General features: G+C 51.4%; 49 protein-coding genes, 7 pseudogenes and 2 CRISPR repeat arrays (1 of these 58 only partly in view). Of the genes and pseudogenes, 22 read left to right on the forward strand and 34 right to left on the reverse strand.

Annotated features, from left to right (window positions below):
• Positions 1–686 precede the first annotated feature (686 nt).
• Together A6301_RS20385 and A6301_RS20390 are read left to right on the forward strand one after the other, a co-directional pair.
• Positions 687–812 (forward strand): annotated as a pseudogene (locus A6301_RS20385) (SymE family type I addiction module toxin); the annotation flags it as partial.
• 71 nt (positions 813–883) lie between these two features.
• A protein-coding gene (locus A6301_RS20390; protein WP_234258609.1) for an IS3 family transposase occupies positions 884–1,971 on the forward strand; the annotation gives its coding sequence in 2 pieces (ribosomal slippage) (positions 884–1,136 and positions 1,136–1,971; 1,089 coding nt in all).
• Between the two features lie 38 nt (positions 1,972–2,009).
• Here A6301_RS20390 and A6301_RS20395 read toward each other — a convergent pair.
• From A6301_RS20395 to A6301_RS22445, 3 genes and pseudogenes are all read right to left on the reverse strand, one after another.
• A pseudogene (locus A6301_RS20395) lies at positions 2,010–2,938 on the reverse strand (IS3 family transposase); the annotation flags it as partial.
• A 73-nt stretch (positions 2,939–3,011) separates the two neighbouring features.
• Positions 3,012–3,883, reverse strand: a pseudogene (locus A6301_RS20400) (IS3 family transposase); the annotation flags it as partial.
• 233 nt (positions 3,884–4,116) lie between these two features.
• Positions 4,117–4,452 (reverse strand): hypothetical protein, encoded by a 336-nt coding sequence (locus A6301_RS22445; RefSeq protein WP_304622732.1) that lies wholly within the window; start codon positions 4,450–4,452, stop codon positions 4,117–4,119.
• A gap of 28 nt (positions 4,453–4,480) precedes the next feature.
• Here A6301_RS22445 and A6301_RS20410 point away from each other — a divergent pair.
• Positions 4,481–4,591, forward strand: a pseudogene (locus tag A6301_RS20410) (SymE family type I addiction module toxin); the annotation flags it as partial.
• A 68-nt stretch (positions 4,592–4,659) separates the two neighbouring features.
• Here the strand turns inward: A6301_RS20410 and A6301_RS20415 are convergent.
• On the reverse strand, positions 4,660–5,064 hold the full coding sequence (locus A6301_RS20415) for a DUF4279 domain-containing protein (protein WP_234258610.1): 405 nt from the start codon (positions 5,062–5,064) through the stop codon (positions 4,660–4,662).
• A gap of 9 nt (positions 5,065–5,073) precedes the next feature.
• Complete coding sequence (locus tag A6301_RS22525; protein ID WP_370642263.1) at positions 5,074–5,313, reverse strand: polymorphic toxin type 33 domain-containing protein; 240 nt, start codon at positions 5,311–5,313, stop codon at positions 5,074–5,076.
• A gap of 763 nt (positions 5,314–6,076) precedes the next feature.
• Here A6301_RS22525 and A6301_RS20425 point away from each other — a divergent pair.
• Complete coding sequence (locus A6301_RS20425; RefSeq protein WP_370642264.1) at positions 6,077–6,214, forward strand: SymE family type I addiction module toxin; 138 nt, start codon at positions 6,077–6,079, stop codon at positions 6,212–6,214.
• 73 nt (positions 6,215–6,287) lie between these two features.
• On the opposite strand, the gene A6301_RS20430 is transcribed toward A6301_RS20425, so the two are convergent.
• Together A6301_RS20430 and A6301_RS20435 are read right to left on the reverse strand one after the other, a co-directional pair.
• Positions 6,288–6,662: a hypothetical protein gene (locus A6301_RS20430; protein WP_103860613.1), complete on the reverse strand. Its 375-nt coding sequence runs from the start codon at positions 6,660–6,662 to the stop codon at positions 6,288–6,290.
• Positions 6,662–7,285, reverse strand: a complete 624-nt coding sequence (locus A6301_RS20435) for a hypothetical protein (RefSeq protein WP_234258612.1) — start codon at positions 7,283–7,285, stop codon at positions 6,662–6,664. Before A6301_RS20435 ends, A6301_RS20430 begins: the two co-directional genes overlap by 1 nt.
• A 30-nt stretch (positions 7,286–7,315) precedes the next feature.
• On the opposite strand from A6301_RS20435, the pseudogene A6301_RS20440 reads away from it, so the two are divergent.
• Both A6301_RS20440 and A6301_RS20445 read left to right on the forward strand, forming a co-directional pair.
• Positions 7,316–7,465 (forward strand): annotated as a pseudogene (locus A6301_RS20440) (transcriptional regulator); the annotation flags it as partial.
• Between the two features lie 74 nt (positions 7,466–7,539).
• The gene (locus A6301_RS20445) at positions 7,540–7,779 is read left to right on the forward strand and encodes a SymE family type I addiction module toxin (RefSeq protein WP_234258613.1); all 240 of its coding nucleotides are present in this window, start codon (positions 7,540–7,542) and stop codon (positions 7,777–7,779) included.
• Positions 7,780–7,861: 82 nt separating this feature from the next.
• Here the strand turns inward: A6301_RS20445 and A6301_RS20450 are convergent, their stop codons facing one another.
• The 7 genes from A6301_RS20450 to A6301_RS20480 all read right to left on the reverse strand — a co-directional run bounded on the left by A6301_RS20450 (position 7,862) and on the right by A6301_RS20480 (position 23,051).
• Positions 7,862–8,224 carry a hypothetical protein gene (locus tag A6301_RS20450; protein ID WP_234258614.1) on the reverse strand — a complete coding sequence of 121 codons (363 nt, stop codon included), beginning with the start codon at positions 8,222–8,224 and terminating at the stop codon, positions 7,862–7,864.
• A 4-nt stretch (positions 8,225–8,228) separates the two neighbouring features.
• Positions 8,229–15,473: a hemagglutinin repeat-containing protein gene (locus A6301_RS20455; RefSeq protein WP_234258615.1), complete on the reverse strand. Its 7,245-nt coding sequence runs from the start codon at positions 15,471–15,473 to the stop codon at positions 8,229–8,231.
• Positions 15,474–15,544: 71 nt separating this feature from the next.
• Positions 15,545–17,197: a ShlB/FhaC/HecB family hemolysin secretion/activation protein gene (locus A6301_RS20460; RefSeq protein ID WP_234258652.1), complete on the reverse strand. Its 1,653-nt coding sequence runs from the start codon at positions 17,195–17,197 to the stop codon at positions 15,545–15,547.
• A gap of 375 nt (positions 17,198–17,572) precedes the next feature.
• Positions 17,573–19,192, reverse strand: a complete 1,620-nt coding sequence (locus A6301_RS20465) for a methyl-accepting chemotaxis protein (protein WP_107169445.1) — start codon at positions 19,190–19,192, stop codon at positions 17,573–17,575.
• Positions 19,193–19,403: 211 nt separating this feature from the next.
• Entirely contained in the window at positions 19,404–20,483 is a 1,080-nt protein-coding gene (locus A6301_RS20470; protein ID WP_234258616.1) for an alpha/beta fold hydrolase, read from the reverse strand.
• A 339-nt stretch (positions 20,484–20,822) separates the two neighbouring features.
• Positions 20,823–21,860 carry a M48 family metallopeptidase gene (locus A6301_RS20475; protein ID WP_234258617.1) on the reverse strand — a complete coding sequence of 346 codons (1,038 nt, stop codon included), beginning with the start codon at positions 21,858–21,860 and terminating at the stop codon, positions 20,823–20,825.
• A gap of 9 nt (positions 21,861–21,869) precedes the next feature.
• Positions 21,870–23,051, reverse strand: coding sequence for a YjgN family protein (locus A6301_RS20480; RefSeq protein ID WP_234258618.1), 1,182 nt, complete (start codon positions 23,049–23,051; stop codon positions 21,870–21,872).
• Positions 23,052–23,345: 294 nt separating this feature from the next.
• On the opposite strand from A6301_RS20480, the gene A6301_RS20485 reads away from it, so the two are divergent.
• Positions 23,346–23,849 (forward strand): GNAT family N-acetyltransferase, encoded by a 504-nt coding sequence (locus A6301_RS20485; protein WP_107169441.1) that lies wholly within the window; start codon positions 23,346–23,348, stop codon positions 23,847–23,849.
• Between the two features lie 109 nt (positions 23,850–23,958).
• Here A6301_RS20485 and rraB read toward each other — a convergent pair whose 3' ends face one another.
• Positions 23,959–24,384 carry a ribonuclease E inhibitor RraB gene (gene rraB, locus A6301_RS20490; RefSeq protein ID WP_012773090.1) on the reverse strand — a complete coding sequence of 142 codons (426 nt, stop codon included), beginning with the start codon at positions 24,382–24,384 and terminating at the stop codon, positions 23,959–23,961.
• Between the two features lie 161 nt (positions 24,385–24,545).
• On the opposite strand from rraB, the gene argF reads away from it, so the two are divergent.
• On the forward strand, positions 24,546–25,553 hold the full coding sequence (gene argF, locus A6301_RS20495) for an ornithine carbamoyltransferase (protein ID WP_107169440.1): 1,008 nt from the start codon (positions 24,546–24,548) through the stop codon (positions 25,551–25,553).
• Positions 25,554–25,605: 52 nt separating this feature from the next.
• Here argF and A6301_RS20500 read toward each other — a convergent pair whose 3' ends face one another.
• The 3 genes from A6301_RS20500 to A6301_RS20510 all read right to left on the reverse strand — a co-directional run bounded on the left by A6301_RS20500 (position 25,606) and on the right by A6301_RS20510 (position 27,792).
• Positions 25,606–26,271 (reverse strand): PAS domain-containing protein, encoded by a 666-nt coding sequence (locus tag A6301_RS20500; RefSeq protein WP_234258619.1) that lies wholly within the window; start codon positions 26,269–26,271, stop codon positions 25,606–25,608.
• Between the two features lie 4 nt (positions 26,272–26,275).
• On the reverse strand, positions 26,276–26,959 hold the full coding sequence (locus tag A6301_RS20505; protein ID WP_234258620.1) for a helix-turn-helix transcriptional regulator: 684 nt from the start codon (positions 26,957–26,959) through the stop codon (positions 26,276–26,278).
• 368 nt (positions 26,960–27,327) lie between these two features.
• A complete protein-coding gene (locus A6301_RS20510) occupies positions 27,328–27,792 on the reverse strand; it encodes a YhcH/YjgK/YiaL family protein (protein ID WP_205540809.1) in 465 nt (154 codons plus the stop codon).
• A 448-nt stretch (positions 27,793–28,240) separates the two neighbouring features.
• Here A6301_RS20510 and pyrB point away from each other — a divergent pair, with 448 nt between their 5' ends.
• The 5 genes from pyrB to nrdG all read left to right on the forward strand — a co-directional run bounded on the left by pyrB (position 28,241) and on the right by nrdG (position 33,228).
• The gene (gene pyrB / locus A6301_RS20515; RefSeq protein ID WP_107169436.1) at positions 28,241–29,176 is read left to right on the forward strand and encodes an aspartate carbamoyltransferase; all 936 of its coding nucleotides are present in this window, start codon (positions 28,241–28,243) and stop codon (positions 29,174–29,176) included.
• A gap of 15 nt (positions 29,177–29,191) precedes the next feature.
• A complete protein-coding gene (gene pyrI, locus A6301_RS20520) occupies positions 29,192–29,656 on the forward strand; it encodes an aspartate carbamoyltransferase regulatory subunit (protein WP_039491703.1) in 465 nt (154 codons plus the stop codon).
• 98 nt (positions 29,657–29,754) lie between these two features.
• Positions 29,755–30,141, forward strand: a complete 387-nt coding sequence (ridA, locus tag A6301_RS20525; protein WP_039354809.1) for a 2-iminobutanoate/2-iminopropanoate deaminase — start codon at positions 29,755–29,757, stop codon at positions 30,139–30,141.
• A 402-nt stretch (positions 30,142–30,543) separates the two neighbouring features.
• Positions 30,544–32,682 carry an anaerobic ribonucleoside-triphosphate reductase gene (gene nrdD / locus A6301_RS20530; protein WP_234258621.1) on the forward strand — a complete coding sequence of 713 codons (2,139 nt, stop codon included), beginning with the start codon at positions 30,544–30,546 and terminating at the stop codon, positions 32,680–32,682.
• Positions 32,683–32,763: 81 nt separating this feature from the next.
• Entirely contained in the window at positions 32,764–33,228 is a 465-nt protein-coding gene (gene nrdG / locus A6301_RS20535; protein WP_234258622.1) for an anaerobic ribonucleoside-triphosphate reductase-activating protein, read from the forward strand.
• Positions 33,229–33,239: 11 nt separating this feature from the next.
• Here nrdG and A6301_RS20540 read toward each other — a convergent pair whose 3' ends face one another.
• The 3 genes from A6301_RS20540 to A6301_RS20550 are packed head-to-tail and all read right to left on the reverse strand — an operon-like array spanning position 33,240 to position 34,872.
• Positions 33,240–33,893, reverse strand: a complete 654-nt coding sequence (locus A6301_RS20540) for a hypothetical protein (RefSeq protein WP_107169433.1) — start codon at positions 33,891–33,893, stop codon at positions 33,240–33,242.
• Between the two features lie 25 nt (positions 33,894–33,918).
• Entirely contained in the window at positions 33,919–34,416 is a 498-nt protein-coding gene (locus A6301_RS20545; protein ID WP_234258623.1) for a YhbP family protein, read from the reverse strand.
• Positions 34,417–34,425: 9 nt separating this feature from the next.
• Positions 34,426–34,872 (reverse strand): helix-turn-helix domain-containing protein, encoded by a 447-nt coding sequence (locus A6301_RS20550; RefSeq protein WP_107169431.1) that lies wholly within the window; start codon positions 34,870–34,872, stop codon positions 34,426–34,428.
• Between the two features lie 154 nt (positions 34,873–35,026).
• On the opposite strand from A6301_RS20550, the gene A6301_RS20555 reads away from it, so the two are divergent.
• A complete protein-coding gene (locus A6301_RS20555) occupies positions 35,027–36,295 on the forward strand; it encodes an MFS transporter (RefSeq protein ID WP_234258624.1) in 1,269 nt (422 codons plus the stop codon).
• Positions 36,296–36,328: 33 nt separating this feature from the next.
• Positions 36,329–37,681, forward strand: coding sequence for a pyridoxal-dependent decarboxylase (locus tag A6301_RS20560; RefSeq protein WP_234258625.1), 1,353 nt, complete (start codon positions 36,329–36,331; stop codon positions 37,679–37,681).
• A gap of 80 nt (positions 37,682–37,761) precedes the next feature.
• On the opposite strand, the gene A6301_RS20565 is transcribed toward A6301_RS20560, so the two are convergent.
• Positions 37,762–38,220, reverse strand: coding sequence for a hypothetical protein (locus tag A6301_RS20565; RefSeq protein WP_107169429.1), 459 nt, complete (start codon positions 38,218–38,220; stop codon positions 37,762–37,764).
• A gap of 180 nt (positions 38,221–38,400) precedes the next feature.
• Positions 38,401–39,527: a CRISPR direct-repeat array (repeat unit 29 nt; unit sequence CGGTTTATCCCCGCTGGCGCGGGGAACAC).
• Positions 39,528–40,201: 674 nt separating this feature from the next.
• Here A6301_RS20565 and A6301_RS20570 point away from each other — a divergent pair.
• Positions 40,202–40,705: a hypothetical protein gene (locus A6301_RS20570; protein WP_234258626.1), complete on the forward strand. Its 504-nt coding sequence runs from the start codon at positions 40,202–40,204 to the stop codon at positions 40,703–40,705.
• 203 nt (positions 40,706–40,908) lie between these two features.
• Here the strand turns inward: A6301_RS20570 and A6301_RS20575 are convergent.
• Positions 40,909–41,317: pseudogene (locus A6301_RS20575) on the reverse strand (type II toxin-antitoxin system HigA family antitoxin).
• Positions 41,314–41,643 carry a type II toxin-antitoxin system HigB family toxin gene (locus A6301_RS20580; RefSeq protein WP_370642260.1) on the reverse strand — a complete coding sequence of 110 codons (330 nt, stop codon included), beginning with the start codon at positions 41,641–41,643 and terminating at the stop codon, positions 41,314–41,316. The pseudogene A6301_RS20575 and the gene A6301_RS20580 overlap by 4 nt, the downstream one beginning before the upstream one ends.
• A gap of 115 nt (positions 41,644–41,758) precedes the next feature.
• On the opposite strand from A6301_RS20580, the gene A6301_RS20585 reads away from it, so the two are divergent.
• On the forward strand, positions 41,759–42,019 hold the full coding sequence (locus A6301_RS20585; RefSeq protein ID WP_012822193.1) for a type II toxin-antitoxin system RelE/ParE family toxin: 261 nt from the start codon (positions 41,759–41,761) through the stop codon (positions 42,017–42,019).
• A 73-nt stretch (positions 42,020–42,092) separates the two neighbouring features.
• Positions 42,093–42,464, forward strand: coding sequence for a helix-turn-helix domain-containing protein (locus tag A6301_RS20590; RefSeq protein ID WP_012822192.1), 372 nt, complete (start codon positions 42,093–42,095; stop codon positions 42,462–42,464).
• A 16-nt stretch (positions 42,465–42,480) separates the two neighbouring features.
• Positions 42,481–43,853: direct repeats of the CRISPR family, unit length 29 nt; unit sequence CGGTTTATCCCCGCTGGCGCGGGGAACAC.
• Positions 43,854–43,937: 84 nt separating this feature from the next.
• Here A6301_RS20590 and cas2e read toward each other — a convergent pair.
• Genes cas2e through casA form a run of 7 tightly spaced genes read right to left on the reverse strand, consistent with a single transcriptional unit; the run spans position 43,938 to position 49,826 of the window.
• Positions 43,938–44,231: a type I-E CRISPR-associated endoribonuclease Cas2e gene (cas2e, locus tag A6301_RS20595; RefSeq protein ID WP_102117148.1), complete on the reverse strand. Its 294-nt coding sequence runs from the start codon at positions 44,229–44,231 to the stop codon at positions 43,938–43,940.
• Positions 44,232–45,149, reverse strand: coding sequence for a type I-E CRISPR-associated endonuclease Cas1e (gene cas1e / locus A6301_RS20600; RefSeq protein WP_234258627.1), 918 nt, complete (start codon positions 45,147–45,149; stop codon positions 44,232–44,234).
• Positions 45,150–45,176: 27 nt separating this feature from the next.
• Complete coding sequence (gene cas6e, locus A6301_RS20605) at positions 45,177–45,824, reverse strand: type I-E CRISPR-associated protein Cas6/Cse3/CasE (RefSeq protein ID WP_234258628.1); 648 nt, start codon at positions 45,822–45,824, stop codon at positions 45,177–45,179.
• Positions 45,824–46,558, reverse strand: a complete 735-nt coding sequence (gene cas5e, locus A6301_RS20610) for a type I-E CRISPR-associated protein Cas5/CasD (RefSeq protein WP_234258629.1) — start codon at positions 46,556–46,558, stop codon at positions 45,824–45,826. The genes cas6e and cas5e overlap by 1 nt, the downstream gene beginning before the upstream one ends.
• 9 nt (positions 46,559–46,567) lie before the next feature.
• Complete coding sequence (cas7e, locus tag A6301_RS20615) at positions 46,568–47,632, reverse strand: type I-E CRISPR-associated protein Cas7/Cse4/CasC (protein WP_234258630.1); 1,065 nt, start codon at positions 47,630–47,632, stop codon at positions 46,568–46,570.
• A 3-nt stretch (positions 47,633–47,635) separates the two neighbouring features.
• The gene (gene casB / locus A6301_RS20620; RefSeq protein WP_234258631.1) at positions 47,636–48,271 is read right to left on the reverse strand and encodes a type I-E CRISPR-associated protein Cse2/CasB; all 636 of its coding nucleotides are present in this window, start codon (positions 48,269–48,271) and stop codon (positions 47,636–47,638) included.
• Complete coding sequence (casA, locus tag A6301_RS20625; RefSeq protein WP_234258632.1) at positions 48,255–49,826, reverse strand: type I-E CRISPR-associated protein Cse1/CasA; 1,572 nt, start codon at positions 49,824–49,826, stop codon at positions 48,255–48,257. The genes casB and casA overlap by 17 nt, the downstream gene beginning before the upstream one ends.
• Before the next feature lie 662 nt (positions 49,827–50,488).
• Between casA and A6301_RS20630 the strand changes: the two genes are divergently transcribed.
• Both A6301_RS20630 and A6301_RS20635 read left to right on the forward strand, forming a co-directional pair.
• Positions 50,489–50,764 carry an AbrB/MazE/SpoVT family DNA-binding domain-containing protein gene (locus A6301_RS20630; protein ID WP_005973743.1) on the forward strand — a complete coding sequence of 92 codons (276 nt, stop codon included), beginning with the start codon at positions 50,489–50,491 and terminating at the stop codon, positions 50,762–50,764.
• Positions 50,764–51,129, forward strand: a complete 366-nt coding sequence (locus tag A6301_RS20635; RefSeq protein ID WP_005973745.1) for a type II toxin-antitoxin system PemK/MazF family toxin — start codon at positions 50,764–50,766, stop codon at positions 51,127–51,129. Before A6301_RS20630 ends, A6301_RS20635 begins: the two co-directional genes overlap by 1 nt.
• Positions 51,130–51,134: 5 nt before the next feature.
• Here A6301_RS20635 and cas3 read toward each other — a convergent pair whose 3' ends face one another.
• The 3 genes from cas3 to A6301_RS20650 form a co-directional block, all read right to left on the reverse strand.
• Positions 51,135–53,858: a CRISPR-associated helicase Cas3' gene (gene cas3 / locus A6301_RS20640; RefSeq protein WP_234258633.1), complete on the reverse strand. Its 2,724-nt coding sequence runs from the start codon at positions 53,856–53,858 to the stop codon at positions 51,135–51,137.
• A gap of 27 nt (positions 53,859–53,885) precedes the next feature.
• Positions 53,886–54,437: a polymer-forming cytoskeletal protein gene (locus A6301_RS20645; RefSeq protein WP_370642265.1), complete on the reverse strand. Its 552-nt coding sequence runs from the start codon at positions 54,435–54,437 to the stop codon at positions 53,886–53,888.
• A gap of 169 nt (positions 54,438–54,606) precedes the next feature.
• Entirely contained in the window at positions 54,607–54,795 is a 189-nt protein-coding gene (locus A6301_RS20650) for a hypothetical protein (RefSeq protein WP_215483285.1), read from the reverse strand.
• Positions 54,796–55,115: 320 nt separating this feature from the next.
• Here A6301_RS20650 and A6301_RS20655 point away from each other — a divergent pair, with 320 nt between their 5' ends.
• Together A6301_RS20655 and A6301_RS20660 are read left to right on the forward strand one after the other, a co-directional pair.
• Positions 55,116–56,051 carry an aminoimidazole riboside kinase gene (locus A6301_RS20655; protein ID WP_234258635.1) on the forward strand — a complete coding sequence of 312 codons (936 nt, stop codon included), beginning with the start codon at positions 55,116–55,118 and terminating at the stop codon, positions 56,049–56,051.
• 187 nt (positions 56,052–56,238) lie between these two features.
• Positions 56,239–57,671 (forward strand): annotated as a pseudogene (locus A6301_RS20660) (carbohydrate porin) (it continues 92 nt past the right edge of the window).

The following is a 57,671-nucleotide window of genomic DNA, read 5'->3' on the forward strand; positions in this document are numbered from 1 at the left end:
AAGAACACCATCCTTGTAGAGTAATAAGTCATTCAATGATCCCATTCAACCATAAAGGCCCAGAAGCTCTGTTCGGACCACATCTGGGGTTCCAACTTCACCTACATACACTTTTGTACCTGAGGGAATTTTTATCGAAAAATATGTGTCTATCGGTGATACCCCCCCACCAGACCGCTTTATCGATCCTTGTTTAAATAAAACCTTGCAGTGCTTCGTAACTAAAGAACTGACCATAAGGTTTATCACCCCTCTCCCCAAAAAAGAATAATATCTTCCTTCAATACCATCACTAAAAGTGGCTGCTAAATTATTATCTAACGGTTCAGGCTTAATTGCTGAATATTCCCCAATACCCTTAGTGGGGGAACGAAACAACACTGTGATTAACAGCAGATTCAGCTTTACCCACTACTTTAGCTACCACTCTTTCCGTGAGTGCTGCCCCTGCTTTCGCAACACCGACCCCACCTGCGATGGCAGCAGCCAAATCAGACTCGAGTTTACAGTCTGTCGGCAATGACTCGTGCCGCCAACTCACCCGTCGCGAGCACGTCTCTCGCCATCTTCCTGTTAGCATCAGAGAGCCCCGCAGTCTTCGCTTTCGGTTCTCGACGTTGATAAGGCTGAACACGACGTCAAGTCAGCCCTCTTCACAATTGAAGTAAAAGAACCACAACCGCGGGCAAAAACCTCCCAGCCAGCAGCTCAGCGGAAAGTGGCTGGAAGACCTCGGTTTTAACACCGGACAGCCGGTGATTGTCACTGTTGAACACGGTAAACTGATGATTGAGACGAAACTGCGGTTCTGACGGTAATCCCCCCGAAAAACCGGTGTGTTCATAAGTAGAATTTTCTCGTAATTTGAACCGGGGAGATTTCTATGAAAAAATCACGTTTTACTGACAGCCAGATCATGTCCATTCTGAAGCAAGCCGAGGCCGGAACACCGGTGGCTGAACTGTGTCGTGAACATGGCATGAGCAACGCCAGTTTCTATAAGTGGCGTTCGCGTTTTGGCGGGATGGATGCCTCCATGATAACTCGTCTGAAAGAGCTGGAAGACGAAAACCGCCGCCTCAAAAAAATGTATGCTGAAGAGCGCCTCAAAGCCGAAATCATTCAGGAAGCCATGGCAAAAAAGTGGTGAAGCCATCGCGTCGAAAGCAGATGGCGCAGGATGCGGTCAGGAGCCGGAATGTCAGCATAAGTTTTGCCTGCCAGTTGTTTGTTGTCAGCGAAAGTTGCTATCGCTATCAGCCTCAACTGAATGAGGAAAATGAGGTCATTGCTGACTGGCTGCTCCGCATCACTGGCAGCCAGCGCAACTGGGGGTTTGGCCTGTGCTTTTTGTACCTGCGCAACGTAAAAGGCTTCCGCTTCAACCACAAAAGGGTGTACCGAATTTACTGCGAGCTATCGCTGAACATGCGAATAAAGCCGAAAAAAAGACTGAAACGGGATAAACCTGAGCCGCTGAGGGTGCCAGAAAGCCGCAACGAATGCTGGTCGATGGACTTCATGCATGATCAGCTATCAGATGGTCGCTCCATCCGTTTACTGAATGTCATCGATGACTTTAATCGTGAAGCACTGGCTATTGAAGTAGATTTTTCCCTGTCAGCAAGTCGTGTGGTGAGGACTCTCGAACAACTCATTGAATGGAAAGGTAAACCGGCAGCAATACGATGCGATAACGGGCCAGAATATACCGGAAAAGTACTGATGTCATGGGCAGCTCAGCAGAATATAACGCTTCGTTTTATTCAGCCCGGCAAACCTCAACAGAATGCCTATATTGAGCGATATAACCGGACGGTGCGTTATGACTGGCTGGGCCAGCACCTGTTTAACTCACTGGACGAATTGCAGGGCTATGCCACGCAGTGGCAATGGTTTTATAATCACGAACGTCCGAATATGGCACTGAATGGCTTCACGCCGATGCAGCATATTCAACGCATGACCTGATTCTACTTATCACCTCCGTTAAAAATGGGGGGATTACCCGTCCGGTTAAAACGCTCGATAAAGGCATTCTGTGTTGGCTTGCCCGGTTTAATAAACTCCAGAGCTACCCCATGCTCTTCCGCCCATTGTGACAGCGTCAGCGACACCAGCTCTGGACCGTTATCCATCCGCATCTTTAGCGGATATCCTCGGTTTGCCACTATCCTGTCCAACACACGAACAACGCGTTGAGCCGGGATATTCAGGTCAATTTCTATCGCCAGTACTTCTCGATTAAAATCATCCACCACGTTGAACGTGCGAAAACGCCTGCCACACACCAGTGCATCATGCATAAAATCCACTGACCAGCTCTGATTCAGGTGTTCCGGCGTCGCCAGTGGAGCTGGATAACGCATCGGCAAACGTTGCTTTCCTTTACGACGAAAATTCAGTTTCAGTAAACAATAAATACGATGAACGCGTTTATGATTCCATGCATACCCCTGCCTGCGTAGCTTCTGGAACAACTTCTTGAAGCCGTATCGCGGATAACGTTCCGCCATTTCAGTCAGAGCCTGAATGACCGGTTCATCACGCCGGGTGTCAGGCTGATAAAAATAGACCGTCCTGCTCAACGATAACGTCCTGCATGCCTGGCGGATGCTCATCGCAAACTGTGCGGTCAGATAACTGACGAGCTCACGCTTTATCGCTGGTTTTAAAGCTTTTTTTCAATAACATCTTTAAGTGCGCGGCACTCCAGACTCAGATCGGCAAACATCTGTTTCAGTCGACGGTTTTCGTCCTCCAGATCTTTCATCTTTTTGATATCAGACGCTTCCATACCGCCAAACTTCGCTTTCCAGTTGTAGTACGACGCCTCGGATATTCCCGCTTCGCGGCAAACATCTTTGACGGTCCGTCCGGCTTCAACGGACTTCAAAACGGCGATGATCTGGTGTTCGGTAAATCGGACTTTGCGCATGGCGATCTCCTCAACGGGATATAATCAGTATGTCGGAAGATCTCTAAAAGTGAATGGTTCGTTTTGCAGGGATACTTACATACTGACTACCCTGATCAGAGTGAACCAGTACCTGTTTTTGAGGATTACGCCTCCACACCGCCATAAGTAATGCGTTCAGGACAATCTCTTTTGTCATGCGGGGTTGCATTGACCAGCCGATAACTTTTCGGGAGAACAGGTCAACCACCACGGCCAGATACAGCCAGCCTTCGTGAGTTCGGATGTAGGTTATGTCCGTCACCCAACGCTCATCTGGTGAGTCCGGATTGAACTGCCGCTGGAGCCTGTTCGGTGCCACGATGCTGGCTTCGCCTTTACGTGTCCGTGGGCTACGGTACCCAACCTGAGCTTTTATTCCGGCATGCTTCATCAGCCGCCAGACCCGGTTCACCCCGCACTGCTGCCCGGTATCACGCAGATCGAGATGGATCTTGCGATAACCATAGACGCAGCCAGACTCAAGCCAAAACTGTTTGATCTGCCCGGTCAGCATCTGGTCTGCCTGATGACGCTGTGAATGTGGCTGCTGAAGCCAGACATAAAATCCGCTCGGATGGACATCCAGAACCCGACAGAGCATACGAACAGGCCAGCAACGGCTGTTGTCGCGGATAAAGACGTACCTCAGTCGGACAGCTTTGCGAAGTACGCCGCGGCTTTTTTTAATATGTCCCGTTCGTCGGTAACCCGCTTCAGCTCTTTCTGGAGACGGCGGATCTCGGCCTGAGCATCTGACTGTTCTTTATTAGTGGAAGATTCCAGACCGTACTTCTTTATCCAGGCGTAAAGGCTGTGGGTGGTGATATCGAGACGTGTTGCAACGCTGGAAACAGAATGACCGCGATCAACAACCTGTTTGACCGCTTCAATTTTAAACTCTTCGGGATAACGCTTACCGCTCATGGGCACCTCACTTTTAAGTCATCTTAAATGACTCTCAGGTGTCTGTTAAACCCGTGGCGATTCAGTTCTCTGACTTTTTCACACCAAAAGTCAACATAGTTTGAGGAACTGCAAAACAGCCACCACGGCTCGATATCCTCTAATTCCAACTGGGATACATAATTGATAAAGCTATCAGGAAAAGAAAATCCTGAGTATAAATATTTTTGATACATCATAGCTCTATCAGTCATTTATTTACCTTTACCTGTTATTCTTGGTGAATCAGATGAACCATAAGGATTATTTTTACTAAACCCACCACTTTGGTTGTTAATCCTTCCTGTTATAGCCTCTCCCCACGTTGTGGCAGAACCAAAACGACCTGAGTTAATCATATCTTTTGATAACGGATCGCTGAAGTTTCTGACATTCGCATTTACCTTAATACCTGCATCTCTGGCTGCATTTATCCTAGTATTATCCATACTAGTCATATTTCCATCCGGCATTTTTACAACATCAACCGGATCACCTTTCCAGCCATTTTTTTTCATGCTGGAAACAAGATCATCATAATTATATTTCACACCTGTATCTCGGGGGGATTACCGTCCCAGCCTGCACCTTACCGGGAACTGGCTGGAGGCGGCGGGCTTTGGGACGGATACACCGGTGATTGTCACCGTTGAGCACGGCAAGCTGGTGATACGCATTGTGGCTGAGTGACTGGCAACAAAAAATCCCGGCCTTTTTAGGGGCCGGGTTTTTCGTTATTTCGTTAATTTGTATTGAATTTAGCTATAAATATATAAATCAATAGAACTTTCGGCCCCAATACACCCCAAGAAATGGTTCGTTTCTGCTGACCAATATATAGATGGCTTCTCCCCATTTTCTACTTCTATTAAAAGAGAAAATATGAACGTAACACCATACTTCTCTTTTATTTCTTGCAAAGACTCAATTTTGCATCTTAACAAAGACAGAAGCTTCCTTGTTTGTTCATCCACATCATAGGACTCTTCTTTATCTGTACAAATAGACCAACTAGTCTCCGTACTGGGCCTTTTCCTCGTCCCACTAATAATACCTTTGCGATGAACTTCCATAGGCTCTATCTGTAACAATGCAGTTATCTCATTGGGTTCAAAGACATCTCCACAAATGGAAAATTCTGCTTTTACTGTTGTCTTATCCATATAACTGCCTTACTTATTAATAAATTCGCCAGTCGGGATGCCTTCGCCTTTCCCGCCCTTTCTAAAAATCCACAATTGCCCATTATCTTTATCAACATAAATGTCATAAAGCTTTATTTCTGCTTTAGCACCGAGAAAATCCTTTTTGATCTGGTGAGCGTCAACTCCATTGTTTTTCAGGAATTTATCATCAGCAACTTTTATGTTAGATGGCTTTTCTGCCCCATTGTCATGCCCATCACTTGTCATATGGCTTGGTGACTCGGGAGAGCTATCTGCGCTACCAGTATTATTAGGTGATGGTTCTATAGTCTGGTTTCCACCTGTATTACTTAATCCCGTATCAGTCGGGCCATTGTTGTTACCTGTATGATTTGCACTCTGCTCAGGTAATTGGTCTCCTCCCGTATTGGTTGGACCTGATCCGGTTATCTGGTCGCCTCCTGTATGCGACGGCGCATACTTATCCTGAAGCGAGTTCAGATACTTCACGGTGATCTCATCATTACCCATCATGTTCAGTCTGATGAGATGATCCAGTTCCTCCGACGAGAGATTGTCCGCGATTTCCTTCGCTACAACACCGGTAATGCCCGCTTTCACGCCGAGCTCAAGTAACTTTTCAGCAACCTTGGTTCGGCATGGTGCCGCTATCGCACATCCTTCAACCAGCGCTTTGCCGAAGAAGTTATTCTCAACAACAACTTCTTCCGTTGTGAAGTCAGTCAGCGAACACCACTTTTCCCTGTACCGTCAGCCAGTTACAGCCGGTTTTTCCTGATGCATTTCGATAACCGGACGCCCAGACCCCGATACACACTTTTTCACCCCGACACGCTACCGCCCCGCCGTGACTTTGCTGCCTGCAACCGCCACATCATAGCAGCGGCGACAGCCGCTGCCATTAGTCGTTTCGCCGTTCGGGGGTTTACCACCTCAACCCGCCACACCCCAAGCATTACGACACCTGAAGGTCGGCTATGTCAGCCGTCGCCATGCAGATCGCAACGATATCACCCGCTATTACAGCCGCAGCCCCAGCCTGCACCTTACCGGCAACTGGCTGGAAGCCGCAGGATTTGGGACGGATACACCGGTGATTGTTACCGTTGAGCACGGCCAGTTGCTGATACGCATCGTGACTGAATGACAGACAAAAAAATCCCGGCCTGTTTAGGGGCCGGGATTTTTACGATTACTTTCATTGAGTCAGGTAAATTCTATTATTGCCCAAAATTTTTCCACGATAGCGCGTGCTTTTTTGATTCAGTATGGAGACAACTTTCAACTTCTTTCCACACAGACTCATTTTCATCGGTGGCTGTAACTAAAGATTCAATAAGACCAGTTGCTACCGCCGTTGCCAAGTCATCATTATCTGACACTATTCCGGTTTCGATGTGCTGGAAAAAAATTGATTTATCTGACTGCTCTAATGAGGCTAATTGGCTCACTAGCGCTTTACCTACTAGCGAAAATAATAAAATTGTCGGCGGAGGATCTGGGTACCAATATTCGACACTCTTATTTACTTCATTTTTTATATATTCCGACTTCTGAGTAAAGATACTCAGATACTCATTAACATACTTATCCATCACTTCTTACCCTTAAGAGCATTTTGCATATCTTTCAGAACGTTTTCCGCCGCAGTTCTATCACTTGAAGAGGCCTGAGGATTTTTATTCAACCAATCTTGAAGAGCCTTGGAGTATGTTTGCGCTTTTTCAACATGCCCCCTTCCGCCAACTTTTTCGCCCGTAGCTAATTCATAGCGAACAGCATCTGCGGTACTTCCACTACCAACTTTGGCATTTGGCCTATATAAATCATTGATTATGTTTTTAAGATTATCATCCTTAACATTAGGCTTTTCCATTGATGCACGTAACGAATCCACATATTGTTCATACTGTGATCTGCTTTTAGGATCTGATGAAGAATCATTATTACGGGCATTCTCTTCATCCTGAGGCTCCCAACCGCCCGGCGTACCTGAACCTGTACCACCCAGTTCCGCTTTTTGCTCGTTAGTCAGATCCTTACCTAAATTTGGATTAGAAGCACTCTCAGAACCGTATTTATCCTGAAGCGAGTTCAGATACTTCACGGTAATCTCATCATTGCCCATCATGTTCAGTCTGATGAGATGCTCCAGTTCCTCCGACGAGAGGTTATCCGCGATTTCCTTCGCTACAACACCGGTAATGCCCGCTTTCACGCCAAGTTCAAGTAACTGTTCCGCTACTTTAAGCTGCTGGGACTGCCCTCACAGCGTTTGACCAAGCGCGGCCCGGCTTCACGGCTGGAGCAGCAGATTGAGATAATCAGCCAGATGCCGAAGACCAGACAGAAGTTTGTCACTGAGATGCTGGATAACGTGATTGGTAAATCGGAGTAGTTAACAGACGCGGAGCCAAGGTGATTGCAACACCTCAGCCCCGCTAACCATAACCAACTAAGCAGGAGTTGATCATGACTGAACACGATTCTACGTCAGACCCCGCCACACCCCAAGCATTACGACACCTGAAGGTCGGCTATGTCAGCCGTCGCCATGCAGATCGCAACGATATGACCCGCTATTACAGCCGCTGCCCCAGCCTGCACCTTACCGGTAACTGGCTGGAAGCCGCGGGATTTGGGACGGATACGCCAGTGATTGTCACCGTTGAGCACGGCAAGCTGGTGATTGAGACTGAGCTGCGGTTTTGACCGATAAAGGTAAAAATCCCGGCCTTTTTAGGGGCCGGATTTTAGTCAATCTAATTAATAAACTGACCGGCCGTTATTTTATTCATGGATTAACGTCATAACGCTTATCCTGGATAATGTAAGGCTCTGCAACATCTTCCCACACAACATTCGCCATGTTTTGCCATTCTGTCGGATTCTTCTGTTTTGCAATATAACCTCTGATTAGCTTAACAGCTTGATTAAAACCCGCCTTATCTAACTCAACAAATGAATAAAACTTTAGATATTCGCCTTCTTCAGACTTAATTATCTCATGCAGTTCGGGATAGTCTGGTAAAAGCACAGCATCCAGCAGATCGCCAAAGGCATCCCAATAGCTCCCGTTAACAAAGCCTCCGGTTCTTTGGAAATTACTTTCTCTTTGCCCATTATCATTCCAACCGATAAATAAACTCGCCCCCATACTATCACCTCATAATAATAACTTTATCTTGCTGTGCTTTAGGCAGTGTTTTTATATAGTCCACGAAGACTTTTTGGTTAGCAGGCGTTAGAACTCTAAAATCAACAGGCACAAAGTCAGCTTTTTGCAAATGATCTTGGATAACATCTCTTCCACTACCAGCACTCATGTTTTTCTCATAAAATTTATTTAGCCCATCTATTTCTTTTTGTGACAGTCTATCGGTCGTATACATGGCATCGACGGTTTTACCTTTATTAGGGCCTGACGTAATTACAAAGTCAGGTGAAGTTCCTGATTTTGCTCCAGGCGAAGGCGTATAACGTTCCATTGTACCAAGAGTAGGCTCTAATTGTGCGGCAGATGCAGCTTCCGCCGGTTTTAGCTTACCGTTCCCCCCCAGATCCGGGGTATTAAGTCGGTCATGTCCTTCCAGTGGTGTAACATTAACTTTTACTTCGTAAATGCCATCTGCATTCTTGACCAGCTTTTCTGTTTTTCCCAGTACAGCGCCGAACTCCGGCACTTTTTTACCAGGTAAAAATATACTCGCCAATATTCCGCCTGTCGCTTCCAACGCGGCCTGATTGCCACCAGACGCCTGTGTGAGCGTGTCAGCTATTGCTGACCAGGTTTCACTCTTCATCAGCGCTTTCACTGCGTCGGCTGCTGCCTGATTTTTACCTGCCAGATCGCTTAAAGCCTTATTACAATAACCATCTCCGACAGCACATGACGCCAGTGCCATCGCACCATCCGCAACATAATCTGCTCCACCTAATGCGGTATCACCAGTATCAGCGACAGCATTGATAATACTGTTCGCGATAGCTGAGGTTGTGCCGTCGCCCAGCTTGTCGCGGACCTCTTTCTTCCACCATTCCGCACTTTCTTTTACTGACTGACGCGCCTTATCTCCACTCAGCGAGTTATTCTCAACCGCATTCTGACTTGCCTGCGCGCCCGCTACCGCATTTGTCGTCGAGTCGCCCACCGTGCCGGCCGCCAGACCACCCGCCAGAAGCGAAAGCGTGGTGACCGTCTGTTTTTCGCTTTCCGTCATCTCCGAGATAGCTTTACCCGGGTAGAGCCTCTCGGCAATGACTCGCGCCGCCAGCTCACCCGTCGCCGCACCCGCAGCACCCGCCAGCGCACTGTTCCCACTGGCTTCCGCCACTATACCGCCCAGTACCGCGTGCGCTACCGCATTGGCTGCAATATTGACATTATCATTTGCATCCGTCGTCGCTTTTTTGATTTCTGCCGCCAGATACGGCGCCGCTGCACCCGTTATCGCCTGTGCAACGTTCCCCCCCGCCAATCCCTGCACCGCCGCCGAGACCGCCATTATACCCTGACGGATCGCGCCCCCCGTGCCAAAACCCGAACTGTTCAAGGCCTGAGTATAGGCTTTGTCATACGTCGTCTGATAAACATATTGCTGAATCTCGGCCTCTGTCGGGTTCAGGTTTGGCTTATTGCCCGTCGCGAGCGCGTCTCTCGCCATCTTCCTGTCAGCATCAGAGAGCCCCGCAGTCTTCGCATCGGCCTCCGCTTTCGCCGCTTTCGTCGCAATAATCGCCCCATGCGTACCAGCAATATCCATCACCTGACTGCTGATTTCTGCAATCACCTGCATTTGTTGCAGACGCTTCTGCTCTTTCTCTTTGTCAAAAATCGGGCTCAGCGTCTGGTTTGCATGTTCAACATCGTTACTCAGCTGCGCGACATCCTGACGCTGGTTCGCCTCATCACGGATGACCAACTGCCCATTGCTGATTGCCGCACGCGTGGTACTCGCCGCATTACCGTCATTATTTCCGCTTATCAGTGAGTTGGATGCCAGATTACTGAGCATCTGCATGCCTACCGGCCCGCCCGTACTGATACCGACGCCGCTGTGAGAGGTCTCAAACTCGGCTCGGTTCTCAATATCACTAAAGCCCAGCGTCCCGGTGTCTAATCGGTTTTTCGCGGCCTCTGCCGTGGAGCCAATCACCGCGCCATCGAGCTGCGTATGATTGCCCACCTGCACATCGTAGCCACCTTGCCCGGCAAACAGCCCGGTCTGCTCCTGCACGCTGCGATAATCGCTGTGCATTTTGTCCTTGCTCATGTTGAAACTGGCTGACGCGCTTCCCGCACCATAAATCGGAATGCTGACGCCTGCACTCATGCTCTGCTGCTTGCTGTCGTAAACGTCGCTATCCTGCTCACTGCGCAACAGCAAATCCCGTCCGACGCGTGCCGTTACCTGCTGCCCACTGACCTGTGCACCCTGCAACGTGGTATCACGGCCGCTGTTTAGCCGAACCTGACGCCCCGCGTCCAGTAGCGTTTCAGTGTGGCTCAGCCCTTCACCCAGTTCACTGCCTTTCGCTTTATTCATGCTGGCGTTTACGCTCAGACTAAAGCCGCCGCTGCCAGCGCCCAGGCTCAGACCAATGCTGCCGCCTTTGCTCTTGTTACTTCCTTCCGTGTGCTGACTGTTCTGCGCGGACACTAGCTGGATATCACGAGCAGCATCCAGTGCCACATCCTGACCCGCGCGCAGCTCGCTTCCCTGCACACGAATATCATCACCGGTTGCGGTCAGAGACAGGTTCCTCCCAGCGTTCAGGCTGCTGCCTTGCGCGGTGCGTTGCTCCACCGTTTGCTCGGATTTCGATGACTGGCTTCCCAGCGAGACGCTGACGCCCACAACATTGTTATTCGTAGGATCGTCTTTACCTTTCAGCGCAGCCAGATAGGCAGCCTGCCCCGCTTGTACGCCGCTTAACGTCGCTTTCACACCCTGTAACGCTTGAAGACGGCTATCCTCCGTCTCCTTAGCCGTCTGCGCCGTTTGTACCGCCGTATTCACCATACCACCGACCGTGCCACTCAGCGCCAGCGTTAACCCACTCTGCTTCTGTTCATAGGTCTGGCGCTGCGTCTGACTGTTCTCCGCCGCCGTCACTGCTATCGTCTTACCTTGCAGCGCCAGATCCTGTCCGGCAACCACGTCACTACCTTTCACAGTCAGTTGATTGCCCGCCAGCAGCGTCGTGTTGCCTTTTTCACTACCGATGATGCTGGCTTTCTCACTCATGCCATCTGTATCGGTCGTGCTCTTTTGGCTGGCCTGACCAATGCTAAATCCGATACCGCCACTGCCCATCAAACCGGATTTTTTCTCTTCCTTTAAATGAGTTTCCTGATGATTTTCTTGCGCCGTCGTCACGGTAATATCGCGTCCGGCGGTAATGCTGACATCCTGCGTACCCGCAACGGAGCTACCCGCGATCTGCACGTTATTGCCTGCACCGATCGCCACCGTCTCGCCGCTGAACGAACTGCCCACCGCCGATTGATGCTGAATGCTGTCATGGCGTTCGCTGGACTGCGCAGAGAGCAGGCCACGACTGCTTTGCTTGCTGTGTTCCGTCAACGTATAGGATGACTCACCGCTGGTCAAATTGATGTCATTGCCCGCCTGAACCTGTAGCCCCTGCTGCGCGGTGACGGATGCCGCCGTCGCATTCAGGTCGAGTCCCGCACGTAATGCTATCTGGCCATTCGCGGCGATTTCACTACCGATATCTTTGCTTGCCTGATAATGGCGATAATTATTGCTGTCCCAGTCGCTATTCTGCGTTTCCGTGGTCGTCAGCGTTGCCAGATTCAGGTTATTCCCCGCGCTGATCAGCGTGGAACTGTCAGCCCCCGAATTAATCACCTGGCTTCCGATCAGGTTGATGTCTTTGCTGGCCGCCAGCGTCAGTTCACCCTTGTCATTCTGAACGTACATGCCCGCGATGCGATCCAGAATGCGATTATCCTCACCGCCACTCAACGTGCTGGTACTGGTGATAGTGCCGCCCGCCAGTGCGGTCAATTTATCTTCCGCCTGAATGACACCACCGACATTATTCAGATCGTTACGAACCTGTAGCTGCACCTGTTTACCCAGCAGAGTCCCCCCCTGATTGTCCAGCGCATCGGACGAGATAAACAGGGTATCGCGCGCGGCAATACGTCCGCTGTTCAGCAGGCCTCCGGCAAGTCCAACAGAGATCGTGTTCCCCGCCAGCAGACTACCCGCACCGACTTGTTCATTCGAGCGAACGTTGGTGTAAACCTGCGGAACAAGCACCGTCTGCGAAGAGCCGTCTGCCAAGGTCACTGATTTTCTCACCATCCAGACCATATCGGTGGTGAGCAACGCCATCTGCTCTTGCGTCAGCGCTACACCCGGCGTCAATGAGAACTGACGACCAAATGCGATACCCGCATTCATCAATGCCTTGTACTGTGCTTCATCGCTGTTATAACCCGCCAGATAGCGCTGCCCGGTTAATTGGGCGATCTGTTCGCGTGCTTCTCGCTGTTCGTAGAAGCCATCACCCAGTCGTTTATCCTGCCCCTCAATACTGAAGGCCTGTAGCATATAATCAGAGCTAAGCCACTGTTTCTGGTTGGTGAAGCGCGCATCCGTTTCCACCAGATAGCGGCTTTCTGCGGCGGGTTGTAGCGTAAATAAACTACTGCCTGGAAGCGTCGCCGTCGGCGTACCCACATTCTGACCAACGTTACCTGCTCGCAGCGCCGTCACTACATAGCCCGATCCGTCAAATGCTGCCTGGTCACGCCAGTCATGCACTTTTAGATCGATCGTTTCGACTTGAGCCGCTGGCGCATAGTTATTGCCGTCAATACCCTGTGAGGTTTTTGTTACCCCTCGCCAGTTCTTTTTCTTCTTGGCATACCAGCGTTCCTGCCACCCACTCTCAGACGTAGTACGTTCGCCCGGCGTCGCCAGATTGCTCAGCGCCTTCACACCGTCAATTAACAGACCGGCCGCAATCACGCGGCTATCGCTGTTGGTCATCCGTGCCGCTGTCAGATACAGATTATTACCGGACAGAATCTGCCCCGGATCGCTCTCTTTCACCCTGGTTTCATTCACCGTTCGGGTATAGATGTAGCGATAGAAGTCCTCACTGGCATAGCCATCCGGCATATGCGCAGTGTTCACGCCGTATTTATTGTCTGTCAGCCAAATATCGCTCCAGTTGTAGCGCGTGGTATGTCCACGCAGCACGGCTTCATCGATATGGGTCGCACTGGTGACAATTTCCGTCACCAAATTATCGTTAACGTTATTAATCTGACCAGCGGACAATGCCATATCACCAATGGACTCAATGGTGGCACTGTGGTTATTGATGGCATCGGCTTGGCCTGTTGCCATACCTTCCGCATCCAGATTACGTCCCAGCGTCATCACGCCATCACTGTAAATCAGCCCATGTTGACGATTGTTGAGCGTGCCTACACCGAGATCCAAACGCTGGCGTGCGGCGATCGTCGCCCCCATGCCAGCTTCATTCAGATTGTTCAGCGTCTGCGCTTGCAGGCTGATCCAGTCGCCATAAATGCGACCGCTCCCCATGTTGCTCAGCGTGCCCGCATCAATACGGGTTTGATCGCCATCGATCAGGCCGCGGTTGGTTAACGAATCCGACAGCGCCAGTCGCGTCTTGTGGCTGCTGATTTCACCACTTGCCTGATTATCGAGACGTGTAGCCGTCAGCGTCAGCTCACTACCAGACTGGATTTTTTGGCGGTTGGTGACATCCCCCGCCACCGTGAGGTCGAGTTTACCGTTTGCAATAACATCGCTCTGGTTATCGAAGCGCTGTGCGGCAGTCAGCGACATGTCACCCAGTGACAACAGTTGGCCGTCGCCACTCAGACTATCGGCTTGTACATCCAGCTTTTTCCCGGCAATGAGCGTGCCGTCGGTATTATTGACGGCTTTCGCCGCCGTCACCTTAAGGTTGTTATCCGCACTGACTTTCGCTTTACGGCTGGAAACCGATCCACTGGTGGCATTGAGCGTAACATCGGTCGCCTGCGTCTGACCGCCATCGGTATTCACCTCTGCCGCGGCTATCGTCAGCGACCCGCCGGCGAGTTGCTGGCCGTTAGCATCAGCGCGCTGGCTGGCTGTCAGAGATAAATTGCCCGTTTGCGCCACCGAACCGTCGCTGTTGATACCCGCCCCCAGCACAGCACCTTTCTGGTTAGTGATGTTTGCCGCTTTCAGGGTCACATCGCGCTGTGCCGCCAGTACGCCACGGTTAGTCGTCTGTTTCTGTGTGCCGACACCGACATCACGCTGAGCGTAAACTTTGCCTCTATTATCCAGTTCACGACCCGCCAGCTGTACATCCTGTGAGGCATTAATGCTGCCACTGTTCTCAATGCGGCCATCGGCAGAGATCGTCACGCTTCCCGCCTGTGCACCAATCGCACCCGCGTTGCGTACCCCAACACCTTGCTCCGTACCAATGAGCTGGATCTTACCCGCGTACATACCACCGAGTTGCGCTACGTCCACCGCCAGCTTCGGCTCTGTGCGATCCGTTGACGTTGAAGCCGTCGCGGCTTTCTCGATTTTCTGCTGCTCAGCATCTACGGTATTACGCCCCGCCGTTACTTTTAGGTCATTCGCCCACAGCCCGGCGTTGATTTCTGCACTCTGCGCGATCAGGTCGGTATAATCCTGACGGCTGGAGTCCATCCCCGCCCCTTGAACGCGAATCGTGCCTTTCTCAACCTGATAGCCTTTAAGTTGGCCGTTTTCCATCATCACCTTGCCGGTCGTCAACGTCGCCCGGTTCGCATTGATGAAACCGCAGCCGTCACAGGTGATGCCCGACGGGTTGGCGATAACCACCTGCGCTTTTTTCCCTGCAACTTCGATGTACCCATTTAATTTGCTGGGATCGCGTGAATTCACTTCATTCAGAATGATCTTCGCTTCGCCTTTAGCCAGCCACGGGTTACCCGCCACCCAGCCGCCTTGCTGTGTTTGCACCTGATTACGCGAGTTATTGAGAATGGCACCTTGCTGATTCACATCGAACTGGCTGTAGACATTGCGCGATACGCCGCCGGCACTTGGCGTTTGAATATTGACCTGTGGCGTCCCGTTTGCGGTTTGTAAGACGTTAGGTTTTTGGTTACCGGGCGCATTGCCGTCCGCGACAATGTTCGCCTGTGCCACAGGCGCAAGCGCGACAAACCCCATCACGCCCAGCAATAGGAACGTCAGTGGAGAAAGCCGCCCGGTTATCTGACTCAGCGTCGACCCAAGTCCCAACGGAGAAGAATCTTTGACGCAGCCGCGACACAGTTCAGAGACCACCATCAACACGCCACGAGCGCGGTTAAAAACGATGCGATACAGGTGCTTATTCATTCTTGTTATCCATTCAAAGAAAGAAATTTTTCAACAAACAGGTTTATGACTGGCGCATTCCGACGGATGCTTCAGTACTGCCAGTTCAGGCTGAAACCGAAGACGGCCGGGCTGGTTTCAAAGCCATCAGGCTTGGAAAACGGAATGCCCGCAAACAGGTCATAGCCGGTGCTCAATACGTTGCCACGTACCCCGATGACACCACCTGCCAAATGGTTACCAATCAGCCGCTCTTTACTGTTGTTACTGATCTCGCCGTAATCCACACCCAGATACAGTTCCTGATTCTGAAGCGGCGTGCGCCAGGCGAGCTCATTGCGTACCAGCCAACCGTCGTCGGCGCTGAGCGTGAGCTCACCGTCAAAGCCGCGAACCGTCCAGCGGTTACCAATGGAGAATTGATCTTGTGCCGTCAGGCGGGTACTCGCGAGCTGACGGCGGTATTGCACGTTGTAGCGGAAAGCTTCATCAAACACGGCGAAGGGGACATCCAACTCGGAAGAGAACTGAATAATTTTTGACAGCCCGGTTCCTTCGTCGTTGGTTTCTTCTGGAACGGGCTGCGCCCCGAACCAGCGAGTGCCGCGCTGATAGCTAACGGCAGCATCCAGCGTGGCTTGGGAAATATAGTGACGATGCTGTAAGCCCAGACGCCATCCCGCCGTTTTACGCCGCTGTACCTCAACCTCGGTATCATTGACAAAATTGCGTGATTCACGCGTCATGACCTCATAACTCACCGACGTCTTCTGGCTACCGCTACGATGTAATACTCGACTCAGTTGGAAATTGAGGCTCTCGTTTTCACCTTTATAGGTATAGTTTTCATTCAATCCGGCTATCGTCTGGTGATAGTCATAACCGCTGGCGGTCATCCCCGCCTGCCAGTAGCCAAACGGCACCGAGTAGTGGGCAACGTAGCTCTTGCTGCCTTTACTGGTACGCCCTTGCAGATCGTGACCACCGTAGAGATAAAACGTGTCGCTAAGTGAAAAGGGATTATCGAGGAAAAGCGTCAGACCGCCCTGATAGCGCCCTGTGCTTTTGGTGCCGGAATCATCCAGCGTCGCACCAAGCCGCCAGTGTTTTGCTTGTTTATAGCTAACAACGATATCGCTTTCGCCCGGTTTCTCTCCCGGAACCAGTTGCATATCAGCCAGTGCTGTCGGCACGCGCTGTAAATTCTCCAGCCCCTGCTCGATATCGCGCAAATCAAGCAGTTCACCTTCGCGTGCAGGCAAAGCGCTATAGAGCTGAATATAGCGGTCACTGTCCGGCGACAGCGTTATCTTGCCAACCTTACCGGCCATCACCACCAGCTTCAGCGTACCGCTTTTCAGATCCTGAGCAGGTGCCAGCACGCGAGCGGTCACATAGCCGTGATTCACCAGACGGTTTTGCAGCGCGCTCATTAACAGGTTAATGCCTTTACCGCCCAGACATTGGTTCACCGCCTGATCGGCCAGCCGCTGCAACGGTAGCCAACTGGGAAAATCCTTCTTTCCCTGTAATTCCACCTTGTTAATGGGAAAGCAGGGCGTCATCTCCACGGGAAAATGCAGCCGTGTCAGAAATGCCCCTGGTTCTTGCAGGCGGACATCCGGAGCCTGAGGTGAAAGCTGTCGCTCTTGCGCACGCTGCCGTTCCTGCTGATTGATTTGCTGTTGGTTGATCTGACGTTGATCGAGCTGTTGCAACTCAGCGGGCGTAGCCGCATTCGCCATGACTGCAAAGAAAGGTAAAGGCAGCGTGAACAATAACGGACGAAACGATACAGAGAACGTTAATGGGATAGATTTTATTTTATTGATTTTTAATGATAAAAAATCAAAACAAACGATCCTTGTCATGATAAATAAACCTGAAAATGAAAATAATTAGTTACATTTTCATCTCGGATAAACATATTAGGAATGGGAACAGTCTTATTCGTTCTTATCTGTCATTGGCAGAACAGCGGAAAAATAAAGGGGCGAGCGTAGCGTTCTGATAGGTTTACATGTCGAAGTATCTATCGCGTGACGATGCGGTTCTGAGGGAGTACCGTCTGTTCCCTTAGCTAAAGCGGGTAAGGAAACAGACGGTGGGGCATTTAATGATTAGCGAGCATCGGCCAGCGCAATGTTCTGACGCAAACCGGGCAGAGCATTGTTCATTTCCACCTCTTCTCTTGCGATCTGAAAACGGGAAACGGACTGTTGCAGGTTAATAACCTGCTCCTGAAGCGCATTTGCTGAGGTCGCCACTTCGGATACCAATGACGCATTCTGCTGCGTCACACCGTCCATCTGATTAATAGCGATATTAATCTGCGAAATGCCGCGGCTCTGCTCGCTGGAAGCCAGCGTGATTTCATCCATGATATCGACCACTTTTTTCACATCCATCAGCACTTCGTCCATGGTATTACCCGCCAGTTCAACCAGCCCTGCGCCCTTTTCAATACGGCTGAGGGAGGCATCAATCATGGTGCCAATCTCTTTCGCTGCTGTCGCACTACGTGCAGCCAGCATCCGCACTTCGGAAGCCACCACAGCAAAGCCTTTACCATATTGACCTGCACGGGCAGATTCTACCGCAGCGTTCAGTGCTAACAGGTTAGTCTGGAAAGCGATGCCGTCTATCACCCCAACAATGTCGGAGATTTTGGCAGAGCTTTGCTTAATAGAACGCATCGTATCAACCACTTCGGTGACAACATTCCCGCCGCGAGACGCAGAATCCGAAGCTTTCTGCGCCAGATCGTTGGCTTTACGCGTGTTGTCTTCGTTGTTTTTCACCGTTGACATGATCTGCTCCATGCTTGAAGCCGTTTCGTCCAACGAGGCCGCCTGCTGCTCGGTACGGCTGGAGAGATCGATATTGCCGGATGCGATTTCCTCAACGCCGATGCTGATCGCATCAGTACCGTTACGCACCACGCGCACCATGTTTTCCAGCCCGTCACGCATACGCTGAACTGCGGCGAACAACTGCGCAATTTCATTTTTCCCGCTGCTATCAATCTGCGCACGCAGGTCGCCTTCCGCGATGCGGTCAAAGACGGAAATAGCCTGATTCAACGGTTTCACGATAAGGTTGGTCATCACGGACCAGGCCAGTGCAGCCAGCAGCAACGCACAGGCAATCGCGGCGTACAGGATGGTTTCCATGAGTTCCACACGCCCATTCGAATCCGCGTAGGCTTCATCAATACTCTTCAGCTTGAAGGCAACCAGCGCTTTAGAAGATTTATCAAACGCGGCATACAGCACTGTCGACTTCCCTGCACGCTGGCGATATTCATCCAGATTCCCGGCGTTCAGCGCCGCAAATGCCGGGTCAATAAACTCTTGCATCAGCGTATTACGCTTCTCGGCCATGTCCGTAGAAATGACTTTTTCTTCTTCGGACTGCGGATATTTCAAATATTCCTGCCATTTCTCGCTGGCACCATCGACCTTGCCTCTGGCACGTCCCAGTGCGACTTTAGCCGCCTCGACATCCCCTTTGCCCATTAATGATTCGTACAGACGTAAATCTAACCGACCACGCAACAGCAGTTCGGAGCTGTCATTCAACGCAACCAACCCTGGCAGCACTTCCATATCGACACGGGCAAATGATTTATTCCCCGACTGAACCGCAACCAACCCTAACACGCCGACAAAAAGCAGTAGCGCCGCTAATGAAAACACCATCATGCTGAGTGCAGTACGGATCTTTATCTTACGAAACATAAATTATCCCTGTGGTCTGAAAATAAGAAAGGGTGGGCGCCAGCTCCAGATCAGAGCCGTTCAGTTATTTACGTAATAGTCGTTATTCATTTTCCAGACGTGTGAATTTCCACGAACTGAAATAAACTGGTTATAAAACCGTAATAAAATAAAGAAACGTATAAAGAAAATAATGATCGACAGAAATAGACTTTCTGTCGACCGTTAATATTTATTTTTTATTCTTTTCCTGAGACTGATTTTTGTCTAAGAAACGTTGCAGCTCATCTTTATAAAACTTCGCCGACATCATCGTGCCATGCCCGCTGGTTTCGTTACTGGCGGGAATAAGGAACAAGGTCGCCTGCTTAATTTTCTTTAGCTCATTATCCAGGACGCCTGTTTCAACAGGATTACGCTCATCATCCGCAGAGTTAATCACCAGAACAGGGGCTTTAATTTTATTCAGCTCCGGCGCAGCATTATAATTTGCAGACGAACCCCAGATATAAATAAAGTCATTCGCATCGCTGGTTGATGGTGCGGCAAGACGATCCGCTACCAGTTTGTCCGCCTGTGCACGTGTCGGCGCTTTGCTCTGATAGGCCAGCGTTCCGCCAGTAGTCGCAATACTAAACATAATACTGGCCGTTTTTAGCGTCGGCGGCTGCTGCGTATAATCGCCATTATTCCAGGCTGGATCATTCTTGATGGATTCAATCAAGATGCGACGCATCATCCAGTTACGGCCAGACAGCTCGTTTGGCAACGACGCCATTGGCACCAATGCATCCATCATGTCCGGGTATTTTTCCCCCCAGAGCCAGGTCTGCATTCCGCCCATGGAATATCCCATCACCAGACGCAGGTGGTTAATCCCCAGTCCTTCTTTGATTAAGCGATATTGCGCCTGCACCATATCGTTATAATCGTACTGAGGAAATTTCATCCGTAAGCCGTCTGACGGCTTGGAAGATTTTCCAGAACCAATGCTCTCCGGCATGATAATAAAGTATTTGCTGCTATCCAGCGCCTGACCCGGCCCGAAAAGCTCTCCGCCAAAGCCATTTGCTAACAGCGCTTTAATCGGCTGATTCGTTCCATGCAGTAATAACACGGCAGGCTTGGTTTTATCACCGAGCGTGTAATAGTGAATGCGCAGATCTTTTAATTTTTCGCCGCTGTTGAAGGTAAATTCTGGCGCGATCCAATCGCCTTCTTGTGGTGCTGAAAAATTGGTCTGTGCATACGTTAATGGTGACAGCATTAACAGAAATGCACCCACCACCCCTGATAGTATTCGGTTAACCATAAATAGCTCTTCGGTAATCATGAAGTCGTGAAGCCGCGATTTTAATGTCTATTAGGAAAAATCCCAATAAACATAAGTGAGCTAATAATAAAAAGATATTATTATCTGATTTTTTTATTTATAACGAAATATTCTATAAGAAGTTTTCAATAGAATGACATTTAACGCATTCCCGTTAATCGTCTGACTACGCCGCTCATACTTTCCGCTCGGCATTAACGTCCATAAAAACAACAAAAAGTGGGAAAAGTCGTTCATATCGCGAACAAGAATGCCGATAGTGCGCGGTGATATCCGCACACTATCGGCATAAGGAAGGGGTAACATTGGCGTTGAGGATCAGTGCTGATTCATTTCTCTTTCAATTGTTCTCAGCCGCTCGTCCATATCTGGGTGTGTACTCAGCCAATCGGGTAAATCCAGCGATTCAACCTCATCCCCGCTGCGGTCGTGATTGAGCAAGGCTCGATACATTGCCTGCATTGACTGAAGCGAACGCCCTTGTTGCTGCATTTTTGTTATTGCCCATGCATCGGCCTCCCGCTCCATATCGCGAGAAAACTGCATCTCGTTGATAAAGGCGGCAGACTGCAACACGGTATCACCGATTCCACTCACATCTCCCGTCATCCACATGAATGTCAACGACACCAGCGATGAGCGCACCACCATGCGCATTGGATGGCGATAGGCGTGGTGCGCCATTTCATGCAGCATCACCGCCGCCAGTTCGTTGTCATTTTTCGCCAGCTTCACCAGATCGTCACTGATAATCAGCGTGCCATCCGCCAGCATGAAAGCGTTCGGTCCGATAGGCGCAGCCATGATCTCCAGACGCAACGGCGTTTTATCTTCCCGCATATCGGCGGGCATAACCTGCCGAAACAGCGTTTGCATCGCCTGCTGACGTTCAATAGGCAGTTTGGAAGACTTAAAATCACTGTGCCGCAGCAGCTTCAGCGTATGTTGTCCCAGTTGCTGTTCGATAGCGGTAGGGATGCGTAGCGCCAGCGCGGAACTCGCCCAAGGCAACACCACGTAAACGTAGTTTATGACGATCAAAATCGTGGCAAATAACGTGAAAATCACACCACGCTTATGGCGTTCCAGCCGATGGACAAACCCCGGCCGGCGTCGTGCGGAATACCAGGCACGAAAAACGGGATCGTCGGCAGGAACAAAACGACCGCCATCAGGAAACGTTAATATCAGAGGAATAGAACCCAGCGCATCGGAAACCGTGACCTGCTCCAACGCAAATGTGGTGTTCGATGACCCGGTGTTCAGCACCATCGTCGAACCATTGTCCGTTAAATGAAGAGAAGCGGCCACGCGGGCCGCCAATCCGGGGTATTGATAATGCCCCTCAATATTCATATTCCTGCCTTACAGGCCGACACCCAAATCGAGCGCCTGCACCGCTTCTTCGGCCAGTGCGCTGTTTGCTGTGTCCTGATGTGCCTGAACGTGCAGCAGTGCCAGATTGCCTTCAACCGCTGTCGCATTCGCGATATAGCGTGCATGGCGAATCTCTGCGACTGGTGCAGCCCAACCCAAAGAGAAAATAGTGATCAGGCTATTGGTTATCAGCAGCCCCATGTAAGACATCGTTTGCATGGAAGAGTGCAATTTCACACCACCGTTCAGCGACGTCTGATTAAACAGATAATTACGCTGCGCGACCACCAGATAGCTGCTGGAAACCAGCACACCCAGCAGCGCCACAACAACCATCATGATCATATTAAAGACGTTGCTCAGCAGCATCATCATGACGAGATCTTCATTTCCACCACCCATCATAATAGTTTGGAATAGCGTGAAGAAGAATGAGCTCATGAATGACAACGATGCGATCAGGAAAGGAACAAAAATCAGCAGGCTAACCAGGGAGAATTTAATAAACGCTGCTTTCGTTAATTCTGCGTTAAACGCGGTTTTACCGAAGAACAGATTATTCACATAGAAATCAAGCTGCATCATTTTCATGATGCCATTTACCGCGGCAAACCCCGGAATAGCAATAGCCAGCGTAATAAACCCAATCAGAATTGGGCTATTGCTCTGCATACCGATCATGATAACCACAACCAGAGCAATATAAAAAGCCAGCAGTAACAGGATAGGGCAAAGCAGCAATACCCAATACGCACGGCCCGTCTTGCAATGATAGTTAAAACGGACGCCGCGATAACTAGACATAATGGCACCATAACGCCAGTTGCGGATCACGATAACCGGAATAAGTGCCGCAAATGCCAATGCAAGAATCGTCCCCAGCGTGGGTGACATCGCCAATACAAAATAAAACAGAATCAAACCGGCGATAACCAGCAGACGTCCTTTAAGGATCTGAATAGGCTGCGCGTGGTAATCAAAACGGTCACCGTTAATTTCTGTATTACCGTAAAAATAACGACGCCGACGCACCGTGGCCCAGGCAGAATAAATACCGAGAGTGATGACCGTTAATAACGCATTCACCAGCCAAATTGCAAAATATTCCCCAGCCTTACCATGAAACTGCACGCGATGCAGCGCGCTATCTTTTGAAGTATTGATGGTCATAACCCTTTCATCCTAAAAGAAATAAGCCAGATAAACGTATTATTCGATACGTTAGTGGCATACAAAAAGCGGCTCATTTAAGCATGTCCTGTTAATCACAACAATAAAAGTTAACAAAAATCAAACAAGTTCATATACTTACTAATTACATGGAATAGGGAAATCCACAAAGTAAAAAACACATTGATAACGTGAAGTCGGCGAGTATAGACGTTGCATCAATGTGGCCTGAAATGGTATTACAATCGGCCAAGATCATTACCCTCGTAAACCGTAAGAACAAGAGTACGTATTATGACAACCGCGACCTCCACCAATCTTCAGCTACGTCCAATCACCGAACAGGACGATGCAGCCATCGCACAAGTCATCCGCCAGGTTTCTGCTGAATTTGGTTTGACGGCCGACAAAGGTTACACCGTTTCCGACCCTAATCTGGATACGCTGTTTACTCTATATAGTCAGCCGAAAAGCGCCTACTGGGTGGTTGAATATGACGGCCGGGTCGTGGGCGGCGGCGGCGTTGCCCCGCTGGTCGCAGGGGAGGAGGATGTGTGTGAATTACAGAAGATGTATTTCCTACCCGTCGTGCGGGGTAAAGGTTTGGCACGTCAGCTAGCAATACAGGCACTTGATTTTGCACGTGAGCAGGGTTTTCGCCGCTGCTATCTGGAAACAACCGGACACCTGACCAGCGCGATCCGGCTGTATGAATCACTGGGCTTCGAGCTAATTCCCCACTCAATGGGTAACACGGGTCATACCGATTGTGAAGTGACGATGCTGAAGGTACTGTAATAGGCTGAAAGTACGGTAATAACGCGCTGTCATACCGAATAAAAAACGCCGCAGGGGTTCCGGCGGCGTTTTCAGTGAGGCGTGTTCTTTCGAGTTAATGACTCAATAATTAGTGGCGCTTGCCGTCATCATCTTCATCATAAAAATCTTCGTCATCTCCGTCTTCTTCGCCTTCACCATCTGGATCTTCGAAGTAGGTGCCCCAACCGTCGTAATTCACACCGTGGCGTTCTGCCAACGCCAGCAGCTGTTCTACCTGTGCGTCGATCAGTTCCGCATTCAGCGCAACTTCACTGATGGCATCACAGCACATCAGCAACACGCCATCTTCCACTTCCAGTTCTTCCGCATCCGTCACTTCGTAGCCCAGTTTGAAGGCTTCTACAGCAACTTTTTCCAACACTTCAAACTTCTCAGCGGAGAAATGGTGTTCAATGGTATAGAGCGCGTCAGGATCGCTGCCATCATCCAGCAGTTCTTCAATGATCAGGCGTGTCTCTTCCCGTTGTTCTTCCAGTAATTCGCGATTTGCCATGCCTCAGTCCTCATTAATCGACGTAATATTGCTTATTGTCCCACAGCCCTGCGGCTTGCTCCACCACAAAGTTTGATATCACCACTTGAATTTGAATAATTACACATATAAAGTGAATTTTAATTCAATCAATAGTATTGAGCCACATGGAGAGATACATCATGCAACCATTCTATAAACGTCACTTTTTAAGGTTAATGGATTTTACACCCGCAGAAATTGCCCATCTTTTAACTCTGTCAACGACACTAAAGGCTGATAAAAAAAACGGGACCGAAGCCCGCCGCCTGCAAGGTAAAAATATCGCACTCATCTTCGAAAAAGATTCGACTCGTACTCGCTGCTCTTTCGAAGTTGCTGCATACGATCAGGGCGCGCAAGTGACCTATCTCGGCCCGAGCGGTAGCCAAATCGGTCATAAAGAATCCATCAAGGATACCGCACGTGTACTGGGAAGAATGTACGACGGCATTCAATATCGCGGCTACGGTCAGCAAATTGTGGAAACGCTGGCGCAATACGCCGGTGTGCCAGTGTGGAACGGACTGACAAACGAATTCCACCCCACACAGTTGCTGGCCGATCTGCTGACAATGCAGGAACATTTGCCAAGTAAAGCGCTGTCAGAGATGACGCTCGTTTACGTGGGCGATGCGCGCAACAACATGGGCAACACCATGCTGGAAGCGGCAGCGCTGACCGGATTAGATTTACGCCTTGTTGCGCCAAAAGCCTGCTGGCCGGATGCCGGTCTGGTGGCTGAGTGTCAGGCAGCGGCAGAGCAAACGGGTGGCAGCATCACGCTGACGGAAGATATCGCCGCAGGCGTTGCGGGCGCAGATTTCATTTATACCGACGTTTGGGTTTCCATGGGCGAGCCGAAAGAGACCTGGAAGGAGCGTATCGCACTGCTGAAACCGTATCAGGTGAACACGGCGATGATCGCCGCAACGGGCAATCCACAGGTGAAATTTCTGCACTGCCTGCCTGCATTCCATGATGACCAGACGACCATGGGTCAACAAATGGCGGAACAGTACGGCCTGCACGGCGGAATGGAAGTCACGGACGAGGTCTTTGAATCCGCACACAGTATCGTGTTCGATCAGGCGGAAAACCGCATGCACACCATTAAAGCCGTGATGGTCGCCACGCTGGTACAAGATTAAGATTTAGCCTGCCTTTGATGTGTTTAAAAACAGATCAGAGGTAGGCAGTCCCTCAGGTAATCGACACATGCCCTTTTATCAGAAAAAAAGGAGGAATGTAGTTATCCCACCCTTTTTGGTTGCAGTGTTGGATCAGGGCGGTGCTGTTTGCCACACCTGCTTTATCACAGCAACGCGTTATCCGGTTACGAAGCGTTGAAGAACTTATACCGAGTATGTCCGGAATACGGTTCTGCTTCACCCCGCTCTGTAGTAAAAGAACAACCTCCCACTCCTTGTCTGTAAAAATATTTGCCGGTCGGGTGAACACAACGGGCTTCCTTTCGCATGGCATAAGAAAGGTTGAAAAGTAAACATTGGTGATTTCTATGTAAGTGCAAACAATCCCGTCATTGCCATCATTGAGCCGCCAAGGGCGCTTCTCCACCAGAAAAGACCTGAGTCTATTTCGTCTTCCGTAATCAAATGTTTTGAGGACAATACTCATTTCATTTGTGGTCAATATTTTTTGGTCGTCATGCAGTATATGGCCGTAGTGCTCGCTGATATCAGGCGTTAAGTCAGTGTCGAGACAGCCTAAAAGTTTATTTTCTGTTACGCCGAAATACTGGCATGCCATCTTATTGCCATAAACATACTGGGAGTTACAGTCCTTTATTGCCCAGCCAAACAAAGAGTTATCAAAGTAATACTCAACAGGAGTCAAATCTGGGTCCATCAGGTTAGCCTCTGATAATGATATGTCCTTTTTTCAGAAAGAACAGCGGGATGTAGTTATCAAATCGGTTATCTCTACAGTATTCCTTTAAGCCTGATAGTGAATTCAAGCCTGTTTTTCTGTAGCAACTTCGGAGTCTGCTGTTAACGGCATCGACGGTGATTGAGAGGATGCTGCTTATATCTTTAAGCATCATCCCACAGACAAGCAGGTAAATAACCTCCCACTCCTTCTCGGTAAATATTGTAGAAGGGGGCTCGAAGGTGGAGTGTTGAATTATAGTTCCATTTAGCAACGAGGTCGGTGTGATGATCCTAACATGTCTGACGCTGATAACTGTGCCTATACAGTTGCGATGTTCATCATAGATTGGCTCCTGAATATTGTAGGCAGGCTGCATTATTTTTTCCGTGCCTTGAATATGCGTTGTAATGGCTCTCACCGCCTTACCCGTACGCTCTATCTCTCGTTCCTGCTGGTTAAAAATGTCTGAAAATTCGGCAACAGGAACAGGGATATCCCTAATATTCAAGCCTTCATAATCATAACGAGTTGATATGGTTTGCCAGGTTTTAAAGGTGTTATTGACATAAATAAAACGGGAGTTTGTGTCTTTTATTGCCCAGCCGACAAGAGGGTCGCCTTCGAACATGGCGATTAATCTGTCAGGTAATGTAATTTTTTTCATCAGCGCATCCCTACATTAAAATTACCCTACATAAAATATGCCGTACCTGATATGCACCTGTTTATAAAAACTAAAATAGAATAAAAAGTCTGTGACAGGCCAATGCCAGGGAAAACATCCTACATAATTTAAAGTAATAATATACCTATAATCGAAAGATCATGAGATTTTCTAGCAAGAAAATCATTTTCTGAATAATGCCAGTCGGTTAAGCAGCTGACTGGCTATTTTTTTCTAGGCCTTGCGGTATTTATGTGGTTTTTCCTTTACCACTCTGTAGAAGGGGAAAACCACCGAGAGGCATCTGAGGCATTATTGCCATTCTTTTCTTCCATTGTATGGTTGAACGTTCCTTGTTCACAGAAATCCTACACCAGCGATGCGTCGATTTTCACCACGGCTTTGCGCACGTGCGCGGGTTCGCCAACAGCACACAGCGGTTTGTGCACTTCACCTGGGAAGAAGACGACAAAATCCCCTTCCTGCATCACAAACTGTTTTTCCTGCTCGCCCGCAGGCAGGAAAGCAATGTCTTTATCCGCCAGCCAATCGGTATCCGGTTTGCCCGCAGGTAGGTTGCTGAACGTCATCCCTTCCACACCGGACAACACAATCTGAATGTCCAGATATTTGGCATGATACTCGGCGCGGCGCTTTTCCAGCAGATCGGTGCTGTCGTTGGAGATCAGCACGAATACGTTGTTACCCTCGATATCGTGCTTGCCCAGCGGGGTATCCGCCGTGATATTTTGCTTCACGTACTCAATCGCTTCACGCAGTTTGGCAGGCAGATAAGGAACCAGATCAAGGTGGTGGACATTGCCAGTAATCATAAAAACCTCGTTGATAGAAAAAATGAAACCCTGTTTTACAATCCTTATACTCTCCAAATGTGACGCCCGCCAGCGCGTTAATCCGAAACAGTGAACTGCTCATCACTCTTCTCAACCACTCTTCCCCTGCCTACAGCCACCATGCGCATAGCACTCACTCCGCAACCGATTGCGATGCGTAAAAAACCACGTTTTCTGCTTGAAATAGCCTAGTCGGCGCGTATAATTTCCGACAGTTTGCCGGGAGGGGTCATGCACCGTTACACCAAAAAATCCGCTGCTTATGTTGGTTCTCAACCACAACTGCCATCCGGCAGCCAGCCAGCGTTTTCCTTTCCGTTGCTCAATCGATCAATTAAGAAAGCCCCTCAATGAGGGGCTTTTTTTTGCCCACCGTCCGGGCCGCCAGATACGACATTTCCTGTTTACTCGTTAGGAGAAAGACAACATGGTCAATCCGCTCTATCAAAAACATATTATTTCGATTAACGACCTCAGCCGGGAAGATTTAGAGCTGGCGCTGAATGTCGCCGCCAGCCTGAAAGCCAAACCTCAGCCTGAGCTGTTAAAACATAAAGTGATTGCCAGTTGCTTCTTCGAGGCCTCCACCCGGACGCGTCTATCCTTTGAAACCGCGATGCATCGCCTGGGCGCCTCCGTCGTCGGTTTCGCCGACAGCAATAACACATCGCTGGGGAAAAAGGGTGAAACGCTGGCCGACACGATCTCCGTCATCAGCCAATATGTTGATGCCATCGTGATGCGTCATCCGCAGGAAGGCGCGTCCCGCCTTGCCACCGAGTTTTCTGGCGGTATTCCGGTACTGAACGCTGGTGACGGCGCGAACCAGCATCCCACGCAGACGCTGCTCGATCTGTTCACCATTCAGGAAACGCAAGGCCGGCTGAATAACATCAACATCGCGATGGTCGGCGATTTGAAATATGGTCGCACCGTGCATTCACTCACGCAGGCGCTGGCTAAGTTCGAAGGCAACCGCTTCTACTTCATCGCCCCAGACGCATTGGCAATGCCGGACTACATTCTGAGCATGCTGAAAGAGAAGAATATTGCCTACAGCCTGCACAACAGCATCGACGACGTCGTCGGCGAACTGGATATTCTCTACATGACACGCGTCCAGAAAGAGCGTTTGGACCCATCCGAATACATCAACATCAAATCCCAGTTTGTCCTGCGCGCCGCCGACCTGCACCGCGCCCGCCCGAATTTGAAAGTGCTGCACCCGCTGCCGCGCGTCGATGAGATCACCATTGATGTGGATGCCACGCCTTACGCCTATTATTTCCAACAGGCGGGCAACGGCATTTACGCCCGTCAGGCGCTGCTGGCGCTGGTCTTGAATCGCGAACTGGTTCTGTAAGAGGAAAAAACCATCATGACACACGATAACAAATTACAGGTTGAAGCGATCAAACGTGGCACGGTGATCGACCACATTCCCGCACAGGTCGGTTTTAAACTGCTGACGCTGTTTAAACTGACGGCGACAGACCAGCGCATCACCATCGGCCTGAATTTGCCGTCCAACCACCTTGGGCGCAAAGATCTGATCAAGATCGAAAACGTGTTTCTAACGGAACAGCAGGCGAATCAGTTGGCGATTTACGCACCGCAGGCGACCGTCAATCAGATTGATGAGTATGACGTGGTGCGCAAGCTGGTGCCGACGCTGCCAGACCACATTACTGGCGTGCTCACTTGCCCAAACAGCAACTGCATCAGCCGTAGCGAACCGGTGTCATCGTCATTCAGCGTTAAGCAACGCGATGGCGACGTTCACCTGAAGTGCAAGTACTGTGAGAAAGAGTTTGAGCGTCAGGCTGTGCTGCAAGATCGCTAGTTTTCTGCTTTGCCCCGTAATGGACATTGCCTGTCACGGGGCTTTTTTGAATAATGGCTGCGTCCGCGTTCCTTTTACGCCCCCACCAAGGAGATACCATGTCACGCATTATCAGCACTGAGCACGCCCCAGCCGCCATCGGCCCTTATGTTCAGGGCGTCGACCTTGGCAGTATGATCTTCACGTCTGGTCAGATCCCCGTGAATCCAAAAAGCGGTCTGGTGGCTGACAACATCACCGCCCAGACGCGCCAGTCACTGGAAAACGTTCAGGCGATTGTGGAAGCCGCTGGCCTGAAAGTGTCCGATATCGTGAAAATGACCGTGTTCGTGAAAGACCTGCACGATTTCGCTCTCGTGAACACCGCATATGAAGCCTTCTTCAACGAACATAGCGCACCATTCCCGGCTCGCTCTTGCGTTGAAGTCGCCCGCCTGCCGAAAGACGTGAAGATCGAAATCGAAGCGATCGCCGTTCGCCGCTAACGTTCGGCAGCGCCATCCCCAAAAAGCGCACGATAACCGATGCGCTTTTTTTTTTGCTTTTTCTTTCGTCACAGCAAGCTCGTGGGCATCCCAGGCACATATTACGGTCAAAAAACAGACGAGTTTCTGCCAACCCGCGCGTAGCAAGCCTCCACGCTTTAATCGTCTTTTTTGACTATTTTTTGTTCAGGTTCAAATTCGCTCCGACATGATGATTTCTTTGCTCTACATCAATTTTGCAGCGATAAAAGCGCAAACACCCCTACGCAATTTCAATATATAGTGCCTATCCTATAAACACGACCTACATATAGTGTTTATCCACAGTATCATCCACAGCCCTCTGTAACCCTTGTCGGGTAGGGCTTTTGCCTGTGGATAACCTTTCTAGAGGAAGAAAACGTGAAACCAGTTGTGATTAAACGGGACGGTTGCCAGGTGCCTTTTGATGAAATTCGTATCAAAGAGGCGGTCGAGCGCGCGGCACATGCGGCCGGTGTCAATGATGCAGACTATTGTGCAACTGTGGCCTGTGCGGTCGCTCAACAAATGCAGGATAAATCGCGTGTAGATATCCGTGATATTCAGGATGCGGTCGAAAATCTGCTGATGTCCGGCAGTTACAAAAAACTGGCGCGTACCTATATCGAATACCGCCATGACCGAGATATTGCGCGTGAACGCCACGGTCGCCTCAATCAGGAAATTCGCGGTCTGGTCGAGCAGAGCAACATGGCGCTGCTGAACGAGAACGCCAACAAAGACAGTAAAGTGATCCCCACCCAGCGCGATCTGCTGGCAGGCATCGTCGCCAAGCATTACGCTAAACAGTACATCCTACCGCGTGATGTGGTACTGGCGCATGAGCGTGGTGAGATTCACTATCACGACCTCGACTACTCGCCGTTCTTCCCGATGTTTAACTGCATGCTGATCGATCTGAACGGCATGCTGACCAACGGCTTCAAAATGGGCAATGCGGAGATTGAGCCACCGAAGTCGATCTCAACCGCTACCGCTGTCACCGCACAGATTATCGCGCAGGTCGCCAGCCACATTTATGGCGGCACCACGATTAATCGTATTGATGAAATTCTGGCACCGTTCGTCACCGCCAGCCATGCGAAACACAAAGCCGTGGCAGAAGAGTGGAAGATCCCAGATGCAGAAAACTATGCCCTGACCCGCACGGAAAAAGAGTGCTACGACGCCTTTCAGTCACTGGAATACGAAGTCAACACGCTGCACACCGCTAACGGCCAAACGCCGTTTGTCACCTTTGGCTTCGGGCTTGGCACCTGCTGGGAATCGCGTCTGATTCAGGAATCCATTCTGCGCAACCGCATTGCCGGGCTGGGTAAAAACCACAAAACCGCAGTGTTCCCGAAACTGGTCTTCGCCATCCGCGACGGTCTGAACCATAAGGCAGGCGATGCGAATTACGATATCAAGCAGCTCGCGTTAGAGTGCGCCAGCAAACGCATGTATCCCGACATCCTGAACTACGATCAGGTCGTTAACGTCACTGGCTCGTTCAAAACACCAATGGGCTGCCGCAGCTTCCTCGGCGTTTATGAAGAAAACGGCCAGCAGATTCACGACGGGCGTAATAATCTGGGTGTCATCAGCCTGAACCTGCCGCGTATTGCACTAGAAGCCGAAGGCAATGAAGACCGCTTCTGGACGTTGCTGGATCAACGCCTAACGTTGGCGAAGAAAGCGCTGATGACGCGTATTGCGCGGTTGGAAAGCGTGAAAGCTCGCGTCGCGCCAATCCTGTATATGGAAGGAGCCTGCGGCGTGCGCTTAAAAGCGGACGACAGCATCGCGGACATCTTCAAGAACGGACGCGCCTCTATTTCGCTGGGCTATATCGGCCTGCATGAAACCATCAATGCGCTTTTCGGTAGCCAGACACACGTGTTTGATGATGAGGCGCTACGTGCTAAAGCCGTGGCCGTTATCACTCGCCTGAAAGCCGCCACCGAGCAGTGGAAAGACGAAACGGGTTACGGCTTCAGCCTGTACAGCACGCCGAGCGAGAATCTGTGTGACCGCTTCTGCCGTCTGGATACCGCCGAGTTTGGCGTCGTACAAGGCGTGACGGACAAAGGCTATTACACCAACAGCTTCCACCTTGATGTGGAGAAGAAGGTGAACCCTTATCAGAAAATCGACTTTGAGCTGCCCTATCCGCCGCTGGCTAACGGTGGGTTCATTTGCTACGGCGAATATCCAAACCTGCAACACAACCTCAAAGCGCTGGAAGACGTGTGGGATTACAGCTACACGCGCGTGCCTTATTACGGCACCAACACGCCGATCGATGAATGCTATGAGTGTGGCTTCACGGGTGAATTCGAGTGTACCAGCAAAGGCTTCACCTGCCCGAAATGCGGTAACCACGACTCAGCGCGCGTTTCCGTGACGCGCCGTGTGTGCGGTTACCTCGGTAGCCCGGATGCACGCCCGTTCAACGCCGGTAAGCAGGAAGAAGTTAAACGCCGGATTAAGCATCTGGGCAACGGTCAACTGGGGTGATCCCTGCTGGGCCGCAGTAATGCGGCCCACCTTTCGCGGCACCGTCAACACGCGCCCGCTTCATAACATGGGCTCTATCGTATGAATTACCACCAATATTATCCCGTCGATGTGGTCAACGGCCCCGGCACCCGCTGTACGCTATTTGTCGCTGGTTGCGTGCATGAATGTGTTGGGTGCTACAACAAAAGCACCTGGCGACTGAACTCCGGTCAGCCATTTACGCAGGAACAGGAAGATCGGATCATCGCCGATCTTCAGGATACGACGATCCCACGGCAGGGAATTTCGCTGTCTGGCGGCGATCCGCTTCACCCACAGAATGTGCCTGATATTCTGCGGCTGGTAGAACGTATCCGTGCGGAATGCCCCGGCAAAGATATCTGGCTTTGGACAGGCTACGTGCTGGCGGATATCACTCCGGAACAACAGCGGGTGGTCGATCTCATCAACGTGTTAGTCGATGGAAAATTTGTGCAAGATCTGAAAGATCCCGCACTGATTTGGCGCGGTAGCAGCAATCAGGTTGTTCACCGCCTGCGTTGAGCGATAAGTGGCTACTGAAGCGGTTGCCACTTACCCAACGAACGTAATTGATCGGATTCCAGTACCGTCACCCGCGCTTTTGGTTCCGGCGAGAACGCCTGATTCAACAACGCCTGCGCCACGGTTTTTCCCTCAATCGCCCGCCACTTCGCCGGGAACAGTCGGAATAGCGGCGCGGCAAGGCTCTCCAGCGTGCGACTGTCCTCTCTTTCACCCAGTAGCATCGAGGGTTGTGCCAATGTCAGGTGCTGCCAGCCTTGCTGACGCAGCGATTTTTCCGTTTCCCCCTTCACCCGCGAGTAAAAGAAAGGTGATGTGGCATTCGCGCTCAGCGAACTGACCACCAAAAGGTGCGTCGCGCCCAGCGCTAACGCCACTTTCGATCCTTCCACAACCAGCGTGTAATCCACGTAGCGGAAAGCTTGCTTACTGCCTGCCGTCTTGAGCGTCGATCCCAGGCAACAAAAGGCAATATCGACAGGATCGGTCAACTGCGCCAATGCAGCAGACAGATCGGGATCGTGTGGGTTGACGACTTTCTCCGAATGCGCCAACGGCTTACGAGTCGGCGCATAGATCGTCTCTACCCGGTTATTGGCTTTCAGCAGTGCTAACAATTCGTGCCCCACTAACCCCGTTGCACCTAATAACAGTACCCGGCTCATCAGTTTCCCCCTTGCTTTGCGTCTTTTACTCTCTCATCTTTTCATGCTTATCATGTTCTTTCTGGCTCGTTTGCTCGTCGCGCTGCCAGTAGCGTTTCTTACCAAAACCCAGCGCATTGTCCGTCATTTTTACTTCTGTCAGATCGAGCCGCCAGATCGGCGCTTTTGATGCTCGTGCAATAGGAAAACGTGCGTTGTACCGCGCTCTGGCCTGCTCCGCGTCATCCCCCTCCAACTGTACCGCCTGCGCCCGAAACTGTACGCCTTTAATCAACATGACGCTCTTTGGCTGGCCGCTCACCGTACCAGCAACCTGCGGCAACCTTGCCATGATTTCACCGTGGCGCGTCTGTAACTCCGTCATTAGATAGAAGGCTATTTGTTCATCGTCATAAGTATAGAAGCAACTCGCACACCATAATTCCGAATTTTCACCCACGCATAATGTCAGTACGTGCAACTTCTTCAGATAGCGGGAGATTGCCTCAAGATCGCTGCCTGTTTCTCTCGATTCTTTCTGCATCACGGCACCTCAATCTATTTTCTGAACGAACGTATCTTGCCCAGCCAACCGTTGCCCCTGCGCAGAATGTGGCAGCATGGCTTGCAGAGGCTGGCTGGTGTGCTTATCCAATAGCAGTGAGTGCGGTTCCCCTTCAGAGAACAGCTGCTGTTCGCCCCACTGGCGTAGTGCCACAACGAGCGGGAATAGCTGCTCACCTTTTGGTGTCAGAACATATTCCTGATAGGCCGAACTCTCGGAAACGGGCTGAACGGACAAGATGCCTTCATCAACCAAAGTACGCAGACGGTCGGTAAGAATATTTTTGGCTACGCCCAAACTGCGCTGAAAATCGCTGAAACGGCGGCGATTGTCGAAGGCATCGCGGATAATCATTAATGTCCAACGATCGCCGACCACATCCAGCGCGCGCGCAACGGGACACGCATCCTCTTTCAGACTTTTGCGCTTCACCATAACTATTTCCTCCCCTTTTTCCTGTGCATCCTATCTGCCTTATCCACAAACCGAAAAACTGACCGCACATTTTTTGGTTGCAGAGTAAAACCAGATCATTCATGCTTCAACTGGTTTTATTTTGAAACCACATAGAATAATGACAGCCAATATCATGAAAAATAGCCCTATTCATACCACGTCATCCGTCACCGAATATGATCTTTACAGCACTACACTGCCCGCACAGAGGGTACTGCCGCGCGCGTTAGTATTGCTGTTTGCCTGTGCCAGCGCCCTCAGTGTCGCCAATGTGTATTACGCACAGCCGCTGCTGGATGCATTATCGGTAGATTTTCACATCAGCATCGCCGCCGTTGGCGGGGTAATGACGGCAACACAGCTTGGCTGTGCGCTGGCGTTAATTCTTCTGGTCCCGCTGGGTGATATCCTCAACCGACGCTATTTGATGTTGGCTCAGTTGGGTGCGCTCATCGTGGCGCTGATTGCCGTTGGACTCGCTACCACATCCCTGTATTTATTGATCAGCATGCTGGCCGTAGGCATGCTCGGCACAGCAATGACTCAGGGTCTGATTGCTTATGCCGCAACGACTGCTGCACCTCAGGAGCGTGGGCGCGTTGTGGGAGCCGCACAGGGCGGCGTGGTGATTGGGCTTTTACTGGCTCGCGTGCTGTCTGGCTTCATCGCCGATATAGCGGGCTGGCGCAGCGTGTACTTTTTCTCCGCACTGCTGATGCTCCTGCTTGCCGTATTTCTCTGGCGTGCATTACCACATCAGCCACCCGCCCAACAGCGCCCACACTACCCCGCACTGCTGCTTTCTATGCTGACTTTGCTGCGTAAAGAGCGGGTATTACAAATACGCGGCGTGATCGCTTTACTGATGTTTGCTGCCCTGAGCATCTTCTGGAGCGCGCTGGTTCTGCCGCTGAGTCGCGCACCCTATTTCTTTTCTCATACCGTTATCGGCGCGTTTGGTCTGGTGGGTATTCTCGGTGCACTGGCGGCGGTGAAAGCAGGTTCACTGGCAGATAAAGGGCGAGGACAGTGGGTCAGCGGCATCGCTCTGTTATTACTGCTGGCCTCGTGGCTACCGCTGTGGTTAGCGCCCTACTCTCTCTTTGCCTTGGTCGTCGGCATCATCATTCTGGATCTGGGCGGACAGGCCATTCACGTTACCAACCAAAGCATGATTTTCAAGACGCATCCTGATGCACACAGCCGTCTGGTTGGCTGCTATATGCTGTTTTATAGCATCGGCAGCGGGCTTGGCGCGATGGCAACAACAGTAGCGTATGACTCTGCTGGCTGGTCAGGTGTATGCCTGCTTGGCGCCGCCGTCAGCCTATTAGCGCTACTCTTCTGGAAAATGACGCTGCACCTTTCAGCCACGTCAACGGCAGCATTTACACCGTTGTGATAACAGAAAATGATTACTGATGAAGGAGAAACCATGAGCGAACTGACATTACTGGCCGATGCCGACGAGCGCGGCCGACGCTATCTGGCTGAGAATGCACAGCGTCGGGTTTTCCCCGATGCCGCTGCCCTCGCCGCGCTGGCACGTTTTGATGAAGCGTTGCCGCAACAGGGGTTTTCGGCTGAAGACACGCTATCGCTACTGGACAAGGTCGGCTCGCCAGCCACCACCGCCTCCAATGGCCCGAACTATTTCGGCTTTGTTATCGGTGCGGCATTGCCAGTCGCTGCCGCTTCCGAGCGATTAATGATCGCCTGGGATCAGTGCGCTTCCACCTTTGATAATTCACCGGTATCCGCCACGCTGGAACGCCTCGCCAGCCGCTGGGTGCTCGATGTTCTGAACTTACCAAAAGAAAGCGCTGTTGGGTTCGGCACCAGCGCCACCGCCTGTACGCTTTCCTGCCTCACCGCCGCACGCCGTGATCTACTGGCAAAACAGGGCTGGGACTTTGACAACGATGGACTGATCGGCGCGCCTGAAATTAAGGTTGTGATTTCAGAATTGACGCACATCACGGTGAAGAAAGCGCTGCGCGTGCTCGGCTTTGGGCTACGCCATTTACACATCGCGCCCGTTAACGCATTTGGGCAAATCGATGTCGCTCAGCTCCCTCCGCTCGACGATCGCACCCTTCTTTGTTTACAGGCTGGCGAGGTAAACACGGGCGAGTTCGATGATTTTGCGCAGATCATTCCAATCGCTAAAGCAGCCGGTGCCTGGGTTCACGTTGATGGTGCATTCGGTCTCTGGGCCAGAGCGTCATCTCACGCAGCACTCACCGAGGGGATCGAACTGGCCGACAGCTGGACGACAGACGCGCATAAATGGCTGAACACGCCCTACGACTGTGCGATGGCAATTTGCCGCCGTGCGGACGCGTTAGCCGAGGCGATGAACGCAGATGCGGTTTACTCAAGTGCAGCACGCGATGCCCAGAAAAACCTAACGCTCGAATTTTCCCGTCGCCCGCGTGGGATTCCCGTCTGGGCGGTGCTGCGCACGTTAGGGCGTGACGGCGTAGCTGAGATGATCGAACGGCACTGCCGACAGGCAACGTCGATCGCCGACGGCCTGCGCCATGCGGGTTTTGAGATAGTAAACCGGGTGGTGCTCAATCAGGTTCTGTTACGTGGGGAAACCGACAGCCAAACGGCAGCAATACGGGAAGCGTTACAGGCGTCGGGCAAGGCATGGTTTGGCGGCACCGTCTGGCAAGGGCGTCCGGCATTACGCATCAGCGTATCATCCTGGCGCACACAGGACGACAACGTACAGGCGCTCATCGCGCTGCTGACGGAAATAAAAGCTCAGACCCAACGCTGATCGCAGCGTAAAACAACACTCCCCGCCAACACGGGGAGAAGAGAAAGGACGACGCCATCAGACCATTGCGTACCGATGTACTAGACGTACACGCTAATGCTGGAAACCTGCCCCTGAAAGCGGTTCAACGCCTCTGCGGCGCGTTGCAGGCTTTCGGTATTTTGCACCTCGCTACGGGATGATGCCCCCGCGACGCCTTGCTGGATGGTATCGAAAACATTGATCGGCTGGAACACATTAGAAGGCGGCACACTGCCGATATTCGCTCGTGGTGACGAGATAAAACCCAGCAGCGCGGAACCGTCTTCACGCCCCAACTGCCCGCTGCTAACCAGGCTACCAACCGTTTCATACAGTTCGGCAGGGCTGATGCGAGTGAAATCATAGCGCGTCGTCTGACCAGCAGGAACAGCGCCGCTGCCCGCCTGATAAGACTGAAGCTGTTCGGACAGCGCCACTTTTTCCGCATGTTCTGTGGAACGCTTTGCCATCACCTGCTGGCTGGCAAAAACGGACGACTCTGCGGCTTCAACTTTCATATCACCTCCTTACGGGTAACGTATGGAAGATAAACATTATTGGCATAGCGCAACACCAGAACGGTGAGCACAAAAACAGCATTCTGTAATACTGACACGCAATCTGCCATCACGCCAGCCAGAAGCGGGATTTGACTCCGCACGAGGAATATTTAGACCAACATGCAACAAGGGGTATAACCGTTTATCCCCGCTGGCGCGGGGAACACAATCAGGCGTGCGACCATGACCGTGAACGTGGCGGTTTATCCCCGCTGGCGCGGGGAACACCGGCAGAGTGGGATAACAAACAGGTCGTGTGCCGGTTTATCCCCGCTGGCGCGGGGAACACCTGCTGCCATTGAGAATGTAAAAGCTGGTGAGCGGTTTATCCCCGCTGGCGCGGGGAACACGAGGCAACGTTAGCGATCTTATCGTCAATATCCGGTTTATCCCCGCTGGCGCGGGGAACACGTTCTCAACGATGCGCTCTACGGCATCCATCTCGGTTTATCCCCGCTGGCGCGGGGAACACTGGCTACACCGACGATCCACACGAAAGAACCGCGGTTTATCCCCGCTGGCGCGGGGAACACGTGCGTTGCCGATGGCTACCGGCTGGATCATGCGGTTTATCCCCGCTGGCGCGGGGAACACCTCGATGTTCGGCGTCCAAAATACGAACCATACGGTTTATCCCCGCTGGCGCGGGGAACACTTTACGGAGAACCGCGAATGTGAAACTCAATGCGGTTTATCCCCGCTGGCGCGGGGAACACTATCGTAGCTTGATACGAAGTCACTCACCGTTCGGTTTATCCCCGCTGGCGCGGGGAACACGAATACCGTTACCGCAGGGCGCAACCGCCGAGCGGTTTATCCCCGCTGGCGCGGGGAACACCGGAGCAAAGCTCTGGAGTGGTGAGAAGGACGCGGTTTATCCCCGCTGGCGCGGGGAACACCATGACAATCCTGATATGGAATCATAACTCCGCGGTTTATCCCCGCTGGCGCGGGGAACACAGCAACTGTAACGCCGGCACCGCCTTTGTTCCCGGTTTATCCCCGCTGGCGCGGGGAACACCCGACTACATCATGAATGAGCCAACACGGTTACGGTTTATCCCCGCTGGCGCGGGGAACACATTTTCTAACGCCTGCTGCGCCTTTGCGTAATCGGTTTATCCCCGCTGGCGCGGGGAACACGGGCGTAGAGCGGCGCAATGGGCCAATTTTTACGGTTTATCCCCGCTGGCGCGGGGAACACAGGCGTTTATGGCATCAAAGAGTCTGATATTACGGTTTATCCCCGCTGGCGCGGGGAACACTCTAAAAGTAGAGAGTTGTTTTATAACACTTTTTTCAGCAGAAAAAATCCCACCAATTTTTCCATGTTGTTAAAAATAGCTAACTTATTGATTTTAAAAAGGTGAAAAAGAGAGTAACCGTGAGCCACCCCGATCTACCGGTATCCGGCAGTTTTCACCCCAGATTTAGCTATACTCATCACCAACGTAAGCGCAGCGACAAAGTTTCTGTTTTCAGGGCTGATATACATTCCTCCTCCACGTTGATATCAAGCATCTGAAAAAACATCACGTCACTGAATTAGACACAGCGCGATACAGCAAGGATTATACTTTCATTTTTTATTCTGCGGTAATACGCCAATGGTTAACACTTTCTTCGTAACTTCATATCGATATAACGCATAAATACGAAAATATTTTCACACTCTATTTTCAATGATTACAAATATATTGGTATAAATGGAAGGTAATCAATACATATCCACGGGTGTGAAGTACTGTGGGGGATAATTAGCTAACTAACATCAGAAAAAAATCGCTCTCATTAAATATAAAAAAATGTAATGAAAAATTTCACACTTGTGTTATAGCTTTAATAGAAACTGTGAATTTTCAGCACTACGCTGTAAAGCAAAAATTACAGTTTCATTTAATAACCGCCCTCTACTATTCGTAAATATATAGGTGAAGCTATGAGAGTAATTCTTGTTATACCTATTGCTATGCTGTTATCTGGGTGTATGGTTACAAAAACCATTAAAAGTGATTCACCAACGCTTGTCAGAAGCGACTCCAGCCAGAGAGTTGGTATATTAATACCAAATTCTGTCAATGCTAAATATTGCCCCGATGCTCCAGCTGACACGGCTAAAACTATTGATAGTACCTTAGCTACAACGCTGGCTGATAAATCAGGAAATAATGCCAGCGCTGATGCCAGCTTAAAAACAGCGATAGTGGATCTGGCTAAAAGAAATACTACTACGAATGTCCTAGTTTATTCTTTGAATAGCTTGTGCTTTCTTTCAATGAATGGATCATTAAATCAATCTGAAGTTGTTGGCCGATTTGATGCTATTTTAAAAGTCGTTGGAGATATAGCGCAAACAGACAAAGAAAATGCAGAAACCAAGAAAGCAGAAGAAAAATTAAAGCTAAGTAAATTTAACAAAGCCAACAATATAGCAGAGAAGTAGGTATACACAGACCTATACTTTATTACAGGGTAAACTCGTCATTCTTAATAATTACAGGCAATCTGCCAATTCCTTTCAACAATTTATTACAACGCATCTTAGTCATAAAGTAATCCCTGCTAACGCAGGGATTATTCAAATAACAGTCCAGCACGGCTGCCTTTATTACATGGCGCATCATGCTGTACTTGGCAAAAATCGTACTAATCAATAAAAGCACTCACGGGAATATCGAATCGTTTAGCAAGCGCTTTCATGTGATCAAGCGTTAACGTACGTTCACCGTTTAAAATGCGGGATACCAGAGACTTTTTACCGATCTCAGCTTCAAAGTCACTTTGCGTTAGCCCATGCTGATCCATAAGTATGCGCAGTAAAGCAATACCGGCCGGGAGCGTTTTAATGCGCTCGTTGAAGTCTGCAAATTCTGGCACATCCTCTTCATATTTATCAATTTTAGCCGTCAGCATATCGATTAGCGGGCTCGCTCTCGATCAAATATTCCGTGAGTTTCAGCGCATCCTCATAATCTTTACGAGAGGTGCTACCTCCGAGGAACGGTACGATACTCGTCAGCGTGTTAGCGGCCTTGATAGCGTCTGCGTACATCATTCTTTATTCCTCCGGTAATACTCTATCAGCCTGTCATACTCTGCATGGGTGGTAATGTGTTTAATGAAGATCTTCTCTCGCTCAAAATCTGCAAAAAACATCACGCGAAGATGCCCACCACCGATATCAATCACCCACCACTTTTCCCTGAACTTTATCCTGTCTAAGCTGGGGAAGCATTTTTTCATATCGTCCGGCGTTGCATAGATAACCCGATATAAGTCAGCCAGTGCTGTCGCCTGATTCAGGAGCTGGGCGATTGCAGTGTCAAAAGGTGTCCGGGGGAACACTTTACATTGCCTCTCTTCACCGCATTGCGTCACCACGGTTTATCCCTGAAGGAACAGCATAGCCATCGACAAAAAATAAGAAAAAAATGAAAAAACCTGAAATTATCTTATAATTAACTTATATCAAGGAAGGGTTTCGTTTGAGGGATTCATGCTTAAGGTTAGTTGGTCAAAACGGGCATTAAAACAACTCGGCACCATTGACACCAGATATCGAAAACGAATCAAAGAAAAAGTGGGTGAGCTGAGTACATTTCCAGATGTGAATCTGGACCTGAAAAAACTCGAATCGTCTGGTAAACAATATCGGCTACGGGTTGGGGATTACCGCATTATCTTTGAGCTAATCAACGATGTCCCACAAGTGTGCGAGATACTTGAAATCAAACGCAGGACAACGACGACATACTAAGGAGGAAAGCGCCTCCTTCTTTACAACACAGCTGATTTTCACCCATCGAAAGAAAATGTTGGAGCAATACACTATGAGCATACAAGTCATTCGGGATAAAAGCGGTAAACCTGAATATGCTGTTGTTCCGTACGAGTTATATCAGAAACTTATTGAAAATGCTGACGACCCCGCCCTCTATGAGAGCATTCCCTACGATCATAGCGCAGAGGATGACGTCTCGATTCCTCATGAAGTGGTTAGCATCCACATTGATCAAGACGTCAGCTTACAGGCAGCCTGGAGAATTTTCAGAGGCTTCTCTCAGCAAGAAGTTGCAACCGCGCTTGGCATGACCCAAGCGGCCGTCTCTCAGCTTGAATCCCCAGACTCAAGGCCGCAGAAGCGCACCCGAGAAAAGCTGGCTAAGCTGTACCACTGCGAACCAGAACAGCTAATCCTGTAGCCGCTTCCACGGATTAGGGTTTATCCCCGCTAACGCGGGGAATACACATCAGTGGTCGAAATCTGCCCCTCATACGCCGGTTTATCCCCGCTGGCGCGGGGAACACGTGAGTACCCTGAGCATCACGAATATAGGTAACGGTTTATCCCCGCTGGCGCGGGGAACACAGATGCGTCACCCCTTTAGGGGCAAGGAACTTCGGTTTATCCCCGCTGGCGCGGGGAACACCTCATTCCCCTGCCTGCAATCAGTTAATTCTGCGGTTTATCCCCGCTGGCGCGGGGAACACTGCGTATATCGTATTAGCCACTGTTATAGATCCGGTTTATCCCCGCTGGCGCGGGGAACACTCGACGATGGCGATCCAGTGGTAGTGTTCGTCCGGTTTATCCCCGCTGGCGCGGGGAACACGCGTTAAAGGTGAAAACGTAAATAACAACCAGCGGTTTATCCCCGCTGGCGCGGGGAACACAGCCCCTTAGTTTTTTCCACCACTTTGCGTTACGGTTTATCCCCGCTGGCGCGGGGAACACACAATAACATTGGACATTTGCCAATTTATCGCCGGTTTATCCCCGCTGGCGCGGGGAACACAGAGTTTCTTTTTTTATTGTTTCTAAAATATACGGTTTATCCCCGCTGGCGCGGGGAACACTCTGGTTTTGCTAAAGCCATGAAAATTCACGGCGGTTTATCCCCGCTGGCGCGGGGAACACTACCGTTGCCGTTATTGCGCTAATTTGACTGGCGGTTTATCCCCGCTGGCGCGGGGAACACATTAGAAAAGTCTGTCGCAACTTCGTTGAGCGCGGTTTATCCCCGCTGGCGCGGGGAACACTCGATAAGCCCACATCGGCATTAGCGCGAACAGCGGTTTATCCCCGCTGGCGCGGGGAACACCTCTTATTGCAGCATCCGACGCAGCCTTTTTTACGGTTTATCCCCGCTGGCGCGGGGAACACTCATGTTCCGCAAAAAAAGAATAAAGAAAAGCCGGTTTATCCCCGCTGGCGCGGGGAACACATATTACACGCCATTCTATCGTGTAAACGGCGCGGTTTATCCCCGCTGGCGCGGGGAACACTCTCAAAAAAGAACCCCATTTGATCGGCGTTCCGGTTTATCCCCGCTGGCGCGGGGAACACCTGCTGAATGCTGACGAATGGAGACGGGTGATCGGTTTATCCCCGCTGGCGCGGGGAACACTGATGGAACATTAAATCATTCTCCGCAACCAGCGGTTTATCCCCGCTGGCGCGGGGAACACCACGTAATTTCACTCAGGCCAAAATGATGTGGCGGTTTATCCCCGCTGGCGCGGGGAACACTTCTCGCTCCGCGCCAGCCGCTTTATCAATAGCGGTTTATCCCCGCTGGCGCGGGGAACACTCTAAAAGTAGAGAGTTGTTTTATAACACTTTTTTCGGTAGAAAAAATCCCACCGATTTTTCCATGTTGTTAAAGATCGCTAACTTATTGATTTTCAATAGGTGAAAAAGAGACTAACCGCAGGCCATCCAGATCTACCGGCATTCGGCGGTTTTCACCCCAGGTTTGGAACTCAAAACCAGACTCCGTATTCGTCGCCCACGCCATTACCACGTTGCCCTGTTCTGCCAGTTCGATAATCTGCTGCCAGATCATTTCCCTCACCCGTTGTGAGGTATCCCCCACATACACGCCCGCACGAACCTCCAGCAACCACACCGCCAGCCTGCCGCGCAAGCGCGGCGGGACATTTTCCGTCACTACCACCAGCATGCTCATTTAACGCTGCCCCCGGTGGCCGCTGTCACCAAACGGTTTCGGCTCAGGGATTGCAGGTGGCTGTGCATCGTCCGGCGGTAGCGGCGGCGTAATGCCACCCGCAGATAACACCTCTTCAATCAGGGGAATTAGTTTGCTCAGCGTTTTCTGGCTGCGGAAAATATCACGGCAGGCAAGCCGTACTTCACGATCCGGTTCGGCAGGATTGCGGGCTGCAATTTCAAAGGCTTTCGCCACCACGCCCTCGAATTTGATGATATCGGCAATGTCGTAAACAAAAGAGAGCGGTTTGCCGCTGTGGACAAACCCGATCGCAGGGGCGTAACCCGCAGCCAGTACCGCGGCTTCCGTAATACCGTACAGGCAGGACGTCGCCGCACTAATGCACTGATTCACTTTGTCCCCACGTTCCCAGTCTTTCGGGTCGTAGCGGCGGCCATTCCATTTCACACCGTACTGCTGTGCCAGCAGCGCATAGGTTTGGCGCACGCGGGCCCCCTCAATCCCTCGAAGCTGATCGACCGAACGGCGGCTCGGCGCAGGTTCACCAAAGCGGAGCTCAAACATTTTGCGCACCACTTTAAGACGCAGGTCCTCATCCAGCGCCAGCTTAGCCTGATAGAGCAATTTGTCTGACCGTGCGCCGCCGGGCTGACCAGACGCGTACAGCCGCACGCCCGCTTCGCCGACCCACACCAGCAGTGTGCCTACCGTCGCCGCCAGCCGCACCGCAGCATGAGAAACCCGTGTACCCGGCTCCAACATAATGCAGGCCACCGAGCCAACGGGAATATGCGTGCGCACGCCGGTTTTATCCACCAGCACAAACGCACCGTCGATAACATCAATCTGCCCGTATTGCAGGAAGATCAGTGAAACCCGATCCTTAAGGGGGATCGGGTTGAGCGGAACATACATCGTCAACTCTCCCTGTAACGGGGCGCGCTACGCCCGTTTCAATAGCAGCAGGCCGCACCCCAGTGCTTTGCTTTTTCCTAACCCCTGCCGGACAGATGCCGCAAACCGTTCGGCGTCCGTAATATGGAGCATTCCATCATAATCCACGCTGCTGAAGGCGATCGCTGCCGACTGGCCGGGTTTATTCAGGCGGTGGCGTTGATAGCCGTCCACGCTACATGACGACAGCGTGAAGCCCGCGTTTTCCCCCTGACGCACTAACCAGTTGCGAGCACGCTGTTGCTGGTGTTGCCACAATGCCACACCGGAAAGCCCCGCGGCTTTCGCTTGATGCCGCGCATCCATCAACACATCGCTACGCTTGCCATCCCGCGTGACAACCGGATTAGCACGCAGCGAAAACGCCAGCGTCATGCCATCATGCCACTGCGGTTGGTACGGTTTGGTTTCTACCCGAAACAGGTTATGGTCAACCTGCGGTGCCTGTTCGGAGAGCAGATAAAATAGGCTTTTTGTCTCTTGTTCCTCTTCGCGAAAGAGGAATGACCGCTGTGGCTGGTCGGGAAACAGTTGCCAGAGCCATTGGTGGCTGGCATAGCCTCCTGCGTGTAATCGCTTTGTTGCCATAGCATGCGGTAACGCACTAAGGTTCAGCGTTATTCTGGAAAAATACATTATTTATCTCCCTTCCCACTACCGACGTATTGCACGCGGGAAGTGAACTGCCAGCGCCGTCGATCGGCAGGCTGATCGTTGCGCACGACGCGGTATTGCGGTGTTAATCCCGTGTCGTTTTCCTGCTCCCAGTAGCACACGCCTTCAGCACGGCCAATCGCCTGCAACGTGGAATCGTTCAATGCAGGCGTCAGCCTTGCCTGCTGCCACACCTCGGCCAGCGAGCCTGAAAACAGGTGTGGTGCCAGCGGCAAAGCGGGCGGACAGCTTTTACGCCCGAAATAGAGCGCGAACACGGGAGATAACAGCGCATCACGCAGCGCAGTTAGCGAATAAGGCGCATCCGGTGTGACGCTAATGGCAATGTGGTAATAGGCATCACAGCGGTATTCGCGTGAGGTCAGCATAGTTTCGAGCGATTGCCCCGCCTCCGGCCGCAGTTCATCACGCCGGGTATAGCGTGGCACTTTGCGGTTTTCTTTCGGCATCTGCACCGTGTGGTAGTCATTCAGCCAGGTTTCACGATCGGAAAGCGGCCGCACCGCCACAGAGTAATGCTGATTAAACTCCGCCAGCGCAGCCCGATCGTCGCGCCGAATCCCTAGCGCCGCCGCCAGTAACCCCAACAGGGCGGAACGGCTAGGCACCGTTGAGGTGTGGCGTACTTCCCCGACCGCCGCTTCTCCCCATGACACCAGCGGAGCATAGATCTGGAAGACCAGATAGTTATCCATAGCGCGCTCCTACTGGCTGATGAAATCCAGTAACCCTTGCAGCGATCCGCCCTCATTGATCGCTTCCACGTTCAGCTCATAGGAAGGAACACGGCCCCCAGAGGCGTACACTCGGTCAAATTTGGCCTTTTGCTGGCACAGCAGATCGATGGCATCATTGACCTGATTGTTATGACTAATCGGTTTGAAAAATGCGACAGACAAAGTACGAGGCTGATCGGTTCCCTTTTCTGCCAGCGCATAGCTAGCCAGCGCTCGACTGGCAAAGCTGTTTTGCTTGCCGCCCGGCGACACGGTTAATGCCGTTTCGGTCAGCGCACGCAGGGTTCGTGCCACCAGATCTTCATCGTTGTTCAGGTTTTCCAGCAGCAGATCGCGGTTAATGCACACATAGTGATAAAACAGCGCAGAGGCAAAACTCTGTTCGCCCATATGCGCCGATCCGCTGTCGGCTGACGTATTCAGGTCATCCACCGCCGTGAAGAAGTCATCTTCGATGGTAACAGCACTCACGCCCAGCGCGTGTGCGACCTGACACGCCGCTTCAATATTGAATTCTGGGCTGGAGGCCAGCATACGACCAAACAGCGCGATATCGACGCTGGCGGCATCTTTGCGCAGCAATTTCAGTTCTTCACTATTTGGCTTACGTGATTCCGCAATCAGGCGAACAACCAGTTGATCGATCAACGCCCTTTCCTGCACGCTGAAATGAGCAAGCTGTTCGATATCGTATTTCTCTAGCAGGTCTTTACTCCCCTTCGCATCTTTCAATTTACCGAATTGGCTAGCGATACTCAGCGCCGCCTCATCGGCCAACTTTTCACTCATACCGCTGGCAATCAGCGCGTTGTAGATATCGCGCCCTACCCGGCGGCTGCGGGTGCCGATGTGTCCATCAAGTGCGTCTTCAAATACCTCAGAGGTGCGCCATGCACGCTTCAGACTTTGCGAGGACACTCGCAAACGTTCAATACCGCCAACGATTGCGGTTTTCGGACGACCCGCGTCATCACGGTTCAGGTTGGAAGAGGGATAAGCGGTTAGAAAGTGAAGCTGGATAAAAGTGGTCATCAGTTATTCCTTGTCTGAAGCTGTCGTTGACGTTTCTGTGGTATCTGGCTCATCGGACGTGATGTCCTGTGACGCTTGCGCATATTCGCATGCCCAGCGCACGGCATTGCGCCGCAAAGGGTGAAGGTTCAGTGCACGGTTTTCCTGCCGTGCCTGCCACTCTTCTGCCCATAGGAAAATACCGTCCGCCAGCGAAGGAAGGTTTACGCCTGCCTCACCGCGTATTTGTACCGCGCGAAAAAGCTGGCGATGCAGTTCTTCTGGCGTTTGCGCCCGCTGGAGCCGTTCAAAACGCAAAGGGGAAAGAAAAGGACGGTCGCCGCCCTGTTTTTCACCTAGCTGGGCGGCGAAGCTGGTCTTCAATATGTTTTTCTCTGCATGTGCCGCGACAGAAACAAACATCGTCAGTGCCACGATGTGGTGTTCCTTTTCCAGTCGCGCCTCCAGCTTCCCGGCCAGATCGTGATACCCCTGACAGGTCAACACGCCATAGGGAGGCTGTTTGGCACGGCGCAGCTCTGCCCGCCGCGCACGGCCATTACCGGGGGTGCCGTGGCGGTTTTGTAGACCGTCGAACCAATCATTAATCTTTTTCGCGTCATCCTTGGTGATAACTAAAAAATCAGCCGTGTTCGCCATCCACTGCCTCCTGCATTTGTTTAATGGTTTCTGCCGCTTTCTGTTTACCGAAAAACGCGCTCAGCTTTTTCCGCGTTTTCGCCGCTTTGGCCAAATCGCGGTGTTCATCCGGGTTGCTAAACACCCGGGCATCGTAGTTATTCAACAGGTAGCGATAGAGCGACTTTTTCCAGATATTCAGCGCCGTAGCGGGTGTATCACCCTGCGTCAACGACTGGCACAGCCGCATAAAATCGGGCTGCGTTTCCTGCCAGAACGCGACATCAATGGCGCTGAAATCCCCTTTTACATCTTTTGGACGCGAGAACCAGGCTTCCTTAATCATTTGACGCAGCAGCGTGGCGCTGTCCCGCGCCAGCTCCACCGCCAGTTGTAAGCGATCTTTATATTCCCGCAACGCAAGTGCATCGCTCTGGAAGCGAGCCGGGGAGAACAGCAGCGGAACGTGGTGTTCATACCAACAACGCGCCTTCATGTTGTCCATGTCGTAGCCAAAACACCATAACCCCGTGTTGCGCAGCGCCCGCTTGCCAGCATTGTGCTGCACAACGGCGGCGGGATAGGTGTGATTGAGCTTATCTTCCACTGCCACCATCATCCCTAGCCAGTCACGGTACGCCAGCCCGCCCGGCTGCCCTTTCACCGACAGAAAAGGGGCATCGTCACCTTTCAGTGCCCGACGATAAGGGGTAAGCGGATGCCGCCAACTGTCATACTGGATGCCATAGTTTTTGGTGCGATACTGCGTGAGCAACGCGGTAGATTCCGTGCCGCACAGATCGCATTCCCCCGCCTGTAATGTAGTGAAATCCAGCTCGATACGACGCGGCATGCCCCAATAAGCCTGTAGCTGATGCGAATTTTCCGGCGTCACGGGCGGGTGAGCGCCATCGCTGGTGGGCGTGGCGGCTAACCACGGGAACACCGTGGCATCGGGCTTGTCCTTGGGCATCACCTTCTGCGTCAGCACGTTCATCCAAAGCTTTTTCCACAGCGGCAGTCTGGCGTCTTCCGGCATAAGCAGCGTGGTGATCGGCCCACCGCCGCGCATTCCGGTGCGATGCCCCTGCCCACCAGATGGCGCATTGGTTTGCAGCGTGAATAGCGCCATTGCCGCACAGTACGGACACACCGCGTTGACCGTGCCGCGCTTGATGAAATGATCTTTATTCAGCTTGAGCGTATTGCCGCCGGGGGCATCAATCAGCAGGCCGGAAATCGGTGTCGGGGCGCTGTCGAGCGTGGCGAAATCCTGCATAAACGCAGGCTTCTGCACACCAAATTGCATCGCGGGTGCCAGCACGGCTAATGCCTGTGGGAAATCGGGGCCAAGACCGTCATCCCAAATCTCATCCCAGTCATCGTCATCGGCGGGCGCATAGGCGGTTTGCAGTAAACCGATAAGCCACTGATAGCCCGCACCCTGAAAATCGGCACGCGGCCAGGCGAGATCGATAATATTGTCGTCGGAGAGTTGCAGCGGGGAAATGTGACTTATCCGACCATCCGCAAAGACGGCAGGCAGCCAAGGTTCTTCAATCAATGAAAAATACATCGTACCTCCTGTGTGTGCCGCATCCCTGCGGCAAGCCAGATCTAGGCTGGTTCTACAGTCTCTTTTTTAACGCATTCAAGCCGCGACGCCAGAGAGATGGCTCACGTTTGTGGTTGAGGGACGGGACAATACTCGTGGGATGCGGCGGCGATGCCTCCGCTTTGGTTTGATAAACGGTGATGTTTACCGTAATAGGAACAATTGGAATAATTAACAATCTATGCATTCCTTGTGACATGATTTGATTTATACGAAATACGCCGCTAGGATGAAAGATACCACTCGCTCAACTAAGTGCGTGTTCCGTGCCTTGTGCTTGAACACCGCTTTTTTGGGCAACCCCATTAACGATGACAAGCTACGATCACAAGATAGTAGAAGAGAAGTAAAAATGGAAGAGTAAACGAATTATTGAATCAAATTATTTATCTAAACTATGTTAAACTTCTTCCGTGTTCCCCGCGCCAGCGGGGATGAACCGAGTAATCGGACTATTGAGTCATACTTCCCCGCGCCAGCGGGGACAAACCGCGAGAAGAAAAATAGCGAGTCAGGCCACCAAAAAACGCATTTCATCGCTCAATAAACATGCTTGTTGATTAATTGACAGGCAATCACAGAGTGTTATTCTGTTCCACAAAGTAGCACTGAAAGAGGATGATATGATGCAAACAGTAAAGATTCGTCAGCAAGGTGGAGCATTGATCGTCACTATCCCCCGAGACTACGGTAAAGAACTGGGGTGGGATATAGGGACAGAAATCGCGGTAGAACGCAGTGGTGAAGGGATCAGTTTACAACCGACCAAAAGAAAACCACGTGGTAAATTCAGCGTTGCAGAGCTACTCACTCAAATCGATAGTGAAGAGATTGCAGCACTCAATGAAGACGTGAAAGTCTTCACCGATGCCGTACCAACAGGCAAGGAATATTGGTAATGTCAGCAACACGTATTCCGCAAAAAGGTGACATTTGGCATTTTAGCCCTGACCCCGTTTTCGGTCGCGAGTTGCAAGGCGATCACTATGGGATTGTCGTCACCGAAGGTGCATTGAATGCAGCACTAGGCGTCGCCATTTGCTGCCCTATTTCAACCAAAGCAGAAGCAGCACGTTCTTCGGGCGTCACCGTCGTAGTCACGCCAGTGGATACAGAACGCGGGGATTTACGGGGTGTGGTGCTATGCCATCAGGCTCAGGCGATAGATCTTATTGCACGCGGAGCAACATTTGAAACCGTCGCGGAGGATGTCCTCATACAGGATGTGATTATTAAGTTAATCAACCTTATTGATCCGCAATAAATACATCACGAGCCCAATAGCATCAACCCCATCCGTTCGCTATAAAATGCGTGGTTTTCCCCTCTATTCAGCAGCAGCACCTCTGCCTGTGGGCGGTGTAACTGCTGCCGAAACCGCTCCAATGCCTCATCTTCCAGTATCGGTAATCCAGTTTTGCGTTTCTGCCACCAGCTGACGCGTATCTGCACGCGGCTCTGTTCCCAGGCGAAAGTGTCCGATGCGGCGTAAGACTGCGGGAGTTCGCCGTCGTTTTCCGCTTTCCACGCCAGATACAGATCCAGCGTTTCTTCTCCCATACGGGTGGAAATATCCACCGCATCGCTCCAGCCCGCTTCGCTGGATTGAGCACAGTAACCGTGTACTAACGCTAACGACGACTGACCCGCAACCGAACGCTGGCCGTATCGCTCACCCAGTACCTTATTGGCTATTGCCTCCAAGGCCGGAGGCACCGTAATCTGTTCTTCATACACGCTGTTAATCAGCAGGCGCGCCGCTTCCGGCATTTTGATCTCACCGCATTCGCGTAATATCGCCTGCGTGCGCCACAGCGCAGCATGATCGGGGTAAACGTAACCGCTGTTACGCAATTCGTCTCCCAGCCAGTCAGCCTCCGCTTCCGGCTGCCAGGCCGGAGCCGTGATATGCAGCACCGCTGCTGGGCGCTCATCCGTTAGCGGTGCAGCGTCCACCTCAGTTTTACGACGCCCGTCGAGAAACCGAATATGTCGCTGTAGCCGCCCTGCGCGTTGAATCAGCAGATCGATGGGCGCAAGGTCGCTAATCATGTTATCGACATCAATATCCAGCGACTGCTCGACAACCTGCGTGGCAATCAGCACTTTACCAGCACGCTCATCCGGCATACTGTCTTTGCCAAACCACGCCAGCGCCCGTTCTTCAATCGCCATCCGATCGCAAAAGGCAAAACGGCTGTGGAACAGCAGCACATTTTCCTCTGCAATACCCGCCTCAATGAGCTGGCGATAAACCGCGATAGCGTCATCCACCGTATTCCTGATCCAACAGATCGACTGCCCGGCCGCCACGGCAACTTTTACGCGTTCGATGCCCTCTAACCGCTCAGTCAGCCAGCCAATCTTGACCTCGCGTCGCACTTCCGCCCGCGTTTCCAGCGTCGTTTCCTGCAATCCTTCGCGTGTTAACTGCGTCAGCCACGGATACGTTGCATTGGGATCGGGCTGCGCAGCCTCACAGGCTATGCCCTGCGCAAACGCCCGCGTCAGCTTCTCTCGCAGGTTAAGCGGCAACGTCGCCGTTAAGATGATGACACTACCGCCCTGTTGTGCATGGAAGCCAATCAACAGCTCGATCAGCTTGCTCATGTAGGCGTCATACGCATGCACTTCATCCAGAATCAGCAGTTTATTCTGTAGCCCCAGCACCCGAAGCGACTGGTGGCGAAACGGCATCACCGCCATCAGCGCCTGATCGAGCGTACCCACGCCAATATCGGCCAACAGCGCTTTCTTGCGCGAGTCCGCAAACCAAATGTTGCAGTCTTTGCTGGCCGCGTTTTCTTCCTTGTCGTACTGTGCCTGCCCCTGACTGTCGCCTTCCCATAGCGATTGCATAAAGGCGGACGACATATGTCGCGCACCGTGCGCCAACATCAGCGAAGGGTTATATTTTGGTGAATATAATGCACGATAGGCTTGCGCCAGCCGCTTGTACATGGCATTGGCTGTCGCCATCGTCGGCAGACCGACATAGATCCCGCTCGCTTTTTGCTGCGCCATCAGTCGGTGCGCCAGGATCATCGCCGCTTCCGTTTTCCCCGCGCCAGTCACATCTTCCAGAATAAAAAGCTGCGGCCCGTCAGCGGAAATATCAGCCTCTAGCGCGTTCTGTTGTAGCGGCGTTGGCTGCTGGATAAACGGAAAGAGTCGTTGGATAGAATGGAAAAGCGCGGGAGACGGCGTACGCGGCAGGCGCGAGACGACCTTTTCCGCTATCGGTAGCGCATGCTCACACCAGTAGGTTTCGAGCGGCATCGGTGTGCTGCAATAGTGGAAATCCTGCTGGCGCGAACCCAGCCAGTCTGCCAGTACGGTCAAACCAGCCAATCCCCAGCTTTGCTGCTTCAGCCGGTTTCGCCAGCCTTTATCAGCAAAGCATGCAGGAAAAACGGATGCTTCAGGAAAGCACGCGCCCACATCATGCAGGTAGTCTTGCACTGCCAGATAATCGTCACGATGAAAGGCCAAACTCCCTTTATTCACCACCTCTGGCGGCTTGCCGTGGTGCCCCGTAACTATGTTCAGCCAGATATCGAGCGTCTTTTGGGAGGTGGAGGTGAGCATGTCCTCAGAGAAAGGCAATAGATCGGGAAAGTCATCACGCGCTTGCCACAGCCAGAAACCTAACGCGTCATGCCGCGCCGTATCGACCTGTCCTGAAGCCTGAACTAACGGGGAGTCTGGGTTGCTATATTTACGCTGGAAGCCGCGGGCAAATTTCCCGATATCATGCCAGGCCAAAAAATACGTAAACCATGCAGCGACATCATCATCACCGCACGCGAGCTCTCGCAGTACATGGCTAGCCTGAAAATAGTTTCCCTTTAACAAGACATAACCACAGGCCGCCACATCCAAACAGTGATAAGGCAGCAAGTGGTAATCGTCACCCTCCAGCGCCTCCGTTGATCGGTTCGCTTTGCCCCAATAGTGAAAATAGCGCCGGTCGATGATGCCTTCCTTGTCCATAGACTATACCACCTCTTACCACACACCTCAGGCCGTCGGCGTATTTCCCGCTAGCGCCACTACGTTTTCTTGTTCTGCGGGCGTTTTGCTGGTTTTCTCTTTTTTCTTTTCCACGTAGGTCAGTTTTTCCTGACTCTGCGTTGGCGGGGTTAGCGGATGGGATTGACCCGTGAAGATGCCGCCTTTTTCGATAGAGAGTTCATCGGTGAAAATATCACCGAACACTTTTCCCTGCGCCAAAATAGCCACAACGCTGGCAGCCACACGTCCTTCAACGCGGCCGTTGATGACGATCTGCTGCGATTTTATTTCACCGTTTACCTGACCCGTGTGCTCCACTTTCACCGTGTTATCACACTGCACATCACCCTCTACCTGACCTTCCACGGTAATGTTGCCATCAACAGATAAAGCGCCCGTCATACGCGCGCCCTGAGAAATAAAGGTGTCCTTTTTCACGCGCACAGGATTCACTGAATTAATCAACTCGTTCGATGGGCTAATAGCGGGAGAGCTGTTTACTTCACTGTGCCCTTGCGGTTCTTTTACGTCTTTTTTGTTTTTATCAAATGAAAACATCGTGTTATTCCTTTTAACAGTATAAAAAAATGCGATAGCGGCACTCGCGGCCAGTAGCGCAACCACGCCCTGACCGTAATAGCGAAGGGGAAATTCGCTATAGATATCAATAAGCCAAACGGCAACCAATAACGCCCATATCGCCCATATTCCCCAAAGCAGGTTGTAATTACGCACGATCGGAACGCCGATTAAATTCAATTTCCAGAGTGGAAATATCAGGAATAGTAATACGAAGTGTTTTACGTCCTCCTTCCAGATAGCGTATGTCGATCTGCACATCAGCACGATTGCCGACGTGCTGTTTAACGACTGCTTTTAATTCATCCAGCATGTTATCCAAGATTTTATGAGCCATACCATTCTCCCTTTCTTGGTATCTTCCTTGATGACAGTCACGCTGTACTGTCAAACGACATAAAGGGTATCGGGTAAAAATGTATTTTATTTAGCCTTAAACTTCAAAAACCCGATCTCGTTCACTTTCCTTTACTCACATCACTACGTAAAAAAAATCCTATTATACAAAAGCTTAAATTATTACCGTAACTCGCGCCTCTCTCTGCACGTTGTTTCGCTGTAGGTTACCCTGTAGATATTTTCATAATGACATTGCTTAGCTAAACCGATTCTTCTATTTTAGCAAACAGTCTACTTCTCGTTGATAAGAGTCACGTTATGGCAAACAGAATTTGGGTCATGGGCGACGCGGTTGTCGATCTCATCCCGGAAGATACGGAACGCTATCTGAAATGCCCCGGCGGTGCGCCAGCCAATGTCGCTGTCGGCATTGCCAGACTGGGGGGAAACAGCGCCTTTGTCGGTCGCGTCGGTGACGATGTTTTTGGGCATTTTCTCAAAACGGTGCTGGAGCAGGAAAACGTCGATACCCACTATATGGCGCACGACAGGCATCACCGGACATCAACCGTGGTCGTGAGCCTTGATGAGACGGGGGAACGCACTTTTACGTTTATGGTGCGCCCCAGTGCCGACCTGTTTTTACAATCGGAAGATCTACCAATATTTAACCGCAGAGAGTGGCTGCACCTCTGCTCCATCGCGCTGTCGCAAGAACCGTCGCGCAGTACCGCATTTGAGGCGATGCGCAAGGTTAAAGCCTCGCTGGGGCGGGTCAGTTTCGACCCTAATATCCGTGACGACCTCTGGCACAGCGAGCAGGAACTGCGCGATTGCCTGACACAGGCGCTGATGCTGGCCGATGTGGTAAAACTGTCGCGCGAGGAGCTGACCTTTCTCTGTCCAACAGCGGATGTTGAAGAAGGGATTCAACAGTTCATGCAGCGCTACCCTACTCGATTGCTGCTGGTGACGCTGGGCAGCGAAGGCGTCTGGCTGCACGATCGCCACCAGCTACAGCACTTTGCCGCACCAATGGTGACCCCTGTCGATACTACGGGAGCAGGGGATGCCTTCGTCGCCGGTTTACTGCATGGCCTGGCGCAATATGACGACCTGTCACAGCCACTTAGCTGGGACCCAATTATCGAGCAGGCGCAGCGGTGCGGTGCGCTGGCTACCACGGCAAAAGGCGCAATGACAGCACTCCCTTACGCGCAGCAATTGCACACCCTCCCCGTAACCAAGTCCTAACCCCTTCGCTTCATACGGTTAACGCCCGGTTTTGTAGTCAGGATCACAGTTACAGAATCGGGCGAATGAAATTTCTTGCTAACCCACCTTCCGGCTTTTATTTTTCTCATGAAAAACCGGTTTAGCAATTTAGCTAAACATGAGAAATCCAAAAACAATAAATCTCCTTCACGACGAGAACGAAAAAATGAAACCAAGCCACCTTGCTGTGACGATAGGGTTATTACTCTTATGTATCTGCTGCCAACACCGACAGTATTGAGGCCCGCCTGAACGCTATGGAGCAGCGTTTACAACAGGCAGAAGCCCGTGCTCAAGCCGCCGAGGCCAGAGCCAATGCCGCTGAAAAGCAAACCCAGCAGCTCGCCACCCGCACTACACAAACCGAACAGAAAACCCAGCAGGTGGAGCAGCGCACGACGGCGCTGGCAAAGCAGAAGTCGTTCGCCGATGGATTTGAATTCCACGGCTACGCGCGTTCCGGTTTGTCGATCAATGATTCTGCCACCAGCGCCAAAACCGATATCGGGCCGGGTATGTCCCCTGCGGGTCAGACGGGCGGGCATATTGGCCGCTTGGGTAATGAAGACGACACCTACGTTGAGATCAAACTGGAGCACAAACAAAAGCTGGATAACGGCGCGACCACGCGTTTCAAGGTCATGATGGCGGACGGCCAACGCAGCTATAACGACTGGACGGCAGCCACCAGCGACCTGAACATCCGCGAAGCCTTCGTCGAACTGGGTTCACTACCGACTTTCACCGGCGCGTTTAAGGACACCACGCTGTGGGCGGGTAAACGCTTCGATCGCGATAACTTCGATATTCACTGGCTCGATAGCGACGTGGTCTTCCTTGCAGGCACCGGCGGCGGTATCTATGACGTGAAATGGGCGGATAACGCCAAGAGTAACTTCTCGCTGTATGGCCGCAGCCTCGGCGAAATTACCTCGCTGGATAACGACATCAAAAACTACGTCTTTACCGCGAATAACTACGTCGGGCCATTCCAGTTCATGCTGAGCGGATTAACCGCCAAGAACAACGATGTAAAACAAAATACCGGTACAAGCCGCGATAACACCTTCGTTACCAATACCAATGCGGGCGACAAAGGCTATCACGCGATGGTGGCGTACCACGGCGACAGCTTCTACGGCTTACGCGACGGGACATCAAAAACCGCGATCCTTTACGGTCACGGTCTGGGCGGTGAAGTGAAGAACATCGGTGCCGACGGTAACCTGACCAATGACGCCAACACCTGGCGCTTTGCGACCTACGGCACCACGGCGCTGAACAAAACCTGGAGCTTCGCGCCGTCCATTCTGGCGCAAACCAGCAAAGATCGTTACGTCAATGGCGACAGCTACGAATGGGTAACTTTTAATGCGCGCCTGATTCAGGAAATCACCGAAAATTTTGCACTGGCTTATGAAGGCAGCTATCAATACATGGACCTCGATCCGCGCGGCTATCGCAGCCTGAATCAAGTGAGCGGCGGCTTCTATAAACTGACCTTTGCGCCTACGTTCAAGGTCGGCGATATCGGCAACTTCTTTAGCCGCCCTGAATTGCGCGTGTTTGCCAGTTATATGGACTGGGATAAACGACTGG

The organism is Pectobacterium sp. IFB5596, from assembly GCF_021432585.1.
GTDB classification, from domain to species: Bacteria; Pseudomonadota; Gammaproteobacteria; order Enterobacterales; family Enterobacteriaceae; genus Pectobacterium; species Pectobacterium punjabense.

Bases quoted from the DNA above. Each gene is read 5' to 3' on its own strand.
- A6301_RS20415 (WP_234258610.1), bottom strand. From the start codon at position 5,064: ATGGATAAGACAACAGTAAAAGCAGAATTTTCCATTTGTGGAGATGTC.
- A6301_RS22525 (WP_370642263.1), bottom strand. From the start codon at position 5,313: ATGACAAGTGATGGGCATGACAATGGGGCAGAAAAGCCATCTAACATA.
- A6301_RS20430 (WP_103860613.1), bottom strand. From the start codon at position 6,662: ATGGATAAGTATGTTAATGAGTATCTGAGTATCTTTACTCAGAAGTCG.
- A6301_RS20445 (WP_234258613.1), top strand. From the start codon at position 7,540: ATGACTGAACACGATTCTACGTCAGACCCCGCCACACCCCAAGCATTA.
- A6301_RS20450 (WP_234258614.1), bottom strand. From the start codon at position 8,224: ATGGGGGCGAGTTTATTTATCGGTTGGAATGATAATGGGCAAAGAGAA.
- A6301_RS20455 (WP_234258615.1), bottom strand. From the start codon at position 15,473: ATGAATAAGCACCTGTATCGCATCGTTTTTAACCGCGCTCGTGGCGTG.
- A6301_RS20460 (WP_234258652.1), bottom strand. From the start codon at position 17,197: ATGGCGAATGCGGCTACGCCCGCTGAGTTGCAACAGCTCGATCAACGT.
- A6301_RS20465 (WP_107169445.1), bottom strand. From the start codon at position 19,192: ATGTTTCGTAAGATAAAGATCCGTACTGCACTCAGCATGATGGTGTTT.
- A6301_RS20470 (WP_234258616.1), bottom strand. From the start codon at position 20,483: ATGGTTAACCGAATACTATCAGGGGTGGTGGGTGCATTTCTGTTAATG.
- A6301_RS20475 (WP_234258617.1), bottom strand. From the start codon at position 21,860: ATGAATATTGAGGGGCATTATCAATACCCCGGATTGGCGGCCCGCGTG.
- A6301_RS20480 (WP_234258618.1), bottom strand. From the start codon at position 23,051: ATGACCATCAATACTTCAAAAGATAGCGCGCTGCATCGCGTGCAGTTT.
- A6301_RS20485 (WP_107169441.1), top strand. From the start codon at position 23,346: ATGACAACCGCGACCTCCACCAATCTTCAGCTACGTCCAATCACCGAA.
- rraB (WP_012773090.1), bottom strand. From the start codon at position 24,384: ATGGCAAATCGCGAATTACTGGAAGAACAACGGGAAGAGACACGCCTG.
- argF (WP_107169440.1), top strand. From the start codon at position 24,546: ATGCAACCATTCTATAAACGTCACTTTTTAAGGTTAATGGATTTTACA.
- A6301_RS20500 (WP_234258619.1), bottom strand. From the start codon at position 26,271: ATGGACCCAGATTTGACTCCTGTTGAGTATTACTTTGATAACTCTTTG.
- A6301_RS20505 (WP_234258620.1), bottom strand. From the start codon at position 26,959: ATGAAAAAAATTACATTACCTGACAGATTAATCGCCATGTTCGAAGGC.
- A6301_RS20510 (WP_205540809.1), bottom strand. From the start codon at position 27,792: ATGATTACTGGCAATGTCCACCACCTTGATCTGGTTCCTTATCTGCCT.
- pyrB (WP_107169436.1), top strand. From the start codon at position 28,241: ATGGTCAATCCGCTCTATCAAAAACATATTATTTCGATTAACGACCTC.
- pyrI (WP_039491703.1), top strand. From the start codon at position 29,192: ATGACACACGATAACAAATTACAGGTTGAAGCGATCAAACGTGGCACG.
- ridA (WP_039354809.1), top strand. From the start codon at position 29,755: ATGTCACGCATTATCAGCACTGAGCACGCCCCAGCCGCCATCGGCCCT.
- nrdG (WP_234258622.1), top strand. From the start codon at position 32,764: ATGAATTACCACCAATATTATCCCGTCGATGTGGTCAACGGCCCCGGC.
- A6301_RS20540 (WP_107169433.1), bottom strand. From the start codon at position 33,893: ATGAGCCGGGTACTGTTATTAGGTGCAACGGGGTTAGTGGGGCACGAA.
- A6301_RS20545 (WP_234258623.1), bottom strand. From the start codon at position 34,416: ATGCAGAAAGAATCGAGAGAAACAGGCAGCGATCTTGAGGCAATCTCC.
- A6301_RS20550 (WP_107169431.1), bottom strand. From the start codon at position 34,872: ATGGTGAAGCGCAAAAGTCTGAAAGAGGATGCGTGTCCCGTTGCGCGC.
- A6301_RS20555 (WP_234258624.1), top strand. From the start codon at position 35,027: ATGAAAAATAGCCCTATTCATACCACGTCATCCGTCACCGAATATGAT.
- A6301_RS20560 (WP_234258625.1), top strand. From the start codon at position 36,329: ATGAGCGAACTGACATTACTGGCCGATGCCGACGAGCGCGGCCGACGC.
- A6301_RS20565 (WP_107169429.1), bottom strand. From the start codon at position 38,220: ATGAAAGTTGAAGCCGCAGAGTCGTCCGTTTTTGCCAGCCAGCAGGTG.
- A6301_RS20570 (WP_234258626.1), top strand. From the start codon at position 40,202: ATGAGAGTAATTCTTGTTATACCTATTGCTATGCTGTTATCTGGGTGT.
- A6301_RS20585 (WP_012822193.1), top strand. From the start codon at position 41,759: ATGCTTAAGGTTAGTTGGTCAAAACGGGCATTAAAACAACTCGGCACC.
- A6301_RS20590 (WP_012822192.1), top strand. From the start codon at position 42,093: ATGAGCATACAAGTCATTCGGGATAAAAGCGGTAAACCTGAATATGCT.
- cas2e (WP_102117148.1), bottom strand. From the start codon at position 44,231: ATGAGCATGCTGGTGGTAGTGACGGAAAATGTCCCGCCGCGCTTGCGC.
- cas1e (WP_234258627.1), bottom strand. From the start codon at position 45,149: ATGTATGTTCCGCTCAACCCGATCCCCCTTAAGGATCGGGTTTCACTG.
- cas6e (WP_234258628.1), bottom strand. From the start codon at position 45,824: ATGTATTTTTCCAGAATAACGCTGAACCTTAGTGCGTTACCGCATGCT.
- cas5e (WP_234258629.1), bottom strand. From the start codon at position 46,558: ATGGATAACTATCTGGTCTTCCAGATCTATGCTCCGCTGGTGTCATGG.
- cas7e (WP_234258630.1), bottom strand. From the start codon at position 47,632: ATGACCACTTTTATCCAGCTTCACTTTCTAACCGCTTATCCCTCTTCC.
- casB (WP_234258631.1), bottom strand. From the start codon at position 48,271: ATGGCGAACACGGCTGATTTTTTAGTTATCACCAAGGATGACGCGAAA.
- casA (WP_234258632.1), bottom strand. From the start codon at position 49,826: ATGTATTTTTCATTGATTGAAGAACCTTGGCTGCCTGCCGTCTTTGCG.
- A6301_RS20630 (WP_005973743.1), top strand. From the start codon at position 50,489: ATGATGCAAACAGTAAAGATTCGTCAGCAAGGTGGAGCATTGATCGTC.
- A6301_RS20635 (WP_005973745.1), top strand. From the start codon at position 50,764: ATGTCAGCAACACGTATTCCGCAAAAAGGTGACATTTGGCATTTTAGC.
- cas3 (WP_234258633.1), bottom strand. From the start codon at position 53,858: ATGGACAAGGAAGGCATCATCGACCGGCGCTATTTTCACTATTGGGGC.
- A6301_RS20645 (WP_370642265.1), bottom strand. From the start codon at position 54,437: ATGTTTTCATTTGATAAAAACAAAAAAGACGTAAAAGAACCGCAAGGG.
- A6301_RS20650 (WP_215483285.1), bottom strand. From the start codon at position 54,795: ATGGCTCATAAAATCTTGGATAACATGCTGGATGAATTAAAAGCAGTC.
- A6301_RS20655 (WP_234258635.1), top strand. From the start codon at position 55,116: ATGGCAAACAGAATTTGGGTCATGGGCGACGCGGTTGTCGATCTCATC.